Source organism: Nocardioides sp. CCNWLW239 (assembly GCF_037137035.1).
Taxonomy (GTDB): domain Bacteria; phylum Actinomycetota; class Actinomycetes; order Propionibacteriales; family Nocardioidaceae; genus Nocardioides.
Genome location: NZ_JBBBNW010000003.1, coordinates 392930 through 448350 on the forward strand (window position 1 = coordinate 392930; position 55421 = coordinate 448350).

57 protein-coding genes (2 of these 57 running past the window's edge) are annotated in these 55421 nt (G+C 69.8%); 32 read left to right on the forward strand and 25 right to left on the reverse strand.

From position 1 onward, the window contains the following. The 4 genes from sufC to WBG06_RS13705 all read left to right on the forward strand — a co-directional run. A protein-coding gene (gene sufC / locus WBG06_RS13690) for a Fe-S cluster assembly ATPase SufC (RefSeq protein ID WP_336737341.1) crosses the window boundary here: on the forward strand, positions 1 to 93 show its end. The gene continues 666 nt to the left of window position 1, outside the view; the window shows 93 of its 759 coding nt (coding positions 667–759); its start codon lies off the left edge, out of view; its stop codon occupies positions 91 to 93. Between the two features lies 1 nt (position 94). Next, positions 95 to 1348 carry an aminotransferase class V-fold PLP-dependent enzyme gene (locus WBG06_RS13695; protein WP_336737342.1) on the forward strand — a complete coding sequence of 418 codons (1254 nt, stop codon included), beginning with the start codon at positions 95 to 97 and terminating at the stop codon, positions 1346 to 1348. Beyond that, positions 1348 to 1812 (forward strand): Fe-S cluster assembly sulfur transfer protein SufU, encoded by a 465-nt coding sequence (sufU, locus tag WBG06_RS13700; RefSeq protein WP_336737343.1) that lies wholly within the window; start codon positions 1348 to 1350, stop codon positions 1810 to 1812. Before WBG06_RS13695 ends, sufU begins: the two co-directional genes overlap by 1 nt. 140 nt (positions 1813 to 1952) lie before the next feature. Next, positions 1953 to 2288, forward strand: coding sequence for a metal-sulfur cluster assembly factor (locus tag WBG06_RS13705; protein WP_336738063.1), 336 nt, complete (start codon positions 1953 to 1955; stop codon positions 2286 to 2288). Positions 2289 to 2348: 60 nt separating this feature from the next. On the opposite strand, the gene WBG06_RS13710 is transcribed toward WBG06_RS13705, so the two are convergent. Next, positions 2349 to 2690: a WhiB family transcriptional regulator gene (locus WBG06_RS13710; protein WP_336737344.1), complete on the reverse strand. Its 342-nt coding sequence runs from the start codon at positions 2688 to 2690 to the stop codon at positions 2349 to 2351. 233 nt (positions 2691 to 2923) lie between these two features. Here WBG06_RS13710 and WBG06_RS13715 point away from each other — a divergent pair, with 233 nt between their 5' ends. From WBG06_RS13715 to WBG06_RS13740, 6 genes are read left to right on the forward strand one after another with little or no spacing between them, the layout of a single operon-like run. Continuing rightward, positions 2924 to 3553: a maleylpyruvate isomerase family mycothiol-dependent enzyme gene (locus WBG06_RS13715; protein ID WP_336737345.1), complete on the forward strand. Its 630-nt coding sequence runs from the start codon at positions 2924 to 2926 to the stop codon at positions 3551 to 3553. Between the two features lie 31 nt (positions 3554 to 3584). Next, entirely contained in the window at positions 3585 to 4439 is an 855-nt protein-coding gene (locus tag WBG06_RS13720) for a GNAT family N-acetyltransferase (protein ID WP_336737346.1), read from the forward strand. A 25-nt stretch (positions 4440 to 4464) separates the two neighbouring features. Beyond that, positions 4465 to 4998: an ASCH domain-containing protein gene (locus WBG06_RS13725; protein WP_336737347.1), complete on the forward strand. Its 534-nt coding sequence runs from the start codon at positions 4465 to 4467 to the stop codon at positions 4996 to 4998. Beyond that, complete coding sequence (locus tag WBG06_RS13730) at positions 4995 to 5564, forward strand: sugar O-acetyltransferase (protein WP_336737348.1); 570 nt, start codon at positions 4995 to 4997, stop codon at positions 5562 to 5564. The genes WBG06_RS13725 and WBG06_RS13730 overlap by 4 nt, the downstream gene beginning before the upstream one ends. 7 nt (positions 5565 to 5571) lie before the next feature. Then, a complete protein-coding gene (locus WBG06_RS13735) occupies positions 5572 to 5934 on the forward strand; it encodes an MmcQ/YjbR family DNA-binding protein (RefSeq protein WP_336737349.1) in 363 nt (120 codons plus the stop codon). 9 nt (positions 5935 to 5943) lie between these two features. Continuing rightward, positions 5944 to 6558 carry an acVLRF1 family peptidyl-tRNA hydrolase gene (locus WBG06_RS13740; protein ID WP_336737350.1) on the forward strand — a complete coding sequence of 205 codons (615 nt, stop codon included), beginning with the start codon at positions 5944 to 5946 and terminating at the stop codon, positions 6556 to 6558. 33 nt (positions 6559 to 6591) lie between these two features. Here WBG06_RS13740 and WBG06_RS13745 read toward each other — a convergent pair whose 3' ends face one another. Next, positions 6592 to 7032, reverse strand: coding sequence for a hypothetical protein (locus WBG06_RS13745; RefSeq protein WP_336737351.1), 441 nt, complete (start codon positions 7030 to 7032; stop codon positions 6592 to 6594). 43 nt (positions 7033 to 7075) lie between these two features. Between WBG06_RS13745 and WBG06_RS13750 the strand changes: the two genes are divergently transcribed. Continuing rightward, entirely contained in the window at positions 7076 to 7987 is a 912-nt protein-coding gene (locus tag WBG06_RS13750; protein ID WP_336737352.1) for a phosphotransferase, read from the forward strand. Between the two features lie 21 nt (positions 7988 to 8008). On the opposite strand, the gene ypfJ is transcribed toward WBG06_RS13750, so the two are convergent. Continuing rightward, on the reverse strand, positions 8009 to 8962 hold the full coding sequence (ypfJ, locus tag WBG06_RS13755) for a KPN_02809 family neutral zinc metallopeptidase (protein ID WP_336737353.1): 954 nt from the start codon (positions 8960 to 8962) through the stop codon (positions 8009 to 8011). 64 nt (positions 8963 to 9026) lie between these two features. On the opposite strand from ypfJ, the gene WBG06_RS13760 reads away from it, so the two are divergent. Beyond that, positions 9027 to 10625, forward strand: coding sequence for an ABC-F family ATP-binding cassette domain-containing protein (locus WBG06_RS13760; protein ID WP_336737355.1), 1599 nt, complete (start codon positions 9027 to 9029; stop codon positions 10623 to 10625). Positions 10626 to 10643: 18 nt separating this feature from the next. On the opposite strand, the gene WBG06_RS13765 is transcribed toward WBG06_RS13760, so the two are convergent. From WBG06_RS13765 to WBG06_RS13785, 5 genes are read right to left on the reverse strand one after another with little or no spacing between them, the layout of a single operon-like run. After that, on the reverse strand, positions 10644 to 11870 hold the full coding sequence (locus tag WBG06_RS13765) for a hypothetical protein (protein ID WP_336737356.1): 1227 nt from the start codon (positions 11868 to 11870) through the stop codon (positions 10644 to 10646). Between the two features lie 39 nt (positions 11871 to 11909). Beyond that, on the reverse strand, positions 11910 to 12494 hold the full coding sequence (locus tag WBG06_RS13770) for a GTP-binding protein (protein WP_336737357.1): 585 nt from the start codon (positions 12492 to 12494) through the stop codon (positions 11910 to 11912). Then, complete coding sequence (locus tag WBG06_RS13775) at positions 12475 to 12831, reverse strand: DUF742 domain-containing protein (protein WP_336737358.1); 357 nt, start codon at positions 12829 to 12831, stop codon at positions 12475 to 12477. Before WBG06_RS13775 ends, WBG06_RS13770 begins: the two co-directional genes overlap by 20 nt. 19 nt (positions 12832 to 12850) lie before the next feature. After that, a complete protein-coding gene (locus WBG06_RS13780; protein WP_336737359.1) occupies positions 12851 to 13237 on the reverse strand; it encodes a roadblock/LC7 domain-containing protein in 387 nt (128 codons plus the stop codon). After that, entirely contained in the window at positions 13227 to 14624 is a 1398-nt protein-coding gene (locus tag WBG06_RS13785; RefSeq protein ID WP_336737360.1) for an ATP-binding protein, read from the reverse strand. Before WBG06_RS13785 ends, WBG06_RS13780 begins: the two co-directional genes overlap by 11 nt. Positions 14625 to 14854: 230 nt before the next feature. On the opposite strand from WBG06_RS13785, the gene WBG06_RS13790 reads away from it, so the two are divergent. After that, positions 14855 to 16738, forward strand: a complete 1884-nt coding sequence (locus WBG06_RS13790; RefSeq protein WP_336737363.1) for an ABC transporter ATP-binding protein — start codon at positions 14855 to 14857, stop codon at positions 16736 to 16738. Positions 16739 to 16742: 4 nt separating this feature from the next. Here the strand turns inward: WBG06_RS13790 and WBG06_RS13795 are convergent, their stop codons facing one another. Next, positions 16743 to 17630, reverse strand: coding sequence for an SURF1 family cytochrome oxidase biogenesis protein (locus WBG06_RS13795; RefSeq protein ID WP_336737365.1), 888 nt, complete (start codon positions 17628 to 17630; stop codon positions 16743 to 16745). A gap of 66 nt (positions 17631 to 17696) precedes the next feature. Here WBG06_RS13795 and moaA point away from each other — a divergent pair, with 66 nt between their 5' ends. After that, entirely contained in the window at positions 17697 to 18716 is a 1020-nt protein-coding gene (gene moaA / locus WBG06_RS13800) for a GTP 3',8-cyclase MoaA (RefSeq protein ID WP_336737367.1), read from the forward strand. 103 nt (positions 18717 to 18819) lie between these two features. Here the strand turns inward: moaA and WBG06_RS13805 are convergent, their stop codons facing one another. Genes WBG06_RS13805 through WBG06_RS13815 form a run of 3 tightly spaced genes read right to left on the reverse strand, consistent with a single transcriptional unit; the run spans position 18820 to position 20300 of the window. Further along, positions 18820 to 19758 (reverse strand): nucleoside hydrolase, encoded by a 939-nt coding sequence (locus WBG06_RS13805; RefSeq protein ID WP_336737369.1) that lies wholly within the window; start codon positions 19756 to 19758, stop codon positions 18820 to 18822. A 24-nt stretch (positions 19759 to 19782) separates the two neighbouring features. Further along, positions 19783 to 19977 carry an acetone carboxylase gene (locus WBG06_RS13810; RefSeq protein WP_336737371.1) on the reverse strand — a complete coding sequence of 65 codons (195 nt, stop codon included), beginning with the start codon at positions 19975 to 19977 and terminating at the stop codon, positions 19783 to 19785. Next, on the reverse strand, positions 19977 to 20300 hold the full coding sequence (locus tag WBG06_RS13815; RefSeq protein ID WP_336737372.1) for a DUF3099 domain-containing protein: 324 nt from the start codon (positions 20298 to 20300) through the stop codon (positions 19977 to 19979). Before WBG06_RS13815 ends, WBG06_RS13810 begins: the two co-directional genes overlap by 1 nt. Positions 20301 to 20440: 140 nt before the next feature. On the opposite strand from WBG06_RS13815, the gene fabG reads away from it, so the two are divergent. The 3 genes from fabG to WBG06_RS13830 are packed head-to-tail and all read left to right on the forward strand — an operon-like array spanning position 20441 to position 22469. Next, a complete protein-coding gene (gene fabG / locus WBG06_RS13820; RefSeq protein ID WP_336737373.1) occupies positions 20441 to 21169 on the forward strand; it encodes a 3-oxoacyl-ACP reductase FabG in 729 nt (242 codons plus the stop codon). Positions 21170 to 21171: 2 nt separating this feature from the next. After that, positions 21172 to 21945: an enoyl-ACP reductase FabI gene (fabI, locus tag WBG06_RS13825; RefSeq protein ID WP_336737375.1), complete on the forward strand. Its 774-nt coding sequence runs from the start codon at positions 21172 to 21174 to the stop codon at positions 21943 to 21945. A gap of 17 nt (positions 21946 to 21962) precedes the next feature. Continuing rightward, positions 21963 to 22469 carry a SixA phosphatase family protein gene (locus WBG06_RS13830; RefSeq protein WP_336737377.1) on the forward strand — a complete coding sequence of 169 codons (507 nt, stop codon included), beginning with the start codon at positions 21963 to 21965 and terminating at the stop codon, positions 22467 to 22469. Between the two features lie 255 nt (positions 22470 to 22724). On the opposite strand, the gene serB is transcribed toward WBG06_RS13830, so the two are convergent. Together serB and WBG06_RS13840 are read right to left on the reverse strand one after the other, a co-directional pair. After that, complete coding sequence (gene serB / locus WBG06_RS13835) at positions 22725 to 23969, reverse strand: phosphoserine phosphatase SerB (RefSeq protein ID WP_336737378.1); 1245 nt, start codon at positions 23967 to 23969, stop codon at positions 22725 to 22727. 34 nt (positions 23970 to 24003) lie between these two features. Further along, complete coding sequence (locus WBG06_RS13840; RefSeq protein ID WP_336737379.1) at positions 24004 to 24774, reverse strand: hypothetical protein; 771 nt, start codon at positions 24772 to 24774, stop codon at positions 24004 to 24006. Positions 24775 to 24827: 53 nt separating this feature from the next. Between WBG06_RS13840 and WBG06_RS13845 the strand changes: the two genes are divergently transcribed. The 5 genes from WBG06_RS13845 to WBG06_RS13865 all read left to right on the forward strand — a co-directional run bounded on the left by WBG06_RS13845 (position 24828) and on the right by WBG06_RS13865 (position 28793). After that, entirely contained in the window at positions 24828 to 25625 is a 798-nt protein-coding gene (locus WBG06_RS13845) for an ABC transporter ATP-binding protein (protein WP_336737381.1), read from the forward strand. Between the two features lie 69 nt (positions 25626 to 25694). Next, the gene (locus WBG06_RS13850) at positions 25695 to 26156 is read left to right on the forward strand and encodes an NfeD family protein (RefSeq protein WP_160022689.1); all 462 of its coding nucleotides are present in this window, start codon (positions 25695 to 25697) and stop codon (positions 26154 to 26156) included. A gap of 47 nt (positions 26157 to 26203) precedes the next feature. Further along, on the forward strand, positions 26204 to 27316 hold the full coding sequence (locus WBG06_RS13855) for an SPFH domain-containing protein (protein ID WP_336737383.1): 1113 nt from the start codon (positions 26204 to 26206) through the stop codon (positions 27314 to 27316). Beyond that, complete coding sequence (locus WBG06_RS13860; protein ID WP_336737384.1) at positions 27317 to 28078, forward strand: sulfite exporter TauE/SafE family protein; 762 nt, start codon at positions 27317 to 27319, stop codon at positions 28076 to 28078. A 46-nt stretch (positions 28079 to 28124) separates the two neighbouring features. Next, complete coding sequence (locus WBG06_RS13865) at positions 28125 to 28793, forward strand: nitroreductase family protein (protein ID WP_336737385.1); 669 nt, start codon at positions 28125 to 28127, stop codon at positions 28791 to 28793. A 46-nt stretch (positions 28794 to 28839) separates the two neighbouring features. Here WBG06_RS13865 and WBG06_RS13870 read toward each other — a convergent pair whose 3' ends face one another. The 4 genes from WBG06_RS13870 to WBG06_RS13885 all read right to left on the reverse strand — a co-directional run bounded on the left by WBG06_RS13870 (position 28840) and on the right by WBG06_RS13885 (position 34535). After that, positions 28840 to 30633 (reverse strand): BCCT family transporter, encoded by a 1794-nt coding sequence (locus WBG06_RS13870; RefSeq protein ID WP_336737387.1) that lies wholly within the window; start codon positions 30631 to 30633, stop codon positions 28840 to 28842. Positions 30634 to 30805: 172 nt separating this feature from the next. Further along, positions 30806 to 31747 (reverse strand): alpha/beta hydrolase, encoded by a 942-nt coding sequence (locus WBG06_RS13875; RefSeq protein WP_336737389.1) that lies wholly within the window; start codon positions 31745 to 31747, stop codon positions 30806 to 30808. A 12-nt stretch (positions 31748 to 31759) separates the two neighbouring features. Further along, positions 31760 to 33178: a hypothetical protein gene (locus tag WBG06_RS13880; RefSeq protein WP_336737391.1), complete on the reverse strand. Its 1419-nt coding sequence runs from the start codon at positions 33176 to 33178 to the stop codon at positions 31760 to 31762. A gap of 4 nt (positions 33179 to 33182) precedes the next feature. Further along, positions 33183 to 34535: a hypothetical protein gene (locus tag WBG06_RS13885; RefSeq protein WP_336737392.1), complete on the reverse strand. Its 1353-nt coding sequence runs from the start codon at positions 34533 to 34535 to the stop codon at positions 33183 to 33185. Between the two features lie 328 nt (positions 34536 to 34863). Here WBG06_RS13885 and WBG06_RS13890 point away from each other — a divergent pair, with 328 nt between their 5' ends. From WBG06_RS13890 to WBG06_RS13900, 3 genes are all read left to right on the forward strand, one after another. Beyond that, on the forward strand, positions 34864 to 36249 hold the full coding sequence (locus WBG06_RS13890; RefSeq protein ID WP_336737394.1) for a condensation domain-containing protein: 1386 nt from the start codon (positions 34864 to 34866) through the stop codon (positions 36247 to 36249). Between the two features lie 76 nt (positions 36250 to 36325). Continuing rightward, on the forward strand, positions 36326 to 37768 hold the full coding sequence (locus WBG06_RS13895) for a condensation domain-containing protein (RefSeq protein ID WP_336737395.1): 1443 nt from the start codon (positions 36326 to 36328) through the stop codon (positions 37766 to 37768). Further along, positions 37749 to 39152 carry a condensation domain-containing protein gene (locus tag WBG06_RS13900; protein WP_336737397.1) on the forward strand — a complete coding sequence of 468 codons (1404 nt, stop codon included), beginning with the start codon at positions 37749 to 37751 and terminating at the stop codon, positions 39150 to 39152. The genes WBG06_RS13895 and WBG06_RS13900 overlap by 20 nt, the downstream gene beginning before the upstream one ends. Here the strand turns inward: WBG06_RS13900 and WBG06_RS13905 are convergent. From WBG06_RS13905 to WBG06_RS13930, 6 genes are read right to left on the reverse strand one after another with little or no spacing between them, the layout of a single operon-like run. After that, positions 39121 to 40161 carry a tetratricopeptide repeat protein gene (locus WBG06_RS13905; RefSeq protein WP_336737399.1) on the reverse strand — a complete coding sequence of 347 codons (1041 nt, stop codon included), beginning with the start codon at positions 40159 to 40161 and terminating at the stop codon, positions 39121 to 39123. The genes WBG06_RS13900 and WBG06_RS13905 overlap by 32 nt on opposite strands. Then, positions 40158 to 41366 carry an AAA family ATPase gene (locus WBG06_RS13910; RefSeq protein WP_336737401.1) on the reverse strand — a complete coding sequence of 403 codons (1209 nt, stop codon included), beginning with the start codon at positions 41364 to 41366 and terminating at the stop codon, positions 40158 to 40160. The genes WBG06_RS13905 and WBG06_RS13910 overlap by 4 nt, the downstream gene beginning before the upstream one ends. Positions 41367 to 41407: 41 nt before the next feature. After that, on the reverse strand, positions 41408 to 42445 hold the full coding sequence (locus WBG06_RS13915; RefSeq protein ID WP_336737403.1) for a hypothetical protein: 1038 nt from the start codon (positions 42443 to 42445) through the stop codon (positions 41408 to 41410). 24 nt (positions 42446 to 42469) lie between these two features. Beyond that, on the reverse strand, positions 42470 to 43417 hold the full coding sequence (locus tag WBG06_RS13920; protein ID WP_336737405.1) for an ABC transporter ATP-binding protein: 948 nt from the start codon (positions 43415 to 43417) through the stop codon (positions 42470 to 42472). Position 43418: 1 nt separating this feature from the next. Continuing rightward, the gene (locus tag WBG06_RS13925; protein ID WP_336737407.1) at positions 43419 to 44225 is read right to left on the reverse strand and encodes an ABC transporter permease; all 807 of its coding nucleotides are present in this window, start codon (positions 44223 to 44225) and stop codon (positions 43419 to 43421) included. Beyond that, the gene (locus WBG06_RS13930; RefSeq protein WP_336737408.1) at positions 44218 to 45039 is read right to left on the reverse strand and encodes an ABC transporter permease; all 822 of its coding nucleotides are present in this window, start codon (positions 45037 to 45039) and stop codon (positions 44218 to 44220) included. The genes WBG06_RS13925 and WBG06_RS13930 overlap by 8 nt, the downstream gene beginning before the upstream one ends. A gap of 148 nt (positions 45040 to 45187) precedes the next feature. Here WBG06_RS13930 and WBG06_RS13935 point away from each other — a divergent pair, with 148 nt between their 5' ends. The 3 genes from WBG06_RS13935 to WBG06_RS13945 all read left to right on the forward strand — a co-directional run bounded on the left by WBG06_RS13935 (position 45188) and on the right by WBG06_RS13945 (position 47784). Beyond that, a complete protein-coding gene (locus WBG06_RS13935; protein WP_336738064.1) occupies positions 45188 to 46363 on the forward strand; it encodes an LLM class flavin-dependent oxidoreductase in 1176 nt (391 codons plus the stop codon). Next, on the forward strand, positions 46360 to 47007 hold the full coding sequence (locus tag WBG06_RS13940; RefSeq protein WP_336737409.1) for an FMN reductase: 648 nt from the start codon (positions 46360 to 46362) through the stop codon (positions 47005 to 47007). The genes WBG06_RS13935 and WBG06_RS13940 overlap by 4 nt, the downstream gene beginning before the upstream one ends. Before the next feature lie 114 nt (positions 47008 to 47121). Then, positions 47122 to 47784 carry a response regulator transcription factor gene (locus tag WBG06_RS13945; protein ID WP_336737410.1) on the forward strand — a complete coding sequence of 221 codons (663 nt, stop codon included), beginning with the start codon at positions 47122 to 47124 and terminating at the stop codon, positions 47782 to 47784. Between the two features lie 50 nt (positions 47785 to 47834). Here WBG06_RS13945 and WBG06_RS13950 read toward each other — a convergent pair whose 3' ends face one another. Next, on the reverse strand, positions 47835 to 48362 hold the full coding sequence (locus WBG06_RS13950) for a YbhB/YbcL family Raf kinase inhibitor-like protein (RefSeq protein ID WP_336737412.1): 528 nt from the start codon (positions 48360 to 48362) through the stop codon (positions 47835 to 47837). An 82-nt stretch (positions 48363 to 48444) separates the two neighbouring features. Here WBG06_RS13950 and cobA point away from each other — a divergent pair, with 82 nt between their 5' ends. The 4 genes from cobA to WBG06_RS13970 all read left to right on the forward strand — a co-directional run. Further along, the gene (cobA, locus tag WBG06_RS13955; protein ID WP_336737414.1) at positions 48445 to 49671 is read left to right on the forward strand and encodes a uroporphyrinogen-III C-methyltransferase; all 1227 of its coding nucleotides are present in this window, start codon (positions 48445 to 48447) and stop codon (positions 49669 to 49671) included. Between the two features lie 122 nt (positions 49672 to 49793). Next, on the forward strand, positions 49794 to 54152 hold the full coding sequence (locus tag WBG06_RS13960; RefSeq protein ID WP_336737415.1) for a S8 family serine peptidase: 4359 nt from the start codon (positions 49794 to 49796) through the stop codon (positions 54150 to 54152). A 296-nt stretch (positions 54153 to 54448) separates the two neighbouring features. Continuing rightward, positions 54449 to 54769 (forward strand): helix-turn-helix domain-containing protein, encoded by a 321-nt coding sequence (locus tag WBG06_RS13965; protein WP_336737417.1) that lies wholly within the window; start codon positions 54449 to 54451, stop codon positions 54767 to 54769. 2 nt (positions 54770 to 54771) lie between these two features. Next, on the forward strand, positions 54772 to 55421 hold the 5' portion of the coding sequence (locus WBG06_RS13970; protein ID WP_336737419.1) for a TrmH family RNA methyltransferase. The gene runs 154 nt beyond the window's last position; 650 of the gene's 804 nt are visible here — the first part of the coding sequence; its start codon is at positions 54772 to 54774; its stop codon lies off the right edge, out of view.

Consider the following 55421-nt stretch of genomic DNA (forward strand, 5'->3'; position numbering starts at 1 on the left):
GTGGCCGGCCGGATCGCGGAGTCGGGTGGCCCGGACCTCGCCGAGGAGCTCGAGGCCAACGGCTACGAGCGGTTCACGAGCGCGGCGGTCTGACATGAAGGGTCTGCTGCCCGACCTGGATCTGGTCCGTAAGGACTTCCCGATCCTGGAGCGCACCTTCGACGGCGGCGAGACCCCGCTGGTCTACCTCGACAGCGCCAACACCTCGCAGAAGCCGCAGATCGTGATCGACACCATGGTCGACCACCTGGAGCGGCACAACGCCAACATCGCCCGGGCGATGCACCACCTGGGCGCCGAGGCCACCGAGGCGTTCGAGGGGGCGCGCGATACCGTCGCGCGCTTCCTCGGCGCGCCCGAGCGGGACGAGGTGATCTTCACCAAGAACGCCTCCGAGGGTCTCAACCTGGTCGCCAACACGGTGCCGCTGACCGCCGGTGACGTGGTCGTGACGACCGAGATGGAGCACCACTCCAACATCGTTCCGTGGCAGCTCGCCACGCAGCGTACGGGCGCGGAGCTGAAGTGGTTCGGGCTGACCGACTCCGGTGAGCTCGACCTGTCGAACATCGATGAACTGATCACTCCGGCGACCAAGATCGTCACGCTGACCTGGGTCTCCAACATGCTCGGCACCATCAACCCGGTCGGAGAGATCGCCCGGAAGGCTCACGCGGTCGGTGCGCTGGTCGTCGTGGACGCGGCCCAGGCTGCGCCGGTGCTGCCGATCGACCTGGCATCGATGAGTGACGAGGAGCGTCCTGACTTCCTGGTCTTCACCGGCCACAAGGTCGTCGGCCCGACCGGCATCGGAGTCCTGTGGGGCCGACGCGCCGCGCTCGAGGCGCTGCCGCCGTTCCTGGGCGGTGGCGAGATGATCGCGACGGTGACGATGGAGAAGTCGACCTACGCACCGATCCCGCACAAGTTCGAGGCCGGCACCCCGCCGATCGCCGAGGCTGTGGGGCTCGGGGCGGCGCTGGAATACCTGATGCACGTGGGCATGGAGAACATCCACGCCCACGAGCAGGCGATCACGGCCTACGCCCTGGAGCGCCTCGCGAGCGTCCCGGGTGTCACCGTGCTCGGGCCGGCCGATGCCGCCAAGCGTGGCGGTGCGATCTCCTTCGAGCTCGACGGGGTGCACCCGCACGACGTCGCCCAGGTGCTCGACTCCAAGGGTGTCGCCATCCGCGCCGGCCACCACTGCGCCAAGCCTGCCCACCAGCGGTTCGGCGTGCAGGCCTCCAACCGGATGTCGTCCTACCTCTACACCACGCCCGCCGAGATCGACGCGCTGGCCGAGGGGTTGGAATACGTACGCAGCTTCTTCAAGTTGGATCAGTGATGACTGCAGCAAACCTCGAAGCGATGTATCAAGAGATCATCCTGGACCACTACAAGAACCCGCACGGGCGAGGTCTTCGTGACCCGTTCGAGGCGGAGGTCCACCACGTCAACCCGACCTGTGGCGACGAGATCACCCTGCGGGTGCACGTCGAGGACGGCACGATCGAGGACATCTCCTACGACGCCCTCGGCTGCTCCATCTCGCAGGCGTCGGCCTCGGTGCTCAACGACCTGGTCGTCGGCAAGACGGTTGACGAGGCGATGGTCATCCACGAAGAGTTCCTGCGTCTGATGCAGGGCAAGGGCCAGGTGGAGCCCGACGAGGACATTCTGGAGGACGGCATCGCCTTCGCCGGCGTTGCCAGGTTCCCCGCCCGGATCAAGTGCGCGCTGCTCTCGTGGATGGCGTGGAAAGACGCCACCGCACAGGCAAACGTGCCAGCGCTCGCTGAGGAGAAATGATGACTGAGACCGACCACACCGACCACAATCACGCAGGTCACGACCACTCCGGTCACGACCACGCGGGCCACGACCACTCGGGTCATGACCACTCGGGCCACGGGCACGGCCACGGTCACGAGGCCCCGGAGTGGCAGGGGATGCGTACGTCCACGGTCGAGGGCGCCAGCCTGAAGGTCGAGGACGTCGAGGAGGCGATGAAGGACGTCGTCGACCCCGAGCTCGGCATCAATGTCGTCGACCTCGGGCTGGTCTACGGGATCCACGTCGAGGACAAGTCCAACGTCGTCCTCGACATGACCCTGACCTCGGCCGCCTGTCCGCTGACCGACGTCATTCAGGACCAGACCTCGCAGGCCCTGGAGGGCATGGTCAACGACGTGCACATCAACTGGGTCTGGATGCCGCCGTGGGGCCCGGACAAGATCACCCCCGACGGCCGCGAGATGTTGCGCGCCCTCGGCTTCAACGTCTGAGACCCACCGACCTGGGAGCTCTGATGTCACGCCCGTGACACCAGAGCTCCCACGTCTTTTTCAGGCAACTCGTCCAGCCTTAGCGATCGCCTCCTGGCTGCGCTTGTAAGGCTTTCGTCCCGGCGTTCTAGGGGTCTCGCGCGCCTTGCCGCCCTCCAGGAGGACGCCTCCCCACACGCCGTACTCGCGGCGTGCCAGCCCGAGGTCGAGGCAGATCTGCCGCATCGGGCAGGTCGCGCAGATCTGCTGAGCCTCGGCGAGCTGGGTGAGGTCGTCGGGATGGAAGAGCTCCGGGTCCTCGTCCACGCAGGCCCACTCGTCCGTCCGCGGAGTCGGGTGCTTCAGAGTCAGCTCGTAGGTCTTGGAGCTGAAACCCTCTCCGACAAGTGTGATGATCTCCATCTCGTTCACCTCCTGGTGATGCTGCTGAACATGAGAAAGGGCCGCTCCCGTCGATCGGAGCGGCCCTGGTCGGTGCGGTGAGCACCTACGTCTGCTGCGGCTCCATGCGCGCAAACTTCACGTCCTGGGCCGGTCGACCCAGGACGTCGTAGGTGTTGATGCATTCGCGCATGTCCACCACGCTACTGATCGGATTCCTGCGCGGCCACTGGTTTGTTTGACAGGGTGAAGCCATGGACGTGACCGCCCGCACCGCAGCCAACCGCCGCCTGCTCGCAGACTTCTTCGACAGCCTCGACGAGGGTCAGCTGGAGGCGCAGAGTCTCTGTTCGGCCTGGACGGTGAGGGAGGTGCTGGGCCACAGCGCGATGCCGTTCTCGGTCGGGATCGGGCGCCTGCTGTGGCGTACGTTGCTGGCCGGCGGCTCCATCGACCGGGCTGCCGCCTCGATCGCCGAGGAACAGGCGCAGCGTCCGGTCGCCGAGCTGACCGGGCTGCTGAGGACGTACGCAGAAAAGCGGGTGCCGGCGCCCGGGGTCGGACCGATGGGGCAGTTCACCGACCATTGCATCCACCTACGAGACTGCGCCAGGCCGCTCGGCCTCGATGCCGATGTCCCCCTCGAGGACTGGCGTGAGGTGCTCGACTGGCTGCCGACGAAGCAGGCTTCGCTCGGGGTGGTTCCGAAGGGGCGACTCGACGGGCTCGCGCTGCGCGCGACCGACCAGGACTGGTCGTGGGGTTCGGGAGAGGACGTCGCCGGTGCCAGCGAAGCCCTGGCGATGGCGCTCTCCGGCCGGTCGGTCGCGTTGGCGGATCTGGACGGGCCCGGCGTGGCGACCTTGCGGGAGCGTCTCGGCTGACCGAGCCGATCGGCAGGTAGGCTCCGCGGACGTGGAGGCTCCTGGTCGGATCTGGTTCGGTTACATCGCCGCAGTGGGGATCGCGGTGATCGGGCTGATCACCTTGGACCCGCTCGCGTTCGTGCTGGCCCTCGCCGTGCTCGGCGCGACCGTCTTGGGGGAGTGGTACCGCGGCCGGCAGGCCGCGCTCGCCGCCGCTGCGCAGGACGCCGGCCTGCCTGATCTGGTCCCACGCTGGGCCCGGGGCTGGGCCTACTCCCGCGGCTTTCCGCGTCCTGCGGAGGTGCCGGGAGGCGTACGTGTCGAGGTGGGGGAGCCGGGTCGCCGGGTCGAGTGGGTGGCGACCGATGACGCGGACACGCTCGCCGGGCTCATCGACACGGTCCGGGCCACGCCCGAGGCGTGGTTGTCGGTGGTGACCGACTCGCCTGCGGGCGTGCGTCCCTGGTTCGTGGAGGGCGGTCTGGAGGCAGGCGACGGCGAGGAGACGCTGATGTCGATCGAGCTCGCCGACCATGCGGACCGGCCGTTCCCCGAGGGCTATCGGGCCGAGGTGGAGCGCGACGGCGGCGTCATCGCGGTGACCGTCCGCCCGGAGGACGCTGCTGAGGTGGCAGCGGCCAGCGGGCGGATCGCGGTGATCGGCGTCGACGCCGTCGCCGACCGGATCCAGACCGACCCCGATCACCGGCGTCGCGGCCTCGGCGGTGCGGTGATGAGCCTGCTCGCTTCGTCCGCCCGTGAGGCCGGTGCCGTCCATGGTCTCCTGGTGGCCAGCGAGATGGGCGAGCCTCTCTACGCCGGTCTCGGCTGGCATGTCGAGGCCCGCCTGGTGACGGCGCGATCCGCCACGCCGCGCACGTCGGCCGAGTCCCGGCACGGCTAGCGTCAACTGTGGTTGAGTGTCGCCTATGAGCGACGACGCCGTGATGGTGCCCAACGATCCTGAGCAAGAGGCCGAGGTTGCCGCGTTCTGGGAGGACGTCAAGCATCACGCCCACCTCAGTGCCGCGCCGGGCTACTTCGGTGCTTCCCCGCTGGAGGCGCTGCAGCCGCCGGCCTGGGCGTTCGGCGGCACGCCGGAGGAGGCCGACGGTCTGCTCGAGCTCGTCCTCGAGGGCGTGAAGACGGCCACGGCCACTGCCGAGTGGGACTTCGAGAGCGGCGACGAGCCGTTCCCGACCGTCGGGGGGATGAGCATCATCCTCGACGGCGCCGGCCACCCGCGGGCGCTGATCGCCACGACCCAGGTCGATGTCGCTCCTTTCAAGGACGTCCCCGAGGAGTTCGCCCGGATGGAGGGCGAGGGCGACCTCTCGCTCGAATACTGGCGCGAGGTGCACGAGCGCTTCTTCACCGAGTTCGCCGGTCTCGACCACGAGTTCAGCGAGGACATGCCGGTCGTGATGGAGCAGTTCGAGCTCGTCTGGCCGAAGCCTGAGTGACCCGCCGCGTGGGCGAGCAGCGGGCCCGTCTCGATGTGGGGGAGTGGTACCTCGACGACGCCGAGCTTCAGCGGCTCCGCCGCGACTGCTGGCGTCGGCTGGATCTCTACAACGCCGCCGGCGCGGACGATGACGAGGTACGTCACCAGGTGCTGTGTGACCTGCTCGGCGAGGTCGGCGCCGGTGTCGAGGTCGTGCCCCGCTTCCAGTGCTCCTACGGATTCAACATCAGCCTGGGAGACCGGACGTTCGTGAACGCCAACGCCTTCTTCATGGACGACGCACCGATCCGCGTCGGAGCCGACGTACGCATCGGTCCTGGTGCACAGTTGGTGACCGCTCTTCACCCGGTCGATGATCCGGACCTGAGACGTGAAGGCTGGGAACGGGCGTTGCCGATCGAGATCGGCTCCAACGTGTGGCTGGGCACGAGCGTCACGGTCGGCGCAGGCGTGAGGATCGGTGCCGACTCCGTGATCGGCGCAGGAAGCGTCGTGCTGAGCGACGTGCCAGATCGGGTCGTCGCGGCGGGAACACCGGCGAGAGTGATCCGGGAGGTCGGATGATGGGCTCATGGCGCCGACTGAGCTGACCGACCGGGTCCGGGAGATCTGTCTCCGGTTCCCGGAGAGTTCCGAGCGGACGACCCATGGTGCGCCCGGGTTCTTCGTGAGGAAGCAGTTCGTGATGCTGTGGCCGCAGGGGCATCACGGGCGCGACGAGCCGCATCTGTGGGCGGCCGCTGCGGCCGGGGTGCAGGACGAGGTCGTCGGCGCGGAGCCCGAGCGCTTCTTCGTACCTCCCTATGTCGGTGGCCGCGGGTGGGTGGGCATGCGGCTCGACGGCGAGGTCGACTGGGACGAGGTCGCCGAGATCTGCGAGGACGCCTACCGGCATATCGCGCCTTCGCGACTGCTGCGTGAGCTGGACGGGTAGCGTACGGACATGCCCAATGTCGCCGTCCCGGTCGCTCGGATCCAGCGTTGGGTCGACAACTTCGCCGGGCGACACGGCGATACTCTGCTGTCGGTCGACTCCGGGGCGCTGACCGGCGCTGCTGAGGACGGCTCCTCGTTCATCGCGACGCTGCCGTTCGAGAAGACGTACGTCGGTCCCGCCGAGGTCGAGGCGTTCATCGCCGCCTCCTCCCCGCCGCGGGACTGGGGCCTTCTGCTGGTGCGTAAGGGTGGTTTCGCGATCGCTCGGATGAGCGGCGGCGACGTCACCGACCACAAGATCGGGCGACGACACGTCCAGGGGAAGACCAAGGCGGGCGGGTGGAGCCAGCAGCGTTTCGCCCGGCGCCGAGCCAACCAGGCCAGCGCGGCGTACGAGGCGGCGGCCGAACACGCAGCGAGGATCCTCGAGGGGCTCGCCGGGCCACTCGTCACCGGAGGTGACCACAGCGGCGTCGACGACGTCCTCGGGGACCGGCGGCTGAGCGCGCTCACCGTCACCGGCCCGTGGCTGGCCGTGCCGGACCCCAACCGAGCGGTCCTCGATCAGGCCATCGAGGACGCGCAGAAGGTCCACATCGAGGTCCTGAACGCCGACGGCTGACCTCTCGGCGTCAGAGATCGACGCTTCGGCTGGTCAGGGAAGCTGCCAGACCCCGGGGGCGGCCTTGGTCATCAGGCCCTCTGCCAGAAGCTTCTGGCGGGCACGCCGGGCGGCGTAGCGCCAGCGGAGCTCGCCCTCCGGAGTGGTCTCGAAGTCGCCGGGGAGGAGCTGGTCGGCCAGCTGGGCCTCCAGCTCGTCGAGGACGGCATCGGCCTGCATCGAGCCGCCGGCGGACTCGAGGACCTCGAGGATGAGCGGCGCGAACTCGGCCGGCGGGGTCCACTTGCGCGGAGCGGACTTGGTGACGACCTTCGGCGCGGAGCCGGCCGCGCTCGTGGTCGTCTTGCGCACCCGGGTCGTCGGCTTCGTGGCCCGCTTCGCGGGGGGAGTCGGAGTCGGCGGGGCCGGAGGCCGCCCGTGGATGCACTGGGACTTCGGAAGGTCGCACAGCTCGCAGTAGTCAGTCTCGGACATCGGTTGCCACGATATCCCGACTCACTGGGATACCGTCATTCGTATGTGGCAGCCCGACCCCGGGTGGCTCGTCCTTCCCGGAGGCACCGGACCCTCCACGCTGGGGGTCTGGCGCACCGCCGTGGGCGAGGACCCGGTCGTGATCAAGCGGCTCGGGCAGCCTGGGACCTACGATCCGGTCGAGCTGAGCCGCCGGCGACACTTCGCCTACTGGCGGCGGGCGGCGGACGTCGCCACCTCGGGTCTGGTCGACGACACCCCTGGCATGGTCGGCCCGCGCACGAGCGTCAGCGAGGACGACCAGGGCATCACCCTGACCACCGACTGGGTTGAGGACGCCGCCAACTCCGGTCTCTTCGCGGCGCTCTCGATGGGCCGCTTCGCCGGCGCCGATCTCGGCGAGGTGCGCTGGTTGGCGCGCGACCAGTTCCGCGACCGGATGGCGCGGGTGGAATACAACGGCGGCTGGCCGACCATGATGCGCACGACCGCCGCGGACATCGCCCACACCCTCTGGGAGCGTCGCGGGCGGTTCACCGACCTTCTCGACCAGCTCCCGCAGGTCGCCCAGCACGGCGATCCCGCGCCGCAGAATCTCCTCGGCCGCACCGAGGACGGCGAGCGGCTGGTCGCGATCGACTGGTCGAGCCTCGGCCACGGCCCTGTCGGCGGTGACCTCGGGCTCTATCTGCTGCATGCCCGGGAGTCCTTCGAGCCGCTGCTGGAGGCGTACGTCCTGGGGTTGCCGCCCGGGATCGCGACCCGGGAGGAGGTGACGCTCGGTGCCCAGATCAGCGCGGTCTACACCGCGCTCAGCAGGGCCGAGTGGGCGTTGAGCCGGGTCACGCCGGGGGAGGGGCCGCTGCTCGCGAAGTTCCGTCATCCTGCGGTCGCGCCCCATCTGCGTACGCTGCAGAAGCAGGCGCCGCTGGTGGAGGCGCTGCTCGAGATGTGAGCCGCGCCCCCACGTCAGCGGTCACGGGTTGTCGAGATCCCGCGCCTTGAACGTGTCGCAGTCGGCGATCGAGTCGGTGGTCATGCCCTTGCGGAACCAGGCGATGCGCTGCTCGGAGGTGCCGTGGGTGAACTGCGAGGTGTCGACGCGGCCGGTCGTCCTCGACTGGATGTGGTCGTCGCCGACGGTCTTGGCCGCATCGATGCCCTCGGTGATGTCCTGGTCGGTGATGTCCTCGACGAATCCGTCGTTCTCCGCCGCTGCGGTCCACATGCCGGCGTAGCAGTCGGCCTGCAGCTCCAGGCGTACGGCGTCGGACTCGGGGCCCTGCTGGGTGCGGACCCGACCCATGGTGCCGAGCAGGTTCTGGATGTGGTGGCCGTACTCGTGGGCGAGCACATAGGCGCGTACGAAGGTGGTGTCCTGGCCGCCGAGCTGCTCGAAGATCGAGTCGAAGAAGGTCGGGTCGAGATAGATGGTCTGGTCGGCCGGGCAGTAGAACGGCCCGACGGAACTCGATGCGGCGCCGCAGCCGCCGGTCTGGACCTGGTCGGCGAAGACGTGGACCGACTGCTCGGGCCGGAACCGGCCGGCGAGGTCGCGCTGGGAGTCCCAGTAGCCGGTCATCGAGTTCTCCAGCGCCACCAGCGCACAGGTCTCGTCGTTGTTGGCGTCGTCCCCGGTCCTGCACGACCCGAAGTCGCCGGTCTCGCCGCCTTCGGCTCCCTGCATGCCACCGAACGTGCCCGTGCCGATGGAGGACGAGCTGCCCCCGTCCCCGGTGAACTGGGGGCCGACGCCGGTGCACTGGGTGATCACGAAGAAGAGCAGCAGCACGATGACGGTGCCGATGCCGCCGCCGGCCTTGCCGCCAGGGATCGGGATCCGGGCACCGCCTCCGCCGCCGAACCCGCCGCGGCCACCGCCGCCGGAGGTCCGGCTGGTGTCGAGTCTGGCCTTCGGGTTGAACCGCATCTCTGTCCCCCTGGAGGTGGTGATGTGTGGGGCCGAGCGCCCCGCCCATACACTAGTGACGGATATGATCACTGCCCATGACCTAGAAGTCCGCGTCGGCGCTCGACTTTTGATGGAGAACGTCACATTCCGCGTCGGACCCGGCGACAAGGTCGGGCTCGTCGGCCGCAACGGCGCCGGGAAGACGACCCTGACGAAGGTGCTCGCCGGCGACCATCTGCCTGCCAACGGAACGGTGTCGAACACCGGCGAGATCGGCTACCTCCCCCAGGACCCGCGGGTCGGCGACCCCGAGGTGATCGCGAAGGACCGGATCCTGTCCGCGCGCGGCCTCGACGACGCCGTACGCCGCATGCGGATCGCCGAGGAGGAGATGGGCTCCGACGATCCGAACGTGCGTGAGAAGGCGATGAAGCGCTACCAGCGCGCCCACGACGAGCTCGACGCGGGCGGTGGCTACGCGGCCGAGACCGAGGCCTTGCAGATCGCCCAGTCGCTCGGCATCCCCGACCGGATCATGACCCAGCCGCTCAAGACGCTCTCGGGCGGCCAGCGCCGCCGGGTGGAGCTCGCGCGCATCCTGTTCTCCTCCGCCGAGGTGCTGATCCTCGACGAGCCGACCAACCACCTCGATGCCGACTCGATCGTCTGGCTGCGCGACTGGATGAAGTCCTACAAGGGCGGCTTCATCGTGATCTCCCACGACAACGATCTGCTCGCCCAGACGGTCAACAAGGTCTTCCACCTCGACGCCAACCGCGAGGTCATCGACATCTACAACATGCCGTGGAAGCAATACCTGGTCCAGCGCGAGACCGACGAGGCCCGGCGCAAGCGCGAGCTGATGAACGCGCAGAACAAGGCCAAGACGCTCACCGACCAGGCCAACAAGATGCGCGCCAAGGCCACCAAGGCGACCGCTGCGCAGAGCATGCTCAAGCGTGCTGAGAAGATCATGGCGGGCGTCGAGGGCGAGCGGCAGCAGGAGAAGGTCGCCGCGATCAAGTTCCCCTCGCCCGCGCCCTCCGGCAAGACCCCGCTCACCGCCAACGATCTCTCCAAGTCCTACGGTGCCCTGGAGGTCTTCACCGCCGTCGACCTGGCCATCGACCGGGGGACGCGCGTGGTCATCCTGGGGCTCAACGGCGCCGGCAAGACCACGATGCTGCGGATCCTCGCCGGTGTCGACCAGCCCGACACCGGGCAGGTCGTGCCGGGCCACGGCCTCAAGGTCGGCTACTACGCCCAGGAGCACGAGACGCTCGACACCAAGCGGTCGGTGCTGGAGAACATGCAGTCCGCCGCGCCGCAGCTCACCGACACCGAGGCCCGCACCGTGCTCGGCGCGTTCCTCTTCAGCGGTGACGACGTGCACAAGCCCGCCGGAGTGCTCTCCGGTGGGGAGAAGACCCGGCTGGCGCTGGCCTCCCTGGTCGTCTCGGCGGCCAACGTGCTGCTGCTCGACGAGCCCACCAACAACCTCGACCCTGCCTCCCGCGAGGAGGTGCTCAACGCGATCCGCCGCTACGAGGGCGCGATCGTGCTGGTCACCCACGACGAGGGCGCCGTGCACGCGCTGGAGCCCGACAAGGTGCTCATCCTGCCCGACGGCGTCGAGGACCTGTGGAACGAGGAGTACGCCGACCTGGTCTCGCTCGCCTGACCCGCCGCCGACTCGGCATCAGGAGAGGGTGCGCACGAACCGCACCGGCATCGAGGTCGGGTAGCGGTAGGAGAGCGAGTCGGTGTTGCGCTCGACCTGGTCGGCCGGCACCGCGAGAGAGACCTCGGGAAGGCGCTCCAGGACGGTGCGTACGGCCGCCTGCACGATGATCGTGCCCGGCCGCTGTGCGGGGCAGGAGTGCGGGCCGGCGCTCCACGACATGTGCGCCCGGTTGCCGATCTCCAGCCACGGGTCGCCGCCGGTCATCAGCGGGTCGACATTGGCGGCTGCGATGCACGGGACGACGGCGTCACCCCTGCGGATCAGCTGACCGCCGAGCTCGACGTCGCGCAGCGCGAAGCGCGGGGTGATGTTGTAGCACGGTGGGTCACGCCACATGACCTCCTCGATCGCCTGGTCGACGTCGAGACGACCGCCGCGCAGCCGGCCCGCGAACCGCTCGTCGGAGAGCATCAGCAGCAGGGTCTGGGTGATGGTCGCGATGGTCAGCTCGTTGCCGGCGATGATCATCACGATCATCGCCTCCATCACCTCGTTGTCGTCCCACAGACCGGGGTCGTCGATCAGGTGCGAGGTGAGGTCGTCGCTGGGATCCATCCGGCGCCTGGCGATGTGGTCGACGATCTCGACGGCGAGCTCGATGACGCCTTCCTGGGCGAGCTGGCCGCCACCGAGGACCTTGTGGGCGGCCTTGCGCATCGAGTCGCCGACCTCGGGGCCCATGCCGAACATCGCGGCGACCGAGAGGAGCGGGATCAGCACCGCGTAGTCCTGGACCAGGTCGGCCTCGCCCCGTTCGAGCATGTCGTCGACGAGACCGTTGCAGATGCCGCGTACCTTCGCGGCGTAGCCGTGCTCGTCGACCCGGGAGAGCGCTCGGTCGATCGGCGACCGCAGCCGCCGGCGGAGCTCACCGTCGTTGTGGAAGGAGTTCTGCCGGGTGGTCACGAACGGATAGATCGGCATGTCCGGCAGGATCTTTCCCTCCTGCACGGCGCTCCAGTTGTCGCCGTTGCGGGAGAAGACGTCCTCGTTGCGGATGACCTCGCTGAACTCGGCATAGCCCATGGCGAACCAGACGCGTACGCCCGGGGAGAGCTCGCCGGGAGCCACCGGACCCCACTCGGCTCGGAGCTTCTCGTGCACCTCCCGCGCCCGCGGGCCGACGGTCTCGGGCGCCTGGGTGAGATCGGTGAGCTCGGAGAGACGTACGGTGCGGGTCATCGCGATGGGCCTGTTCGTCGGGGTGGGGGCGGTGCGTCTTCAGGGCGTCTTCAGGGCGTGGCGGACGAGGGCGGCGAGCGCACGGGCGCAGGCGTTACGGCTCTTGGCGTTGCACATCACGATCGGCGTCTCGTCGTCGAGGTCGAGCGCGGCGCGGATCTGTTCCGGCTCGTAGTTCGGCGCGTCCGGGAACTGGTTGATGGCGACCACGAACGGCAGTGACGTACGCGTCTCCAGCTGGTCCAGCACCTCGAAGGAGTCGGCGAGCCGGCGGGTGTCGACCAGGACCAGCGCGCCGGCGGCGCCCTCGGCGAGGCCGGACCAGAGGTCCCAGAAGCGCCGCTGCCCGGGCGTGCCGAACAGGTAGAGCGCGATCTCGTCGGTCAGCGTGATCCGGCCGAAGTCCATCGCGACCGTGGTCGTCGTCTTCTCCGGGGTCGCCCCGACCTCGTCGATGCCTTCGCTGGCCTGAGTGATCGCCTCCTCGGTGCGGAGAGGATCGATCTCGCTCACCGAGCCGATCAGCGTGGTCTTGCCGACCCCGAAGGAGCCGACGACCAGGATCTTGACCGACTCGACCACCGTGGGGGCCAGATAGTGGTTGTCAGAGGTGGTTGAGAGCATGCAGCACCTTCTGGAGGGTTTCGCGGGAGGGGCCCGTTGCGGCGTCGCTGTCGGGGCGGATGCCGATCAGGCCGGCGTCGATCATGTCCGAGGCGATCACCGCGAGAACGCTGACCGGCTGGCCGAGGTGGACGGCCATCTCGGCCATGGAGATCACACCGAGGCACTGGGAGAGGACCTCGCGCTCCTGGCGACCCACCGAGGCGGGCGCGGCCGAGGGACTGGTGTGGCCGATCAGCAGCGTCGCCGGAGTCAGCCGGTGGGTCGGGCGCGCGCGGCCGCCGGTCCGGACGTAGGACCGGATCGGATGGTCGACGTAGTCGTCGTCAGCGGGCATCGGCTCGGTTCGGCGTGGCTCAGCTCGAGCGTCTCGGGGTGCTCATCGCGCGCTCCCCGATCATCAGGACGGTCGCCTGCATCTGCTGGGCGACCAGCGCCGGGTCGATGCTCATCTCGGTGACCACCGCGAGTCGCGAGCCGTCCCCGGCGCCGCGGATGAACAGGAAGCCACCGTTGAACTCGACCATCACCTGGCGTGGCTGGGCGTCGACCCCGAACTGGCGGCTGATCCCGTGACCGAGCGAGGTCAGGCCGGCGCACGCCGCGGCCAGCTTGTCGGCCTCCTCGCGCGGGGTGTGGCTCGTACGGACCCGGACGAGCCCGTCAGCGGAGAGGACCACGACATGACGTACGCCGCGTACCCCCGCGACCAGCTCCAGCATCCAGCTGTTCTCATCGGTCATGGTTCCTCCAGTGGTTCTCGGGTGCGGAAGCGGTCTCCGCGGTGGTGGCCGGGGTGCCGAGGAAGCTGCTCATCCAGGCGCCTGCCTGCTCGGCGGTCGGCTCCGGGCGGGGTGGGACGACCTGGCCGACCGGTTGCTGTCTGGTCGCTGGCTGTCCGGTCGCGACGCGCTGGCCGCGCTTGGAGCGGCGCTGCGGCAGGCCGTCGGAGGTGAACAGCGACGGCTCGTGCTGCTCGTGCTGCTGGGGGACGGGGATCGACGGCGGCGTACGCGGCGTCGCCTCCTCCGAGTCGGCCGGGATCAGCGGGGTGATCATCGCCTCGGGGACGAGGACGGCGACCCGCAGGCCACCGTGGACGGACTCGGTCAGGTCGACGCGGAACCCGTGGCGGCGTACGTAGGTGCCGACCACCGCCAGACCGGTCTGCGGGATCTCGCCGAGGTCGTTCAGGCGAACCGGCCGGGCGCCGGAGGCGATCTCCCGCATCCAGGCCAGGTTGGTCTCGTCCATGCCGACGCCGGCATCATCGATCTCGAGGGCCGCCCCGCGGCGTACGGAGCGGATCGTCACCAGCACCTCCGTCGCCGGAGGCGAGGACTGGGTCGCGTTGGCCAGCAGCTCGGCGACGAGATGGATCAGCGGCTCGACGTAGGCGCCCTGGACCGCGACCGGCGGGTCGCCGTCGACGCGGATCCGGCGGTAGGCGGTGATCCGGCCGGCAGCGCCGTGTACGACGTCGGCGATGGCGAGCGGGTCGCGCCAGTGCTGCCCGGGCTGCTCCCCGCACAGCGTGGCGATGCTCTGTGCCAGGCGTGCCTGCTGCGCTGCCGCGTGGTCGACCCGCATCCCCGCCTCGAGCACGTCCGGCTCGGCCGGGAACTTGGCGACCATCCGCGTCGACTCCTCCTGGATCCGGTGCGCCGAGGCCTGCACTTTGCGCGAGAGCGACAGCACCGCCACCCGCATCCCGGCCTCCCCACCCCTCCCTGCCGAGGCGTCAGGTACGTCGGCCGAGACGTCAGGTACGTCGGCCGAGACGTCAGGCACGTCGGCCGAGACGTCAGGTACGTCGGCCGAGACGTCATCCGGTGCCGCCTCGGCCGACCCAAGCGACGCTTCGGCCAGCGCGGGCGACGCCTCGGCCAGCGCGGGCGACGTCTCGGCCGACGGGGGCGACGCTTCGGCAGGCGCGGTGTCGTAGGCCATCGCGGTGAGCCAGAGGGTGAGGGCGACGACGGGTACGCCGGCGAGGAGCCAGACCCAGAACCACTGGTCACCGGAGGCGGTGACGAAGATGACGGGGGAGAGCGCGACGTAGAGGAGGATCGCGGTACTGCAGAGCCAGGGTCCGGCTCGGTCGAGCGGGACCAGTGATGGTCGGGTCATGTCAGGCACCTGGTGTGGGGGTGAGCTGTCAGGGCATGAACCCGCGGGTTCGGGGGGTGTCCTGGACCTTCCTGGTCCGGCCCCCGGCGACCGGCGCACACACGCGCCCCACTTCTTACCACCAACAGAGCGCTTGGTCACCTACAACCGGTGATTTTGACCATATTTGACCCGTTCACCTCGGCGAGGGCCGCGAGGCCGTGGGCGACTAAAGTGACCGGGTGTCACAAATGGGTCCAGGCTTCGGTGCCAGCGGCGGAGCGATGGGCGGCGGCGGGATCATGCGCAACCTGCGTGCCGACAGGACGGTTCTCGAGCGCGGACTGCCGAAGGGCACCCTGAAGCGCGTCATCTCCTACGCCGGGCCTCACCGAGCCCTGATCGGCGCGTTCCTGCTGTTCACGATCTTCGACGCTGCGCTCGTGGTGGTCACTCCGCTGCTGACTCAGCGGATCATCGACGACGGTGTGCTGGAGAAGAACGTCACGCTGGTCGTCTGGCTGGCAGCGGCGATGGCGCTGGTGGCCGTGGTCGACATGGCGTTCGGGGTCATCTCGGGTTGGCTCTCGACCCGGATCGGCGAAGGGCTGATCTTCGACCTGCGCACCCAGGTCTTCGGGCACGTCCAACGGCAGTCGCTGGCGTTCTTCACCCGCGCGCAGACAGGTGCCCTGGTGAGCCGTCTGAACACCGACGTGCTCGGTGCGCAACGCGCCTTCACCTCGACGCTGTCCAACAGCGTCTCCAACCTGATCTCGGTGGTCGTGGTCGGGGCGGCGATGCTGGTGCTGTCGTGGCAGGTGACGCTGCTGTGCGTCGCGCTGTTCCCGATCCTGTTCCTGACCTCACGCTGGGTCGGGCGCCGCCTGGCCGGACTGACCCGCGAGCAGATGGACGGCAACGCGGCGCTCGCGACCACCATGACCGAGCGATTCAACGTCGGTGGAGCGTTGCTGCTCAAGCTCTTCGGCCGCCGCGAGGAGGAGGATGTCGCCTTCGCCCAGCGTGCCGACGTCGTACGTCGCCTGGGGATCCGGATCGCCCTGCTGACCCGCATGTTCAGTGCGACGATGCAGCTGGTGCCGGCCCTGGCGACCGCCCTGGTCTACGGTGTCGGCGGCTGGATGGTGATCCGTGGCGACGTCACCCTCGGGACACTGACCGCGCTCGGTCTGCTGCTGGTGAGGCTGCTGGGGCCGCTGCAGGCGCTGTCCAACGTACGCATCGACGTGATGACCGCCCTGGTCTCCTTCGACCGCGTCTTCGAGGTGCTCGACCTGCCGTCGCTGATCCAGGAGAAGCCGGACGCGGCCGAGGTGCCACACGATGCCGCCTCGGTGCGGTTCCGCCACGTCGCCTTCACCTACCCGCGCGCGGACGAGGTCTCGCTCGCGTCCCTGGAGACGATCGCGCGGCCGGAGAGCCGCGAGGTGCGCGAGGTGCTGACCGACATCGACTTCGCCGCCGAGCCGGGCGAGATGGTCGCCCTGGTCGGTCCCTCAGGGGCAGGCAAGTCGACGATCACCCACCTGATCGCGCGGCTCTACGACGTACGTTCCGGAGCGGTCGAGGTCGGCGGCCTCGATGTGCGCGACGTGACGCTGGAGTCGCTCGAGGCAGCGGTGGGTTACGTAACCCAGGACGCCCACATGTTCCATGACACCGTGCGCGGCAACCTTCTCTACGCCCGGCCGGGTGCCTCCGACGACGACGTCTGGGCCGCCCTCGAGGCCGCCCAGATCGCGGCCGTGGTCCAGGCGCTCCCGGACGGCCTGGACACCGTCGTCGGCGACCGCGGCTACCGGCTCTCCGGCGGCGAGCGCCAGCGCCTCGCGATCGCCCGGCTGCTGCTGAAGGCGCCCCGCATCGTCGTGCTCGACGAGGCCACCGCTCACCTCGACTCCGAGTCCGAGGCCGCGGTGCAGACCGCCCTGGACGCCGCGCTGGCGGGACGTACCTCCATCGTCATCGCCCACCGCCTCTCCACCATCCGAGCCGCCGACCGCATCCTCGTCATCGAGGCCGGACGCGTCGTCGAGTCCGGAACCCACGAGTCGCTGCTCGCCGCCGGCGGGCTCTACGCGGAGCTCTACGAGACGCAGTTCCGCCGGTAGACGGTCACCGCTGGCCGCTGCGCTCTTTCTCGTACGCAGCCTGGTAGGCCGCCTTCACGGCCTGCTTCTGGGCGAGCTTGGCGGCCTTCTTGCGGGCGCGCTCATCGAGCTGGTCGTCGCCGTCCGGAGCGTCATCGTCTGGTGCAGGCTCGTCCCGGCGCTGGGTGCGCCGCTCGTCGTACATCAGGTAGAAGAACCCGGCGATCGCGAGGACGCCGAAGAACCACCACTGCAGGCCGTAGAAGAAGTGGGGGCCGTTGTCGAGCTCGGGGAGGTCCGCCTTGCGCAGCGGGGACGCCGGTGCCGGGGACTCGGTGTCGAGGTGGAGCCAGCCGGTCAGCAGCTCCTCGTCGAGCACCTCCGCGACCTGGCCCGAGGAGAGCGCGCGGGTGGCGTGGTAGCCGTCGACCTGGGCGACGTCGGTCGAGTCGCCGGTGCCGTCGGCGCGCACCCAGCCGGTGATCGTGACCTCCCCGGACGGCGGCGCGGGAAGATCCTCGAACTCGTCCTGCGACTCGGTCTGCAGCCAGCCGCGGTCGACCAGGACGGCGGTGCCGTCGGCGAGCACCAGCGGGACGACGATGTCGACGCCCTTCGCGTCGTCAGGGGTGCGGTAGCGCCAGATGATCGTGTCGTCGACCGCGTACGTCCCGGTGGCGGTCACTCGCCGCCACTCGTCCTCTTCGGCGACCTTCTCGCCCACGGACAGCACGTCGGTCACCGGCTCAGGCTCGGCGTGCTCGTTGGCGCGGACGATCTGGTTGCTGGCCTTGCGGTCCTCGAGACGGTCGAACTGCCACTGACCCAGCCACCACGTCCCGACGGCCAGGATCAGCACGAACACCGTGAAACCGGCCCAGCGTCGGCTGAGCAGGAAACGGAACGAACTCACCGTACGAGATTAACTGGCATGCGGTCGTGACTCACGATCCGGGTGCGGGCTGCCTAGACTGGTGTGATGACGACCTCCCCGACAGATCAGGTGCAGCAGAAGCTGGTCGACCGGTTCGGCCGGGTCGCGACCGATCTGCGCGTCTCGCTGACCGATCGCTGCAACCTGCGCTGCACCTACTGCATGCCGCCGGAAGGGCTCGACTGGATGCCCGGCGACGAGGTGCTCACCGACGACGAGGTCGTGCGGCTGATCGGGGTCGCCACCGGCCGGCTCGGGGTCCAGGAGGTGCGGTTCACCGGCGGCGAGCCGCTGGTGCGTCGCGGGCTGGTCTCGATCATCGGGCGCACCCGCGAGGTCGCTCCCGAGGCGGAGCTCTCGATCACGACCAACGCGCTCGGCTTGGCCAAGATGGCCGGGGCGCTCGCGGACGCCGGCCTCGACCGGGTCAACGTGTCCCTGGACTCGATCCGGCCGGAGACGTTCGCGGAGATCACCCGCCGCGACCGCCTGCACGATGTCATCGCCGGCCTGGAGGCTGCGGCCGACGCCGGCCTGGGGCCGATCAAGATCAACGCGGTCCTGCTGCGGGGCGTCAACGACGACCAGGCCGCCGAGCTGCTCGGCTGGTCGGTCGAGCGCGGCTACGAGCTGCGGTTCATCGAGCAGATGCCCCTGGACGCCCAGCACGGGTGGTCGCGGGACACCATGGTGACCGCCGATGACACGCTCGCCGCGCTGTCGGCGGCGTTCGACCTGACCCCGGCCGAGGAGCCTCGCGGCAGCGCCCCCGCCGAGCTCTTCTACGTCGACGGCGGCCCGGCCAAGGTCGGCATCATCGCCTCGGTCACCCGCCCCTTCTGCGGCGACTGCGACCGGGTTCGCCTCACCGCCGACGGGCAGGTGCGCGACTGCCTGTTCGCGCGCTCCGAGTCGGACCTGCGTACGCCGCTGCGTGCCGGCGCCTCCGACGCCGACCTCGCCGCGCGGTGGGTGACCGCGATGGCCGGAAAGCGCGCCGGACACGGCATCGACGACCTCGGCTTCCTCCAGCCCGACCGTCCGATGTCCGCCATCGGCGGCTGACCCCCAGCCGAGACGTCACCCGCGTCGGTCGAGTTGGCAATCCGCTGACGCCTCGGCCGACCGGAGTGACGCCTCGGCCGACGTACGTGACGCCTCGGCGGGGTCAGGAGCCGACGCGATCGAGGGCGTCGAGGACGAGGCGCCAGTAGGCATCGACGTCGAGGGTGAGCGCGACCTCGACGTTGGGCGGTCGGTCGAGGCGGCCGTGGAGGTCGACGACGGTGGCGCCCCGGGTCCAGCGGCCCTCGGTCTCCACCGCGACGAACGACTTGTGCCAGGTGATCAGGCCGGGATCGATGAGAGCGGCGATCGTGCAGGGGTCGTGGACCGGTGGGGCGGCGAAGTCGAAGACGTCGGAGTAGGTGCCGCCGAAGAAGCCCATCAGGTCGGCGCATGCTCGGCCGACCGGATGATCCATGGCCCGCATCCGCGCGACGACATCGCGTGTGGCCAGTGCCTGGTGGGAGAGGTTGAGCCCGACCATCCGGATCGGGAGTCCGCTGGTCAGGACGATGTCGAGGGCCTCGGGGTCGGCGTAGGCGTTGAACTCGGCGGCCGGCGTGGTGTTGCCGCGCTCGGTCGAGCCGCCCATGAACACGATCTCCGCGATGCGAGGGCCGACCTCGGGATGGTCGCGCAGCAGCCGTGCGACGTTGGTGATCGGGCCGGTGGCGACGACGGTGACGGGGTGCGGGGCGGCCAGGATGGACGCACGCAGGAACTCGACCGCCTCGCGCCGGTCCGGCGCAGCGAGCGGCTCGGGAAGGTCGGGCCCGTCGATCCCGGTCGCGCCGTGGATGAAGTCGCCGATGTGGGCCTCGCCGGCCAGCGGCGCCGCGGCGCCGGCAGCGACAGGCACCTCAGGCCGACGGGCCAGCGCCAGGATGCGTTGGGCGTTGTAGGTCGCCTTCCCCACCGAGCAGTTGCCGAACGTGGTGGTGATGCCTATCAGGTCGACCTGCGGGCTGCCCAGGGCGAGCAGGATTGCGATCGCGTCGTCGTGGCCGGGGTCGCAGTCGAGGAGCACGGGGATCGGGTTCATCGCACGACCTCTCATCGAGCACAGCTAGTGAGGGACGACGTCCTTGAGGAATCCGCGCGCGCCCAAGAAGTCGCTCAGCGACTCCTTGTGCGCCTCGCACGCAAGCCAGATCTTACGCCGATCGGGCGTGTGGATCTTGGGATTGTTCCACTGCAGCTCCCACGATCCGGAGTCCTGGCAGCCCTTGGCCGAGCACAGATCGGAGTCGAGCGCGCCCATCAGCGATCGCTCTTCTCGTCGAGCTGCTGCTGGTGTCCGCCGGTGAGCTGGGGTCGGCCGTAGGGCGAGTCCATGAGGTTCATCTCGTCGCTCTTGGTGTTGGTCGCGTTGGCCATGACGACCGCGACGTAGGGCAGGATCAGAGCCGCCGCGATCAGGATCGGCCACAGCCAGCCGATGCCGGCCAGCCCGGCGACCACGGCACCGATGAAGCACACCGAACGGATCGACATCGAGATGGCGTAGCGCTTCTGACGGATCGCGATGTCCTCGGCGCGGCTGCGCCCCGCGGTCGTGATCCTGATCGGTTGCGCCTTGGACATACTGCCAGTCTAGGTCGTCGCCGGTGGCGGGCGTTCGTTGGTGTGGTCCCAACAGGGGCGCTCCGAAAGACTTTGGATGGTTCTCACAAGCAAATCCAGGGCATTGGTCGTACGCCGAAGTAATCGCTACCGTCGCGCCTGTGACTGACAGTGAAATCCCCACAACCAAGGCACCCCGCTCGGTGCTCGTGACCGGTGGCAGCCGCGGCATCGGCCGGGCGATCGCGGAGGCCTTCGTCGCCAACGGCGACAAGGTGGCTGTGACCTCCCGCAAGGGTGGGGCTCCGGAGGGGGCCCTGGACCTGGTGTGCGACATCACCGACCCTGCCGCCGTCGAGGAGGCGTACGCCGCGGCCGAGGCCGCCCACGGGCCCGTCGAGGTCCTCGTCGCCAATGCCGGGATCACGAAGGACACCCTCGTCCTCCGGATGTCCGAGGACGACTTCACCTCGGTGATCGACACCAACCTGACCGCGTCCTTCCGGCTCGCCAAGCGCGCCTCGAAGGGGATGCTGCGGCTGCGCCGCGGGCGGATCATCTTCATCTCCTCGGTCGTCGGCCTGATGGGCAACCCGGGCCAGGTCAACTACGCTGCCTCGAAGGCCGGGCTGGTCGGTATGGCCCGCTCGCTCGCGCGGGAGCTCGGCTCGCGGGGGATCACCGCCAACGTAGTCGCGCCCGGTTTCGTGGAGACCGAGATGACCGCGGTGCTCACCGAGGAGCAGCAGAAGGCGATCACGGACCGGGTCCCGCTGGCGCGCTACGCGTCGCCGGACGAGGTGGCTTCGGCCGTGACGTGGTTGGCAGATGCGGGTTATGTGACCGGGGCCGTGATCCCGGTCGACGGCGGACTTGGAATGGGGCACTGATCATGGGTTTGTTGGACGGCAAGACTGTTCTCGTCGCGGGAGTCACGATGGACTCCTCGATCGGCTTCGCGGTGGCCAAGGTGGCCCAGGAGCAGGGCGCGCGTGTCCTGATCTCCAACTTCGGCCGCGCGCTGTCGATCACCAAGCGGATCGCGAAGCGGCTCCCCGAGGAGCCGCCGGTCCTCGACCTCGACGTGACCAACCAGGAGCACCTCGACGGTCTCGCCGACGTGCTCCGGTCGCACGGCGTCGAGCGGCTCGACGGGGTCGTGCACTCGATCGCGTACGGCAACCCCGAGACGCTCCTCGGCGGCAAGTTCCTCGACGGACCCTGGGACGACGTCTCCCAGGCGGTCCAGGTCAGCGCCTACTCGCTCAAGTCGCTCGCCATGGCGACCCGCCCGCTCCTGGGCCCGGGCTCGTCGATCGTGGGGCTGACCTTCGACGCGACGATCGCTTGGCCGGCGTACGACTGGATGGGTGTCGCCAAGGCCGCGCTCGAGTCGACCTCGCGCTACCTCGCCCGCGACCTCGGCCCCGACGGGATCCGCTGCAACCTCGTCTCCGCGGGTCCGCTCAAGACCCTCGCCGCCAAGGCGATCCCGGGCTTCGAGGAGCTCGACGAGGGCTGGGGCACCCGGGCGCCGCTCGGCTGGGACAACACCGACCAGGGCCCGACCGCCAAGGCCGTCTGCGCGCTGATCTCGGACTTCTTCCCGGCGACCACCGGTGAGATCGTCCACGTCGACGGGGGCTATCACTCGCTGGGCGCGTGAGGCCATAGGGTTGCCGCATGCGGACCCTTGTCATCATGCGGCACGCCAAGGCCGAGGCGTCGGCACCCACCGACTACGAGCGGCAGCTCACCGAGCGCGGCCATGCCGACGCGGTCGCGGCGGGGGAGTGGTTGGCCGAGCAGGGCGTAGTCCCGGACTACGTCCTGGTCTCGGCGGCCGACCGCACCACCCAGACCTGGGAAGACGTCGCCGTCGCAGCATCGTGGGACCTGACGTTGGCGGAATACGACCAGGGTCTGTACGCCGCCGGCCCCGCCACCGCCCTCGACCTGGTTCGTGGGATCGACGACGGACACTCGACAGTGGTGGTGATCGGTCACAACCCCACGATGTTCTCCCTGGTGCAGCTTCTCGACGACGGCGAAGGTGACGACGAGGCCGGAAACGAGCTCGCGCTCGGTTTCCCCACCGCCGCCGTCGCCGTACTGAGCTACGACGGCGACTGGTCCGAGCTCGACGAGGCCGAGGCCTCCGTCACCGCTTTCCACGTCGGCCGCGCCTGACGCCGAGAGGTCGCCGCGTCGACCGAGAGGTCGCCCGCGTGGCCGAGAGGTCACGTACGTCGCTCGAGGCGTCGCGTTGCTGCCAACTCGGCCGGCGGGAGTGACGTCTCGACAGATCGGCTGGGGTGGATATGCGGGCTGAGACTGAGATTGGGCGGCCGAGACGTCACTCGTGTCGGCCGAGAGAGCACTCGCGTGACGCTTCGCCCGACGTACGTGACGCCTCGGCCGGCGTATGTGACGCCTCGGCAGGACTCAGATGAGGGGAGGGGCGGGGGTGACGATGCCGGCCTCGGCGTCGGCAGCCTCGATCTCCTCGCGGGAGATCCCGAGGAGATACATGATCGTGTCGAGGTAGGGGACGTTGATCGCGGTGCCGGCGGCCGAGCGGACCGCGGGCTTGGCGTTGTAGGCGATCCCCAGGCCGGCGGCGGCGAGCATGTCGAGGTCGTTGGCGCCGTCGCCGATGGCGACGGTGGCGGCCTCGGGGATGCCGATCTCGGCGGCGAACTCACGCAGCGCGCGAGCCTTGCCGGCCCGGTCGACGACCTCGCCGACGACCTCGCCGGTGAGTACGCCGTCGACGATCTCGAGCTCGTTGGCGCGGGCGTAGTGGATGCCGAGGTCGGCGGCCAGCCGGTCGGTGATCTGCGAGAACCCGCCGGAGACGATGGCGAAGCGGTAGCCGAGACGACGCAGCGTGCGGACCATCGTCCGCGCGCCCGGGTTGAGCTGCAGCCCGGCGTAGACCTCGTCCAGCGCGGTAGCGGGGACACCCTTGAGATACTTCACCCGGCCCCGCAGCGACTCCTCGAAGTCGAGCTCGCCGCGCATGGCCGCCTCGGTGACCGCGGCGACCTCCTTCTCGTAGCCGGCGTGGGCGGCGATCATCTCGATCACCTCACCGTCGATCAGGGTCGAGTCGACGTCCATGACGATCAGCCGCATGCCACGGCGGACGAGGTTGGCGGGCTGCACCGCGATGTCGACGCCCTGAGCGGCGGCCTCGGCCGACAGGGTCACCCGCAGCTCGTCGGGGGAGGCTCCGCTCACGTGCAGGTCGAAGGCGGTGACCGGGTAGCGGGCCAGCCGGATGATCCGGTCGATGTTGCCACCGGCCGAGGCGATGGTGCGCGTCACCGAAGCCAGCGCGGCCGCCTTCAGCGGCAGGCCGAGCACCGTCACCCGAGCCCGGTCGGCGGGCTCCCGGGGCGTGTCGCCGACACCCTCCTCGATCTCGACCGTCATGTCGAGAGCATGGGCGGTCTCCTCGATCGCGTGCTTGAGCGCGTCGGTGCTCGCCGCGTCGGCGGGGGCGGTCACCAGCAGACCGAGCACGAGCCGGGCCCGCAGCACGATCTGCTCCAGGTCGACCACGTCGACCCCCGCCAGCGCGAGGGTCGCCAAGGTGGCCGAGGTCAGCCCGGGACGGTCGTTTCCGGCAAGGGTGATCAGCAGGGTGTCGGGACGCCGCTCGAGCGCGTCGAATTCCTCGGTCATCGCTGCACAGGATAGTGGAGCCGGTGCCCGCGTCTCAGTCCGGCGGCCACACCTCGGGCGATCCCGCGGCCGTGAGCGCCCGACGCGCCGCCCGATCGAGCCCGACGAGCGCCTCACGACGGCGCGACATCTCCGAGGCCGACACCGCCGCGCCCTCGTCCTCCAGCGCGATCGCGACGATCTCCCCAGCCTGTACGCCGCGGGCCGCGAGCTCCACGCATCGCGCCGGCACCCCCGGTGCCCCCGCCAGCGCGGGCCGGTGACGCAGGTTCATCAGCCGGTCGGCGACCTCGGGCCGCCACCGGGCGACGTCGAGCTCGGCGAGCGCGGTCGCCGACTCGGTCAGCGCGAGCCGGAGAGCCCGGTCGGCCTCACCGACGTCGGGGAGCTGACGTCGCTGGGCTGCGTACGCCTGCCACTCGATGACCGCCCCGACCCGGACCGGTACGAGGCCGATGCCAGCGTCGCACACGACCGCCTCGCCAGCCTCCAGGGCGGCGTCGTTGAACGCCCGGGGACCACCGAGGCCGACCGGGTCGCCCTCGGCGGGGAAGGCCACCCCGACGCCGGTCGCCCCCTCCGTACGCAGCCGTCCCATCCCGCTCACCAGGGTGTCCGCGACCCCCTCGGCGCCACCGAGCCCGAGCGCGGCCAGGCCGCTGACGGTGTGGGTCGCGTCGGGCCCGATCACCGCGTCGAGCACCAGGTCGGTGACCGCCTCGCCGCGCAGCCAAGCCGTCATCCACCACGCCAGGCGCAGCGCCTCCGGGGTGGCTTCGATGGCCCCTATATCTTCACGACTCACGGGCGCCCACCCTATCCCCGGGGCCGTCGACCCCTCCCGATAGATTTGCCGCCATGGCAGCCGTGCTGGAGTTCACCGACGTCACCGTACGCCGCGGGGGCAACGCCCTTCTCGACTCTGTGAGCTGGGTGGTCGAAGAGGATGAACGCTGGGTCATCCTCGGCCACAACGGCGCCGGCAAGACCACGCTGCTCCAGACCGCCGCGGCCCAGCTCCACCCGACGTCGGGCACGGTGAAGATCCTCGGGGAGCAGATCGGCCGCATCGACGTCTTCGAGCTGCGCCCGCGCATCGGTCTCACCTCCGCCGCGCTGGCCGACCGGATCCCGCGTCACGAGCTCGTCCGCGACGTCGTGGTCAGCGCGTCCTACGGCGTCGTCGGGCGCTGGCGCGAGCACTACGACGACCTCGACCACGACCGCGCCCAGGAGCTGCTGATCGAGGTCGGCATCAAGCACCTCGGCGAGCGGAAGTTCGGCACTCTCTCCGAGGGTGAGCGCAAGCGCGTCCAGCTGGCCCGCGCTCTCATGGTCGACCCGGAGCTGCTGCTCCTCGACGAGCCCGCCGCCGGGCTCGATCTGGGCGGCCGCGAGGACCTCGTCTCCACGCTGTCGACGCTCGCCTATGACCCCGACAGCCCGGCGACCGTGCTGGTCTCCCATCACGTCGAGGAGATCCCGCCGGGCTTCAGCCACGTCCTGATGATGCGGTCCGGCCGGATCACCGCCCAGGGTCTCATCCAGGACACCCTGACCGCGGCCAACCTCTCCAAGACGTTCGGCATGCCGCTCGAGCTCGAGGCGAGCGAGGGCCGTTACTGGGCCAAGCGCCGCGCCCGCCACACCCGGTAGCCAGAAAGTTAAGAAGTCGCTACCCAAACCTCCACGCAACATGTGGTCGGCCTGGATAGGGTGACGCCCATGGACTGGCAGGACTGGGACTGGGCGATCTGGACGGCACTCGGAGCACTGCTCGTCGTCGGTGAGCTCTTCAGCCTGGACCTGATCCTGCTGATGCTCGCCACCGGCGCCTTCGCGGGCGCGCTGACCGGTGCGTTCACCGACAGCTTCGTGATCCAGGCGATCGTCGCGCTGGCGGTCTCGGTCTCCATGCTCGCGGTCGTACGACCGGGGTTGGCCAGGCGGCTTCACAACGGCCCGGAGATCCAGATCGGCGCCCAGAAGCTGATCGGGGTCCAGGCCATCTCGCCCGTCGAGATCAGTGCCCACAAGCCGGGGCAGCTCAAGCTCGAGGGCGAGCTCTGGACCGCTCAGCCCTATGACGAGACGCTCGTGATCGCGGCCGGCACGCCGGTCGAGGTGCTCGAGATCAGAGGAGCGACGGCGTACGTCCATCCTCTACCGGAGCTCGGGACTCCGTAGTTTCCGGGCAACCTGACGCACAACGAACAGACAAGGACTGATTGGCAATGGGTGGCATCATCCTGGCCCTACTGGTCATCTTGGCGGTGCTGGTGATCACCACGCTGGCCAAGACGATCAAGATCATCCCGCAGGCGCGGGTCGGCATCGTGGAGCGCTTCGGCAAGTTCCAGTCGAAGCGGGACCCCGGCCTGAACGCGGTGATCCCGTTCGTCGACAAGGTGCGCTACATGATCGACATGCGCGAGCAGGTCGTCGCGTTCGCGCCGCAGCCGGTGATCACCGAGGACAACCTGACCGTCTCGATCGACACCGTGATCTACTTCCAGGTCAACGACCCGGTGGCGGCGACCTACGAGATCGCCAACTACATCCAGGCCGTCGAGCAGCTGACCATGACCACCCTGCGCAACATCGTCGGTGGCATGACCCTCGAGGAGACGCTGACCAGCCGCGAGCAGATCAACTCCGGCCTCTCGATCGTCCTGGACGAGGCCACCGGCCGCTGGGGCATCAAGGTCAAGCGCGTCGAGATCAAGTCGATCGACCCGCCCATGTCCATCAAGGACGCGATGGAGAAGCAGATGCGCGCCGACCGTGACAAGCGCGCGGCGATCCTGACCGCCGAGGGCCAGCGCCAGTCCGCCATCCTCTCCGCGGAGGGAAACAAGCAGTCCGCCATCCTCAACGCCGAGGGTCAGCGCGAGTCGCAGATCCTGGCCGCGCAGGCCGACCGTGAGGCCGCGATCCTGCGAGCCCAGGGTGAGGGCCAGGCCATCCAGACCGTCTTCCAGGCGATCCACGACGGTCGTCCCGACCAGTCGCTGCTGGCCTACCAATACCTGCAGATGATGCCGAAGATCGCCGAGGGCGACGCCAACAAGGTGTGGATCGTCCCGAGCGAGATCGGCAAGGCGCTGGAGGGCCTCGGCTCGACGATGAACAGCCTCAAGGGCATCCCGGACGATGTCGAGGGACCGCTCAAGCGGGTCGACATGGGTTCGGCCGAACCGACCATCGACCTGGAGCAGTCCTCCGCGGCTGCTGCCGTCGAGGAGGCGCTCGCCGAGGCGAAGCAGGCTGAGGCCCCCAACCGGCCGCAGCCCCCCGCGCCTCCTGCTGCTCCGCCGGCCGCTCCGCCGGCCGAGCCGACTGCGTAGGTGGATCCGCTCCAAGCCGCCCTCATCCTGGTCGCCGGGGTGGGGGCGGGCACCATCAATGCCGCCGTCGGGTCCGGGACCCTGATCACGTTCCCGACGCTGCTGGCGTTCGGCGTACCTCCGGTGGTCGCCAACGTGTCCAACACGATCGGCCTGGTCCCGGGCTCCTTGGCCGGCGCCTGGGGATACCGCCGCGAGCTCGCCGGCCAGCGCAGCCGGATCCTGCGGTTGGGGGTCGCGGCGCTCCTGGGCGGAGCGGTCGGCGGGATCCTGCTGCTGGTGCTGCCGCCAGGGGCGTTCGAGGCGATCGTCCCCGTGCTGATCGGGCTCGGCGTGGTCCTGGTGATCACCGGGCCCCGCATCTCCCGATGGGTCGCCCGGCGACACGGCGACGCGCCCGATGACGGCAGTGAGCGCTGGTGGGTCTGGCCGGCGATCGCGATGCTCGGTGTCTACGGCGGCTACTTCGGTGCCGCTCAGGGAGTCCTGATGATCGCGATCATCGGCATCGGGGTCGCGGAGTCGCTGCAGCGTCTCAACGGGCTCAAGAACGTCCTGGTCGCCATCACCAACGGCGTCTCCGGGCTGCTCTTCGCCGTGGTGGCCGACGTCGACTGGCTGATCGCCCTGCTGATCGCCGTCGGTGCGACGATCGGCGGCCTGCTGGGAGCGAGGATCGGCCGCCTGCTGCCGCCCAACGTGCTCCGTGGCGTGATCGTCGTGGTCGGCATCACCGCTCTGGTCGCGTTTCTCATGGGCTGAGCCTGCCGGCTGAACCGGCAGGACCGAGTCTGATGGGATGGGCCCCATGGACCTCTACGACGCGATGCGGACCACCCATGCCGTACGCGAGTTCACCGACGACCCGCTGCCCGACGACGTCCTCGCCAGGATCCTCGACAACGCCCGGTTCGCTCCCTCCGGCGGGAACCGGCAGGGTGCCCACGTCGTGGTCGTACGCAGCCGGGCGACCCGCGAGCGTCTGGTCGAGCTGAGCGCGACGGGGGCCCGCAGATACCTCGCCCAGCAGAGGGCGGGGGAGATGCCGTGGAACACGGTGCACCCGAGCACTGTCACCGACGAGCAGATCGCCGGGACCCGGGTCCCGCGCGGGATGACCGAGCCGCTGCTCACCGCTGCGGCGGTGCTCGTCTTCCTGGTCGACCTCGGGGTGGTCGCATCCCTCGACTCCGAGCTGGACCGGGTGGGCCTCGTCTCCGGTGCGTCGGTCTACCCGCTGGTGTGGAACACGCTGCTGGCCGCGCGCAACGAGGGTTTCGGCGGCGTGATCACCACGATGGCCGTCGCGGAGGAGCCGGCCGTCCTCGAGCTTCTCGGCGCGCCGGAAGGGTACGCCGTCGCCGCTGTCGTGCCCGTGGGGAAGCCGGTCAAGCAGCTCACCAGGCTGCGGCGGCAGCCGGTCGAGGATTTCGTCACCTTGGAGACCTGGTCCGGGACACCGCTGCGAAATAGCTGATGGCGAGGTCCCGGAGGACCCCGCCATCAGTTCTCAGACCCGAGGATCAGGCCTTGTCGGTGGGCACGGTGACGTCAGTCGACCCGTTCCCGTTGCCGTTGCTGTGGTCGTCCTCGACGACCGCGAGCGCGAAGTCGTCGCCGTGCTCGGTGACACCGGTGATGACGGCCTGCTCGACCGCGTCCGCGGCGTACTGACCACGGACGATCAGCGGGTCGCTGGCCAGGTCCTTCTGCAGCGAGACCACCAGGCCGACCATGATCACGGTGAACGGCAGCGCCGCCACGATCGTGATCGTCTGCAGCCCGGACAGCGCGTCCGCCCCACCTGCGATCAGCCCCAGGATGGCCACGACTCCGGTCGCGACACCCCAGAAGACCACCGTCGAGCGGCTGGGCTCCTCCGCGCCGTGCTCGGAGAGCGTGCCCATCACGATCGAGGCCGCGTCGGCGCCGGAGACGAAGAAGATCGCCACCAGCACCATCACCAGAACGCTCATCACGGTCGCCAGCGGGAACTGGTCGAGCGTGGTGAACAGCTGCGACTCGACGCCGCCGAGACCAGCGATGTCGACCGTGCCGTCACGCTGCAGGTCGATGGCGGTGCCACCCATGATGCAGAACCAGAGCACGCTGACGGCGCTCGGGACGAGCAGCACGCCGGCGACGAACTGCCGGATGGTGCGCCCACGCGAGATCCGCGCGATGAACATGCCGACGAACGGCGTCCAGGAGATCCACCAGGCCCAGTAGAAGACGGTCCAGGAGCCGAGCCAGGCGGAGGTCTCCTCGCCGCCGACACCGGTGCGGGCCGACATCTGGGCGAGGTCGCCGATGTAGGTGCCGAGCGAGGTCGGGATCAGGTCGAGGATGAAGACCGTCGGGCCGACCACGAAGAGGAACAGCGCCAGGAGCAGGGCGAGCACCATGTTGATGTTGGAGAGCCACTGGATGCCCTTGGCGACACCGGAGACCGCCGAGATCACGAAGCAGACCGTCAGGATCGCGATGATCCCGATGAGGACGTTGTTGCCGACCTCGCCGAGCCCGGCCACGATCTGCAGGCCGCTCTCGATCTGGATCGCGCCCGTGCCGAGCGAGGTGGCGGAGCCGAACAGCGTCGCGAAGATCGCGAAGATGTCGATCGCCTTGCCCGCCGGGCCCTCGACCGTCTTCTTCCCGAGCAGCGGCGTGAAGGCCGAGGAGATCAGGCTGACGCGGCCCTTGCGGTAGGCGCCGTAGCCGATCGCCAGACCCACGACGGCATAGATCGCCCAGGGGTGCAGCGTCCAGTGGAACATCGTGGTCGCCATCGCGTGCTGGATGGCTTCCGGGTTGCCCGCCTCACCGGTGCCCGGCGGCGGGGTGACGAAGTGCGAGATCGGCTCGCTGACGCCGTAGAACATCAGGCCGATGCCCATGCCGGCGCTGAACATCATCGCGACCCAGGAGGCCGTCTTGAACTCCGGCTTCTCGTCGTCGCGGCCCAAGGGGATGTTGCCGTACTTGCTGACGGCGAGCCAGATGATGTAGATGACGAAGCCGCTGGCAGTCAGGACGAAGACCCAGTCGGCCTTGTCCAGCACCCAGGTGAGGGCGTCTCCGGCGACCGCACCCATGCCTTCGGTGTTGATGAAACCCCATGCCATGAACGCGATGGCGATGGCCGCCGCGATGCCGAAGACGACCCAGTCGATTCCCTTGCGTTGTTCCTGTTCGCTCGAGATCGGCAGGTCCAGCGCGGGGTGGGGGACGACCTCGCCGGTAGGGGATTTGAGGAGGTCGGAGGGGTTGTGCTGATCGCTATGCTGAGGACTGTCTGTCTTCTTATCAGAAGTCACACTGTTGTCCTTCCGGTTGGGATCGGGACCACAGCACCCTAACGCCCACCGGCTTTGCCTTCCGTTCACCGGGGGTCGGCGCCCCGGAGAACGACAGCGAAGTTTGTCCCGACTGTGTCGGGCCGTTTCCTGCGCTGTTCGGGCTCTGTGGGCCTCAGATACCCCGCCGGGTTCAGACCCCGTACGCAGCCAGCCAGCGCTCGATCTCGGCGTAGGCCTGCTTGCGGACGTCGGGGCGCGACAGGATCACGTCGTGCTTCGCCCCGGGCACCGCGACGTAGGTGACGTGGCTGCCGATCGCGGTCGCCCAGCGGCGGATCTGACGCACGTCGAGCACGACGTCGGTCGAGTGGACGAGCTCGCCCATCGCCTTGGGCTTGCTGGAGCGGTCGGAGGAGAGCACCAGCACCGGCGCCTTCACGTCGAGACCGCGGTGGAGCTTGGCGTGGCCGTCGCGGATCGCCTTGAGCCAGCCGAGCCGGATCGGGTAGGAGCCGACCGGCTTGAGGCCGAGGTCGAACTCCCACTCGCCGTCGTGGTCGACGTGGAGCGACATGGTGTAGAAGCCATTGACGTCGCGGCCCAGCTCACGCAACGGGACCCGATGGCCGATCCGGCGCACGACGGGGGTGGCGACCTCACGCAGCAGGAACGAGCCCTGCAGGTCGAGCCAGGGGGAGTTGAGCACCATCCCGGCCAGCTCGTCGGGCTGGCGGTCGTCGGCCCACAGCGAGGTGGTCAGGCCACCGGTGGAGTGGGCGCTGAGCATGATGTGGGAGTGGCCGTCGCGTTCGGTGATCAGCGACCAGGCGGCGTCGATCTCGTCGAAGTATTCGGCGAGATCACCGACGTACGTCCCCGACTGGTGCTCACGCAGCGAGCGACCGTACTTGCGCAGGTCGAGGCCGTAGAAGTCGTAGCCGCGCGCGGTCCACCACTCGGCGTACTCCTTCTGGAAGAAGTAGTCGGAGAAGCCGTGGACGTAGAGGACAGCGGCCTTCGCGTCGCCGTCGGCCGGACGCTTGACCAGCGTGGCCACGACGGTGCCCTCGAAGTCGTCCGCGAGCTCGATGGTCTCGACGGTGTAGGGCTCACCGAGTACGTCGATCGTCATGAACGCATCTTCTCACCAGAACGTGGGAACCAGGCCCCGACGTCCGTAGACGTCGGTCACGATCTCCTTCAGCCGCCCGGAGTCGGGGACCGCGTCGGGGTCGAGCACGCGGATGCCGAGGTTGCAGGTCTCGCCCACCTCGGACCACCACGACGTCACCCCGCCGCGCATCCGGCGCAGCTCGCCGCGGGTCGCTCCGAGCGCGAGAGCGCGGAAGACGATCGAGTCGGCCGCCACGCCGAAGGGCGCCACGAAGTCGGGGTCGGGCCGGCCCAGGTTGGACGCCAGACCGAGGGGAGTGACGACGTTCTCGAGCAGGGGCTTGGCGAGACGGTCCGGGATCATCTGGGCCAACGGCGCGATGTGCGCGATCGGGTCGGGGCGGGTGCCTTGGAACAGGGCGGAGAACTCCTGCTTCGCACGCGCCCGGATGTGGGCCAGGTCGGTGACCCGGCCGACGCCGTCACGCAGCTCGGTCTCCACGGCGATCGAGACGCCCGAGGTGGCGTTGGAACGCAGGTCGCGCTCGCCGCGCAGCGAGACCGGCAGGGACATCTTGACCGGCTCGCCGGGGCGTACGATCCCGGCCTCGAGGAGAACCTCGACCGTGATCGCGACCTGCAGCGCGTTGGAGGTGCCGCCGGCCCGCTCGACGGCGGCGTCCCACTCGACGACCGGGCAGTCGGCGGCAGCGAAGGCCACCTCGTGGACGACGTCGTCGTCGGGCCGCGGGGCAGGCACCGGCCGCTGGTCGGAGGACTGGGCCTCCAGGGCCGGTGGCCTCCCGGCCCTCCGGGCTGTCCGGAGACCGCGAACGGCTGCGCGTGCCATCGCACGAGCGTCACGCCGGTCGTCCGCGCGGGTGACCTCGGCAGCCGCGGGATCGTCGAGCGGAAGCCGGGGCAGTGGCTGGCGGCGTACGGCTGCGATCAGCGCCCCGAGCTTCATCCCGCCGTCGCAGACGATGTGCGAGGCGTTGTAGGACACGATCGTGCCGCCGTCGGCGGTGTGGGCCATGAAGAACGCCCACAGCGGGCCGTGGACCGGGTCGAACGGGACGTCGTCGACGGTGGCGTCCAGCCAGGTGACGATCTGGTCGGGCTCGATCCGGCCGGGGTGCAGGCGGACCGGTTCGGCGCTCGTGCTCGGCACCCAGCGTGAGCGGGCGCCGAGCACCTGAGGACGGACGACGAGGCGGTTGAGCGGCCCCTGTGCCAGCGCGTCGACAACCTCCTGGACCGCCTCGACCGGGACCTCCGACGGAAAGCGCCAGGCGGTCTGGGCCACGACCGGGGCACCGATCACGGTTGCGGAACGGAGGAAGACCTCGTCGTCGTAAGTCAGCCGGTTGGTGGGTTCAGGCGTGAACGGCGCCGGGCGGGACCCACGGTTCGCCGGGGGCAGGGAGGGCGGCGTCGCAGGCTCGGCCATGGGGTCACCACACCTCGACCTTCAGGCCCCACGAGCCGAGCTCCTCGAGGACGAGGTTCTTCAGGGTGCCCAGGTCAGGCACGCGGTCGGGCTCGGCGGCGACCAGGTTGAGCGTCGTACGCGGCCCGGACTGGATCAGCCAGGCGATGATCCCGCCGCCGACGTCGTAGGCGTCCTGGGCGGTCGCGTTCTGGTAGCCGGCGAGGCCGGTGACGAGTCGTACGTCCTCGCCCATCGCGTAGCGGTAGTCGTCGGGGAGCTGAGGCAGGTTGGAGGCCATGCACGCCGCGGCCGGCGGCTGCGGGAGCCTGTCCAGCACCGCGTCGGGCATCATCTGCATCATCGCCAGCGGAACCGGGACCAGCCCTGGGCCCGCTTCGCCGAGCCGGATGTAGGCCGCCTTGGAGAGCCTCTTGATCTCGGCGAGATCGTGCCGCTCGAGCACGTCGCGCGGCACCTCGACCATGGCCACGCGCGTCGAGTTGGAACGTACGTCACCAGGCTGGAAGTCGCTCATCGGCAACGAGACGGGGACGTCGCCCCGGTCGACCGGCACGTGGTCGATGCGGACGAGCAGGTCGGCGACCACGTTGATGAACCACGCGTTGGTCGAGCCACCGTGCTCGGCGGCGATCGTCGCCATCGTCTCGGTGTCGAACTCGGTGATCAGCCGCGGCATCCGCCAGGTCTCCGGCGCCGGGTTCGGCGTGGCCTCCGGGTAGACGCGAGGCGCCTTCGCGGCCAGTGCGGCGGTGCCGTCCTGCTTCGCCCGACGACGGGCGATGACCCAGTCCCGGACGGCGCGCCACTGCGCGCGGCTGTCGGCGGCCTCGGCGCGGAGGCGGTCCCAGCCGGGGGCGGGGGCGGGCGGCAGCCGCAGCGGCTCTGCGCGTGCGGCCCGACACACGGCGTCGAGCACGGAGCCTCCGTCGCCGACCGCGTGGGCCAGCAGCAGGGAGACGACCGAGGTGCCGTCGTCGAGATCGATCGCGGCGAGCCGACAGGTCAGACCCTCGTGCGGGTCGAGGTGGTCGCTGTGACGCTGCCGGAGCCAGTCGGTGACCTCGGCGACCGGGAGGATCTCCTCGTAGAGGTCGATCGACGGTTCGCGGTCCGCGTTGGTCCACAGGTCACGGGCGCCGGGGAACCTCGCCCGGTGCAGCTTCCGCGACAGCCCGCCCTCGGCCAGGCCGGCCGCGATGTAGCGCAGCCGCGCGGCGTCGTACGGGCTGTTCAGCCGCCAGATCCACTGGTTGGCGATCGGACTGCCGAGTCCGCGATGACGGCGCGCGAAGAGATCGTCCGCGAACTGGAGGCGGCCGGAGTTGTCGATCGGCGCACGGGTGGCAGCGGGCATGGGTAGTCCTCCGAGATAAGGGCTGGCGGCCGGGCAGCGGCCCGTCGTGGGCACACGACAGGTGCGCGCAGGGGGAGGAGTCAATCGGAGTCGACAGGTCATGTAAACCCCCGGGGGCAACAAAGGATGTGTGGCAATCCCCACGTCCGGGAGGAGTCGAATTCGGGTCCGCACCTGTGCGCACAATAGGCCGCGACATGGGACGGCATCGCTGCCGTCGCAGGCGGGTCGCCTTCTCGGGCTACGGCGTTCTTGAGGTTCGTTCACGTCTCTGAGCCGGCGTTTTGCCACCACGAGCCCCCCACCGCAGAGAGGAACTCCACCTCTGATGGAGTACACCGAGCTGTCCGCGTACGACGTACCCCCGGGCGAGGTGACCGCGTGGATCCCCACCGCGGAGCCGAGCGCCTGGGTCGCCGACGAGCGCCGACTGTCCCACAACCACGAGCTGCACCTCGACACCGCAGAGGCGGGTTCCTGGATCGGCTCGATCATGCGCTTGAACGCGCCGCTCGATGCCGAGGCGCTCGGCCTCGCGCTCCGCGCCTGGATCGGCCGGCACGAGGCGCTGCGCGGGACTGTCGAGGAGACCCCCGCCGGCCGACGGCGCCGGGCAGTCGCCCCGGCCGACGTGTCGGTGACGGCCACCGCGCTCGGTCGCTTCGACGCCGCGGGCGCCCGGTCCTGCATCGCCGACCTCCTCGCCGAGCACATCGACCCGACGGCCTGGCCCCATGTCGTCTTCGCGACGGTTGCGGACGCCGACGGGTTCACCCTCGTCTTCGGCGCCGACCACGGCGTCATGGACGCCTACTCCCAGCTGCTCTGGTTCGAGGAGATCGCCTCGCTCTACGAGCGAGCGCTGGCCGGTGAGCCGTTCGCGGACCTGGCCGTGGCCACCACGGGCAGCCACATCGACCACGCCGTCGCGGAACGGGCCACCGGCGATGCGATGTCGCTCGAGAGCGAGTCGGTGCGCGTCTGGCGCGACTGGCTGACCCGTCCCGACGGGCAGCTGCGGTTCGCCGACTTCCCGGTCCCGGGCATCACCGACGTACCCTCCTCGGCGTCGCCCCTGGCGCAGGCCAGCCTGTCCCAGTGGCTCGGCGACCACCGTCAGGCCCGGGCCCTGGGCGAGCTGTTCAAGGAGGCCGGCGTCGGGTTCCAGGCCGGGATGATGGGCGCGATGGCGTACGTCCTGCGTGCCCAGCACGGCGTGGAGCGGATGCGTTTCGTGGCACCCATGCACACCCGCTACACCGCCGAGCACGCTGCCGCGGTGGGTTGGTACGTGGGTCTGGTCCCGGTGACTCTCGACATCACCGGCGCGACGACGCTGCCGGAGGTCGCCGGCCGCGTGCAGGCGGCGCTCGCGGAGACCAAGCCGTTGGTGCCGCAGCCGTTCGCGCGGGTCGCGGGCCTGCTCGACGTCTCGGACGCACCCCACTTCGTGGTCACGTTCGTCGACACCCGCTTCATCCCCGGTGCCGAGCGCTGGAACGGCTGGGACGCCCGTACGCTGCGGGCTCCCGTCCGCGCCGACGACGAGGTCTATCTGTGGCTCGTGCGCGACCGGGACGGCCTGAACGTGTCGACGCGCTACCCGGAGACGGTCGCCGCGGAGCGGGTCGTACGCGGCCTGATCGGCGGGATGAGCGACCTCGTCGACGAGATCGCCCGGCCCGAGACCGCCGAGCTGGAGGGCACCGCATGAGTGAACGCCGGCGAACGAAGGTCGGGCTCAGGCCGCCGGGTCCGTGTCAGTCGCTCTCCTCGGCGGAGGCGGCGGCATGAGGATCGGGGCGCTCGCCGAGCTGGCCCCGGCGCCCGGCCGCGTGGTCGTGCTGCGTCCGACGGCCGAGTGTCAGGCGGCGGCCGACACGGCACCGGTCTCTCCCGGAGCGCCGTCGTTCCTGCAGGCCGACCACCTCGACGCCTACCGCGCGAAGGTTGCCGCCGGTGGCGTGCACCGTGCCTGGACCGGCACGGCGGGCGAGCTCTCCGGAACCTTCTCGGTCTCGGCCTACGCCGAGGCGCTGACGTCGTTCGTGCGACGCCATGAGGGGCTGCGGACCTGGTTCGACCTCTCGGGATCCGCTCCGGTCCGCCACCTCGTGCCCGCGGAGGCGATCGCGTTCGAGGCCGTCGAGGTCGAGGCGCCGGCCGACTGGACCGGTGGCTGGGAGGACCTCCTCGTCAGCCTCTGGGACGAGCAGTGCCGCCCCGACTCCTGGGCGCCGTTCCTCCTCGGCGCCATCGTGCGCGAGGGCGGTTTCAGCTACTTCTGGGGCTGCGACCATGCCTTCACCGACGGCGCCTCGCAGCTGATGGTCCCGGCCGAGCTCGGAACCGCCTATTCCGCCGCGCTCGGCGCCGAGGTCGAGCCGCTGCCCGAGGCCGACAGCTTCGTGACGTACGCCGCCGCCGAGCGGCAGCTCGCCGCCGGCCTGGACGCGGAGGCGCCGGCGGTGCGCGAGTGGGTCGACATCGTCTTGCGTCACGGTGGACGGCTGCCGCGGTTTCCGGTCTCCCTGGGGCTGGACGCGGGAGAGACCGCGCCGGTCCGGGTCCGGCGATGGACCGCTCTCGAGGGTGAGGCGGTGGACGCGCTGGAGTCGCTGTGCCGTTCCGCTGGGGGAAGGTTCACCAGCGGCGTCTTCGCACTCATGGCCCATGCCGAGCAGCGCCTGACCGGCAGCTCGGACTATCTGGGGATCACCGTGCTGGGCACCCGGTCGCCACAGACCGCGATGTCGCACGGCTGGTTCTGCAACTTCGCTCCGGTCTCGATGGCGCTGGGGGAGACCTTCGCCGAGACCGTGGTCGCGGCGGAGAAGGCCTTCGGCACCGCCCGCGAGCTCGCCCGGACCCCGGTCCACGCACCGCTGGGCGCGATGGTCGCCGGCGGCGTGCTCGCGCCGAGCGAGCTGGCCAGGCCGCAGATGGTCTCCTACCTCGACGTACGCAAGTTCCCGGGCGCGGGCACCGTCCCGTTCGACACGGGGCTGCACTTCACCGGCGAGGGGCGCACCGCCAACGCGAGCCTGTGGGTCAACCGCTTCGGCGACCGTTTCGAGCTCGCCACCCAGAGCCCCGACACCGAGCCCGGCGGACGGGCCGTGGCGACCTTCTTCGCGGCGGTCCACGACGTCCTCGCCGACCTCGGGCTGCCGGTGCGTCCCGTCGATGCCGACGAGATCATCGGAAGCGGACATGCGGGTCACGACCGCTGACCTGTGGGACCCCCGGCCGGGCACGCTGCTGAGCTGGGACGTCTCCGCCCCGGCTCACGGTGTGCCTGCCGAGCTCTCGCTCAACCAGCGCAACCATCTCGTCGGCGCGCTGGCCGGTACGCCGACCGTCTGGTTGGCCGCCGCCTTCGACGTCGACGGTCCGATCGATCCGGGTGCGCTCTCGTGCACCTGGCGGGCCTTCCTCGCGCGCCACGACAGCCTGCAGCTCGCGGTGGCCGCTGGCGCGGACGGGCCGCAGGCGTCTCGGCACCACCCCGGCACGCTGACCTGGTCTGTCGCCCGTCCCGGTCGCACGACGACCGTCGAGGAGACCCGTGCCGCGCTGCACACCGCCCTCGACGAGCGGTGCAGCCCGTTCGGCTACCCCGCGTTCCTGCCCGCCGCGATCTCGCGGCCGGACCGCTCCACGATCGTCCTCGGCATGGACCATCTGCACGGCGACGCCCTCTCGGTCGCTGTCGCGGTCGAAGAGCTCGCGGAGCTCTACGCCGCCTTCGCGGACCGCGGCGAGGAACCCCCGCTGCCGCCGGTGGGCTCGTTCCTGGAGGCGGTCTCGCAGGGGTCCGACGGCCCGGCGCGGGTCGCTCCCGACGACCCGCGGCTCCGCGGCTGGGACGACTTCCTCACCGACCGCGGCCACCGGCTGCCGACCTTCCCGCTGCCGCTCGGCGTCGAGCCGGGCGAGCGGGCCGCCCAGGCCACCACCGTGGCGCCGCTCGCCGACGCCGACCTGATGGACCGCATCGGTGCCCGTGCCCGCACCAACGGCGCCTCGACGTACGCCGCCGTCCTGGCCGCCCTCGCCACCGGGATCGCCGACCTCGGCGGTGGCGATCGCCTGGACACGCTGGCGCCGGTCTCCACCCGCCCCGCGCCGGCGCTCGACGGGTTGGGCCTGAGCCGCTCGATCGGCTGGTACACCACCACCGTCCCGCTCACCGTCCCCGCCTCGATCACCGATCCGGGACTGGCCGCGGCCGGCGACGCGGTCCGTCACGGCGTACGCCTCGGGGCGGTGCCGCTCGACCAGGTCCTCGGCTCGCTCACCGAGCCGCTGGTGCAGACCCGCAGCGACGTCTTCGTGGTGTCCTGGGTCGACTACCGCCACCTCCCCGGCGGTTCCTCCCACCTCGAGCGCAACGCCCACCACATCTCCGCCTCCACCCAGGCCGACGACGTCCAGATCTGGTTCTCCCGCACCCACACCGGCCTCGCCGTCCGCGTCCGCTACCCCGACACCGGGGTGGCCGCAGCGTCTGTCGACTCCCTTCTGGACCGCCTCCGCCACACCCTCCCCAGGGTGGGCGTGACCCCGAGCGGTGTGAGAGGGGTCACGCGCGCGACCGGTTCACCACGAACATGACACCAGTGACCACTGCGCCGATCAGGATGGGTCGCAGGGCGATCATGCCGATCACCTCGCCGTGTTGTAGCAAGCAGGTGCACACGGCTACGGCGACGCCGGCTAGGCAGACGAACCAGTTCCACCAGGCACCGAAGGAGCCGACGAGCCGGCGTCCGAAGTAGCCGCGCACTGAGCGGGGGATGCGGCGTGCGGTCAGGACGGAGTAGGCGCCGATCCCGCCGAGGAGCAGGAGCGCGACCGTCCAGCTCGCCAGGTTCGGGCCGCCGGAGATGCTCACGATCAGCAGGCCGCCGAGGAGCGCCATCACAGCGGCTGCGTAGAGCCGCAGAGGAAATGCTGCCGCGAGGCGGTCGAGGTTGCGGCGGGCGATCTCGGAGTGCGGGTCGCTGCGCAGAGACTGCGCCAGGCCTCGTACAGCGCGCCCGAGGTTGACGGTGCCCTGCAACACGGTGAGGTTGTTGAGGGCGACGGGCTGGTTCGGATCGATGGCGAGCGCCCGCTCGTACGCTGCCTTCGCCGTCGTGTAGTCATTGCGTGACTGCGCCACGATCCCGAGCGTCGTGTGGCTCACGGCCTCGTTCGGGGCGAGGCGTACGGCTTCGTGGGCCGCGTGCAGTGCCTCGAGTGAGCGCTCGGGCACTCCCATCGCCGCCTCGGCGAATACCTTGTGGGTCCGCCACTCGTGCGGCGCCAGCCGGACCGCCTCGTTGGCCGCGCGGACCGCCTCTTGATCCAGGCCGATCTTGCCGAGCGCCAGGGCGCAGAGGCGATGACCCCACTCGTCCTCGGGAGCGAGGGCGACGACCCGGTTGGCAGCCTCGAGCGCACTGGCGTGGTCACCCTGGCCGAGCAGGCACTGAGCCCGCAGGGCGTGCAGTCCCGCCTCATCCGGTGCCCGCGCCAGCAACGCCTCGACGAGTGGGCGGGCCTCGTTCCAGCGGCGCAGCTCGAGCAGAGACTCGATACGGGCGCCGGCCCGAAGGATGTCCTGCGGTTGGTCGGTCACAGACGACGGTTCTTCCGCATGTACCTCGCCAGCTCGTCGTACGAACCGTCCTCGTTGGCGAACATCACGATGTTGCGCGCGGTGTCGAACCACGGCCCGACGGAGGGCCGGATGTCGGCGAGAGCCGCCTCGATGTCGGCCTGCGAGATCATCCGCACATCGCCTGTCTCCGCCGCCTCCATCAGCGCGATCTCGGCCGCCGAGTTGCAGGCGTGGGCGATGTCTGCCCCGGTGTAGCCCTCGGTCGCCTTCGCCAGCCGCTTCAGATCGATGCCCGCGACCGGGCGCTCGCTGAGGTGGAGCTGCCAGATCGCTGCACGTGCCTCCAGATCCGGGGGGAGCACCAGCAGCGTACGGTCGAAGCGGCCAGGACGGCGCAAGGCGGGATCGACGTCCCATGGTGCGTTGGTCGCAGCCAGGACGAAGACGCCCTCGTTGCTGGTGGTGACACCGTCGAGCTCGGTCAGGAGCTGGTTGACCGCCGTCCGCATCCCGTCGGAGCTGAGCCGGCTGCGCTTGTGGCCGATGGCGTCGACCTCATCGAGAAAGACCACGCACGGCGTCGAGGCACGAGCGGTCTCGAAGAGCTCGTGGACGTTCTTCTCCGAGTTCCCGATGTACATGTCCAGGACGTCGGCGATCGAGACTGAGATGAACTGCGCGCCCAGCTCGCCGGCCAGCGCGCGAGCGATGAAGGTCTTGCCACATCCGGGCGGCCCGTAGAGGAGCAGGCCCCCGCGGAGGGACTTCTGATACATCGTCCGGAGCTTCTCGTTGCGCATCGGCGCCAGGAATGCCGCATTGAGCCGCTTCTTGACCTCTTTCATCCCGCCCACATCGGCGAGAGTCATCCCAGACGTCTCGACGTCGTACGCGGCGACCTCCGACTCCGCCGCCGAGGACGTGGCAAACATCGGTGGCACCACGTCACCCAGGTCCTCTGCCGCCGCGGTCCAGTCGAATTCCGCTGGACCACTCGACCCGGCAGGCGTCGACGGCTCGTTCTGCCCGACGAGGGCCTGCGCCATCAGCTCGCGGGCCTGCGCTGATCCGGGGTCCTGCTGGAGGACAGTTGCAGCGTGCTCGATCGCCTCGGGTCCTCGCCCCGCGTCGATGAGCAGCTGCGCCAGGTGCAGCCGGAGGGTGGCGTCTTGGGGCGAGCCGGCAACCGCGCGGAGGAGGCTGTCGATCAGTGCGTCGGACATGACGCGATTGATATCACCTGTGGGAGTCGAACTGCACGCGGTTACGACAGGGCGAGCCCGAAGAACCGGCCGGCGACCCATGCGCCAAGGAACATCATGCCCGCCGCTGCGAGGCCGGGAACGGCTTGCCCGATCGGGAGGAGGCACGTCGCCAGGGTCGCGATCGGTGCCCAGACCCACATCGACGCGTACCAGAGCTGCTCAGGCGTGACCAGCTGTCGTGCGAAGTAGCCCCGAATCGAGCGTGGGATACGCCGGAAGAAGTAGACGACGTACGCGATGTGCATCGCGACCATGCAGATGCCGATGAGGACGGTCCAGAGAGTCGGCCCACCGCCGACGATGGCGAGGACCCAACCCGGGAAGAAGCACATGAGGGTGATCGCCATGATGGGGAGCGAGAACAGCTGAGCGAGCTGGTCGAGGTTCTCCTTGGCGACATCGAGGTCGGGCGCCATCCGCAGCGCATGTGCGTATCCGGCGACCGACCTGTTGAGCAACAGAGGGCTGGTCAGTGTCGTGAGATTGTTCCGCGCTTCTGCATGCTCCGGGTCGAGCGCCAGCGCGGCGCGGTATGCCTTCCGTGCAGTGCGCCGGTCGTACCGGTGCTGACTCACCAGGCCCATCGTGAAGTGGGCGTCGGGCTCGTTGGGCGCCAGCCTGACGGTCTCGTGGGCGGCCCGAAGGGCGTCGTAGGAGTAGTGAGCGGCATCCTCGAAAGACTTGGGTAGGTCACAGGCGACCGGAGCGTAGGTGTTGTGAGTGCGCCAGTTGCCTGGGTCGAGTCTGACCGCCTCTCCGGCGGCTCGAATGGCATCGTCATGCGCCCCGAGCCTGTCGAGTGCGAGCGCACAGATCCGGTAGCCGAACTCCTCCTCGGGATCGTGGAGAATCATGCGGTTGCCCGCCCGGAGTGCAGCCCGATAGTCACCGAGTCCGAGCATGCACTGCGCGAGCAGCCCGAGGAGCGCGACGTCGTTGGGCTGTTCGGCGAGCCGCGCCTCGATGAGGCTGGACGCCTGGGCCCAGCGGCGCAGCGCAACCAGTGCCTCGATCCGGGCGACGACTTCGGTGGGCACGGATGATTGATACCACTGAGGAGATCAGTGTGAGTAGAGCTGCCGGATGACGTCCTCGATGGCGGGCTCGTGGATCGACAGGTCTGCGACGTCGTACGCAGCCGCGACCTGTGCGACCAGGGGAGCGGCAGAGGCGCCGGCGGGGAAGGAGAGCCACTGGCGGGGGCCCTCGACCTTCACGACGCGGGCGCCGTCGACGGCGATCGGGGAGGCCTCGTCGACGAGGTCGACGACGAGGGTGCGGGAGGCGTCCCCGTTGGCCCGCAGCGAGGGGAGGGGCCCGTCGAAGACGGCGGTGCCGTGGTCGATCACGATGACCCGGTCGCACAGCGCCTCGATGTCCTGCAGGTCGTGGGTGGTGAGCATCAGGGTCGTCCCGCGCTCGTGGTTGAGCGCGCGCAGGAACTCGCGCAGCCGTCCTTTGGAGATCACGTCGAGGCCGATCGTGGGCTCGTCGAGGTAGAGGATCTCGGGGTCGTGGAGCAGCGCGGCGGCGATGTCGCCACGCATCCGCTGACCGAGCGACAGCTGACGCACCGGCGTGTCCATCAGGTCCCCGAGATCGAGCAGGGCGACGTGGTCCTCGAGGTTGCGCCGGAAGGTCTGGTCGGGGATCCGGTAGATCCGGCGCAGCAGCTCGAAGGAGTCGCGCAGCGGCAGGTCCCACCACAGCGACGTACGCTGCCCGAAGACCACCCCGATCCGCCGGGCCAGCTCCCGGCGCTGGCGAGCGGGCTCGAGACCGGCGACGAGAGCCGTGCCGCCGGAGGGCACCAGGATGCCGGTGAGCATCTTGATCGTGGTCGACTTCCCGGCTCCGTTGGGGCCGATGTAGCCGACCATCTCGCCGGCGTCGATCTCGAAGGAGAGGTCGTGCACGGCATGCTTCACCACCGACATACGCCGGAACGCACCCACCCGTTTGCGGATCGTGAACTCGCGGGAGAGGTCCCGCACCTCGATCAACGACACATCAGCTCCCGGTCGATCGGTAACGGCGAAGCCCCCGGCGCCACACCAGCGTGGTGACGCCGACCAGCACCAGCGCGGCGAGGGGCGAGGCGAAGCGGAACCAGTCCGGGGATCCGAACGGGTCGGTGCGGCCGAGCAGGAACAGGCACGGATACCAGTTCACGAAGGCCAGCGGCAGCAGGTAGGTGAGCGAACGGACGACCTCCCGCGGGAAGATCGTCATCGGGTACTGCATGATCGTGTTGCCCCCGTAGGTGAAGGCGTTGGCGAACTCCGAGGCGTCGGTCGTCCAGAACTGGATGGTCGAGAAGGTCACGAACACGCAGAAGTAGATGACCACGCCCGAGACGAGCGCCACCACGAGGACCGCCACCCGCTGCGGCGTCCACTCCACGGTCGTCGCCGCCCACACGAACACGGCGACGCCCTGGGCGATCTGGCCGAGCCGGCGCAGCTCGAACCGGTCGGCGCACAGCTGCACGAGCACAGGGACCGGCTTGGTCATCATCGCGTCGAGATCCCCGCTGCGTACCTTCTGCCCGATCCTCTCCACGTTGCCGACCAGCATGTCCGCGACCCGGAACGCGATCGAGGTGACCCCGAAGAGGAGCGCGATCTCGCGCAGCGTGAAGCCGCCGTAGGTGTCGAGGTGGCCGAACATCAGCCAGATCGCCACGAAGTCGAGGAAGGTGATCAGCACACCGCCGACCGTCATCGTCCAGAACGACACCGGGTAGGCCAGCGACGCCCGGATCCACAGCGCCGCGATGAGCCCGTAGGAGCGCACCGCGTGGACGATCTCAGCCACCCTGGACCACCACCTTGCGAGTCGCCGCACGCAGCACGAGCGCGCAGCAAGCCAGCAGGATGACCGCCCACAGGACCTGCAGTCCGATCGCGGCGACGATGTCGAGCCCGGCGTGGCGGCCCAGCCAGATGTCGGCCGGGGTCTGGATGTAGGAGGCGAACGGCAGCGCCAACGCGACCTGCCGCAGCCCGTCGGGGAAGAGGTTGAGCGGCAGCGTCAGCCCGCTGAAGAAGGTGGCCAGCACGCTCAGCAGCACCCGAGGGCCGGTCGCGTCCAGGAGCCAGAAGGCACTGGCCGCGAAGAGGAACCGGACGGCGAAGCTGACCACCACCGCCAGGACGACGCTGACCAGGAACCCCGCCGCGCCGGCGGGGGAGGGCAGCACCAGCCCGAAGAGCACCGCCCCGACGATCGCCGGCGCCACCCCGCGGGTCGCGAAGTGGTAGAGCCCCCGGCCGAGGTCGGCGGCGAGATACCAGCCGAGGACGCTGACGGGACGGTAGAGGTCGACGGCGATGTCGCCGTTGCGGATCCGCTCGGCGAGGTCGTCGGTCGATCCACCGCTCCACAGCGCGATCGTCATCAGCAGCGCCTGCCCGATCCAGACGTACGTGACCGCCTGGTCGGCCTGGTAGCCACCGGCCGACGGGTTCTGCTCCCACAGCGCCAGGTAGGCGAAGCTGAGGATGATCCCGAAGACCGAGTTGGTGAAGATCCCGGCGAGCGTGGCCGCGGTGTAGGTGGAGTAGCGACGGAAGGACCGGGTCGCGATCGCCGCGTACAGACTGATCTGTGGATGCAGCGCCCGGGACACCTGACGTACGTTGGCACAACAGGACCTGCGCACGCCAAGGGGTTTCCTGGAATAACGTTGACGCAGCAACTGTTTGCCGAGTAGTTCGGATTTCAACTACCGTGGTCGGAGAGCAGCTCGGGCCACGAAAGGGGCAGGGAACATGGGTATGCAGTTCGGCATCTTCACCGTCGGCGACGTGACGACGGACCCGACGACCGGCAAGACCCCGACGGAGCACGAGCGGATCAAGGCAACCGTCGAGATCGCCAAGCACGCCGAGGAGGTGGGGCTGGACGTCTTCGCGACCGGTGAGCACCACAACCCGCCGTTCATCGCCTCCAACCCGACCGCCACGCTGGCCTACATCGGTGCCCAGACCGAGAACATCATCCTGAGCACCGCGACCACGCTGATCACCACCACCGACCCGGTGCTGATCGCGGAGGACTACGCCAAGATCCAGCACCTCACCGACGGCCGCGTCGACCTGATGATGGGCCGCGGCAACACCGGCCCGGTCTACCCCTGGTTCGGCAAGGACATCCGCCAGGGCATCAACCTGGCGATCGAGAACTACGCGCTGCTCCGCCGCCTGTGGAGCGAGGATGTCGTGGACTGGTCCGGCCGGTTCCGTACGCCGCTGCAGGGCTACACCTCGACGCCGCGGCCGCTGGACGGCGTCGCGCCGTTCGTCTGGCACGGCTCGATCCGCTCGCCCGAGATCGCCGAACAGGCTGCGTACTATGGCGACGGCTTCTTCCACAACCACATCTTCTGGCCGGCCTCGCACACCAAGCAGATGGTGCAGCTCTACCGGCAGCGCTTCGAGCACTACGGTCACGGCACCGCCGACCAGGCGATCGTCGGGCTGGGCGGGCAGTTCTTCATGCGGCCCAACTCCCAGGACGCGATCAACGAGTTCCGGCCCTACTTCGACAATGCCCCGGTCTACGGCCACGGTCCCTCGCTGGAGGACTTCAGCGAGGCCACGCCGCTGACCGTCGGCTCGCCGCAGCAGGTCATCGAGCGGACGCTCTCGTTCCGGGAGTACGTCGGTGACTACCAGCGCCAGCTCTTCCTGCTCGACCACGCCGGGCTGCCCTTGAAGACGGTGCTGGAGCAGCTCGACCTCTACGGCGAGATCCTGCCGACCCTGCGCGCGGAGTTCGAGAAGCTGCGCAAGCCGGGTGTCCCGGACGCCCCGACCCACGCCTCCCTGGTGGCCGCTGCCGGGGGTGCGAAGGACTCGACCGTCTACGCCGAGGGCGACTCCGCCACCGGCTCCTCCGACCGCGACCTGACTGACCCCGAGGTCGCCAAGGTTCTCGAGGGGGAGCTGTGACGCGCATCGTCGTCGTCTCGGCCGGGCTCTCGAACCCGTCCTCGACCAAGCTCCTCGCCGACATGCTCGGCGAGGCGACGACCCGGGCCGTGCAGGCCCGGGGCGCCGAGGTCGAGGTCGAGCACGTGGAGCTGCGTGGCCTGGCGCACGAGCTGACCGACAACCTGCTCACCGGCTTCGCCAAGCCGGCGCTGCAGGCGGCCATCGACCTGGTACGCCGCGCCGACGGCGTCATCGCGGTCACGCCGGTCTTCTCCGCGTCCTACTCGGGCCTGTTCAAGACGTTCTTCGACGTACTCGAGCCGGGCGTCCTGGACGCGAAGCCGGTCCTGATCGCCGCGACGGCCGGCACCGCCCGGCACTCGCTGGTGCTCGAGCACGCGCTGCGCCCGCTCTTCGCCTACCTGCACGCCGTGGTCGTCCCGACCGGGGTCTTCGCCGCCACCGACGACTTCGCCGGTGGTCCGGAGCTCCCCAAGCGGGTGGATCGTGCCGCCGCCGAGCTGGCCGCGCTGCTGACCGTGGGCGGCGGCGCGCCTGCCGAACCGGTGCCGCACCGGACGCTGGTGGAGGACGAGTTCGCCAACCCGACGTCCTTCGAGACGCTGCTCAAGCGAGCTTCGGAGGGGCCGCCGGAGTTCTGACCGGGGCGGTTCCTTCGCCCGGCGCTACGAACACGGGGGCGAGATGCCGGGGGTTTGCGCTGGAGTGCGACAGAATGCGTACCGATCGGATCCCCCGAACCGAGCGGAGCTGTTGTGCCCAGCTACGAGCCCAGCGTCGTCGTTGCCGACGATTCGCCTCTTCTTCGTGCTGGACTCACCGATCTGCTTGCGCGTGGCGGCTATCAGGTGGTCGCCGACGCCGGTGATGCGGAGGCGCTGATCCAGGCTGCGACCGACACGTTGCCCACGCTGGTGGTCACCGACGCCCGGTTGGGCGCGCGCCGCACCGACGAGGGGATCAGCGCCGCGCTCCGCCTGCACGAGAAGGTGCCGGAGATGGGCATCGTCGTGCTGGCGGACTCGGTCGAGACGGCCTACGCCGCCTCGGTCTTCGCCAGCACCGGCACCGGTGGTCTCGGCTACCTGCGCAAGTCGCGCGTACGCACCGTCCCGCACTTCCTCGACGTCCTGGGCCGGGTGGCGTCGGGCGAGGTCGTCGTCGACCCCGAGGTCATCTCTCGGATGGTCGCGGCGTCACCGGACGCCGACTCCGAGGCGATCGCGAGACTGACCACGCGTCAGAGCGAGGTGCTGGGCCTGATCCACGCCGGGTTCCCCGACCGGGCGATCATCAGCAGGTTCTTCAACGGCAGGCGGCAGTTCGAGCGGTGCCTGAGCGAGATGTTCCTCGCGTTCGGCCTCTCCGGCGACGTCGAGCACCGGCGTACGCCGATGCCGCTGACCCACCTCGCCTGAGGCACGTCGAGGTCGGCGGTAGGAGCCGCGGGGCTCCCACCGCCGCGGGCTCAGTGCTGGTAGGTGCCCACCAGGACGGCGCGGGCCAGCGCCTTGAAGGCGAGGTTGAAGGAGACGACGGCCGGGGTGACCTCGTCGTTCACGCCCAGCGTCTCCTCGCCGACGGCGTGGACGACGAAGTAGTAGCGGTGGACCTGGTCGCCGGCCGGAGGAGCGGCGCCGCCGAAGTCCTTGGTGCCGAAGTCGGACGCGACGTGGAACGCTTTGCCCGGCAGGTCGGCGTCCGCCGCACCGGCGCCCGCCGGGAGCTCGGTCACGTCGGCGGGGACGTCGACCAGGGCCCAGTGCCAGAACCCGCTGGGGGTGGGGGCGTCGGGGTCGAAGCAGGTGATGACGTACGACTTCGTCCCCTCCGGCGCGCCGCTCCAGCTGAGCTGCGGGGAGGTGTTGCCACCGTCGTAGACCTGGTCCTGCTTCAGCGGCTGGCCGTCGGTGACATCCGCGCTGGTCAGCGTGAAGGAGGGGAGGGCGGGCATGAGCGAGTAGGGATCCGGCTTCACCGGACGATCGAGAGCCATGCCCACCAACGTAGCTCACGGAGGTAGTCCGCGAATCGACCCGTTGTCAGGCCGCGCCGCGGTCTTGGGCGAGGATGTACCCATGAGTTCTGAGCATGCCGTTCCCTATCCCGCCGGTCTCATCCTGGAGGGCCGGAGGGTGGTCGTCGTGGGTGGCGGCCGGGTTGCGCAGCGGCGGGTGCCGGCGCTGATCGCCGCGGGGGCACGGGTCGAGGTCGTCTCGCCGTCGCTGACTCCCGCCCTCGAGGGTCTGCTCGGCTCGGGCGAGATCAGCTGGCACCGGGCCCGCTTCTCGGCCGAGATGCTCGACGGTGCCTGGTACGTCATCGCCGCGGCCCAGCACGCCGACGTCAACGAGGCGGTCTCGGCCGCGGCCGAGGAGCGCCGGATCTTCTGCGTACGCTCCGACGACGGCACGCAGGCCACCGCCTGGACGCCGGCGACCGGCCACGACGGCGACCTGACCGTCGCCGTGCTCGCCAACCGTGACCCGCGACGCTCCGCCGGCGTGCGCGACCGGATCCTCGACGGACTGCGCTCCGGTGACCTGATCGCGCCGCACGAGCGGGAGCGGGTGCCCGGGGTGACCCTGGTCGGTGGCGGTCCGGGCGACCCCGGGCTCATCTCGGTTGCCGGCCGCAAGGCCCTGATGGAGGCCGACATCGTCGTCGCCGACCGGCTCGCCCCGCGCGAGCTGCTCTCCGAGCTGCCCGCCGACGTGGAGCTGGTCGACGTGGCCAAGCTTCCTCGTGGGCGCTCGGCGCAGCAGGAGGAGATCAACCGGATCATCGTCGAGGCGGCCAAGGCAGGGAAGGCGGTCGCGCGCTTCAAGGGCGGCGACAACTTCATCTTCGGCCGTGGCTTCGAGGAGGTGCTGGCGTGTCGTGAGGCCGGGGTCCCGGTGCACGTCATCCCCGGCCTGACCTCGCCGGTGACGGTCCCCGGTGTGGCCGGCATCCCGGTGACCCACCGTGGCGTGGCGCACGAGTTCACCGTCATCTCCGGCCACGTCCCGCCGGGTGACCCGACTTCGTTGACCAACTGGTCCGCGGTGGCCCAGCTCGGCGGCACCCTCGTCCTGCTCATGGCGGTCCAGAACGCCCCGGCGATCGCGACGGCCCTGATCGACGGCGGCCGCTCCGGGTCGACTCCGGTCGCGGTGATCTGCGACGGCACGATGCCCACGGAACGTACGGTCCTGGCGACGCTGGAGAGCCTGGAGAAGACCTTGATCGACGAGCAGGTCCAGCCGCCGGCGATCATCGTGGTCGGCGAGGTCGTCCGCGTCGCCCACCCTGACGCCTACTGAGGACGTCCCGGGTGCTCGACGCGGGTGGCGACTTCTTGCCATGGCGAGGGTCAGCCAGTCAGATGCGTTGACCCTGCTTGCGGGAAAGCGGGAACGTCTGCCAAACGTTCCGAGGAGTTCCCATGCACCATTCAGCGCGCAAGAGTCGCGCCGGGGCCCGGGCAGCGGCGGCCATGTTGGCCGCCGCGCTCAGTGTCCCTGCCCTCGCCACAGCCAGTTCGGCTGATGAGGCCCAGGGCGAGCTCGTCTCGCCGCTCGAGGCGGCCCGTGACGCCGTCGGCACCGCCGAAGGGCCGTATGCGCAGCAGGAGGCCGGCTTCGAGCCGCTGACCAGCGGCAAGGCTGCGGTGGCCATCGAGTCGAAGCTCGGCGATGCCGACCAGCAACTGCTCGCCGAGGCACGTACGGCGAAGGAGAAGCGCGTCACCGTGCTGCTCGCCGTCCAGCCCGGCACCGCCGGCGACGTCGCCGACTCGGTGCGGGACAGCGGCGGATCCGTCGGCCGAAGCGAGTCCGAGCTCGGCTATGTCCGTGCCACGGTGCCGACGGATCAGGTCCCGGCGATCGCGGGCAGCCGTTCCGTCGTCGCCGTCGACCTCGACCGCGAGATCCGCGTGCCCGAGCCGACGCCGCGCAGCGCGCTCGTCGAGCAGGGTACGTCGCGGGCGGCGGGAGACGATCTCCCGAAGGCACCCTCGTCCTCGACCCCGGCCGACAACCCGTATCTGCCGTCGGGCGAGATCGGTGCCATCGAGTTCTCGAAGGGCCACCCCGAGTGGGACGGCCGGGGCACGACCATCGGCATCCTCGACACCGGCGTCGACCTGGGCCACCCGGCGCTGCAGAAGACCACCGACGGCAAGCCGAAGATCGCCGGCTGGTTCACCGCGACGGACCCGGTCATCGACGGCGACGGCACCTGGCGCCGCCTGAGCGGGACCGTCACCGGGCCCACGTTCAAGTCGGGCGGGGTGACCTACACGATCCCCCAGGGCACGTTCCAGAACACGACCTACAACGAGACGGTCGCGGCGCGTGGCGCCGCGGCCGGCGATCTGGACCGTGACGGCAAGACCGGCGAGAGCTGGATGGTCCTCATCGCCCCGGAGTCCGGTGACGTGATCGTCGACGTCGACCAGGACGGTGACATGGTCGAGGAGGAGCGCATGCAGCCCTTCGACGTCGCCGGTCAGGTAGGGCACCTCGGTGTCGACGACCCGGCCACCGACGTCGTCGAGAGCCAGGCGTTCACCGTCGACTACCGCCGCGACGTCGACCTCTCCCCGATGGGTGGCCCCTGGGTGGGACGCACCGCTGACTTCGTCAACCTGGGCCTGGTCACGGCCGAGCACGGCACTCATGTCGCCGGCATCGCGGCCGGCAACGGCCTGCTCGGCGGCGAGATGACCGGCGCCGCGCCGGGCGCGCAGATCGTCTCCGCCCGCGCGTGCGTCTTCCAGGGCGGCTGCACGTCGGTCGCCATGACCGAGGGCATGATCGACCTCGTCACGAAGTACGACGTCGACGTGGTGAACGTGTCGCTCGGCGGTCTCGTACCGCTCAACGACGGTTCCAGCGCGATCGCGCGCCTCTATGACGAGCTGGTCCGCGAGTACGACGTCGACATCGTCTCCTCGGCCGGCAACGAGGGCCCCGGCCTGAACACCGTCTCGCCGCCGTCCACCGGTGGGTCCGTCATCTCGGTGGCGGCCTCGGTCAGCGACGACACCTGGTTCGCCGACTACGGCGCTCGCGTGCCTGCGGCGCTCGACCTGTTCCCGTTCTCCTCGCGCGGACCGTCGGAGGACGGCTCGCTCAAGCCGACCGTGAGCGCTCCCGGCGCAGCCGTCTCGACCATCCCTGCCTGGCTTCGAGGCAAGGCCGTGCCTGAGGCCGGATACGAACTCCCGGCCGGCTACGCGATGCTCAACGGCACCTCGATGGCCTCGCCGCAGGTTGCCGGTGCCGTTGCGCTGCTGCGGGCGGCCGGCAAGGCCACGGGTACCGAAATCGACAACGCGGGCATCCGCTCCGCGATCGTCGACACCGCCAACCCGATGGATGGTGTCCAGGTTGCCGCCCAGGGCAGCGGTGTCGTCGACGTCCCGGCCGCGTGGGACGCGTTGGCTGCCCCTGGCGCCGGACGACCCGACCACGCCACCTACACGACGTCGGCACCGGTGTGCACCGTGAGCTCGGCGTCGCTCGAGACCCCGAACACGGGCGCCGGCGTGTACGACCGCTGCCTGCCGTCGGAGGAAGGTGCGGTCCCCGGGACGAAGAAGCAGTACGAGGTCACGGTGACCCGCACCACCGGCGCCGACCGCGGGGTGGCCCACCGGCTGAGCCTGGTCGGCGACGACGGCACGTTCAGCGTGCCGACGACGGTGGAGCTGGCGAAGGACGAGGGCACTGCGATCCAGGTCACCTCGCGACCCAAGTCCGCGGGGCTGCACTCAGCCTTGCTGCGCGTCGACGACCCGCGCAGTCCCGGCATCGACCACATCGTGCCGCTGACCGTGGTCGCGACCGAGGTCGCCGCGGCTCCTGAGCGCACCGTGCGGTCGACCGGCACGGTCGGCCGGGGTGCTGCGAAGTCCTTCTTCGTCGCAGTGCCCGACGGCGTACAGAACCTGCAGCTGGCCCTGACCGACGCTGACAGCGAGCCGACTTCCGGCTCCGTGCGGGTGCGTGCCTTCGACCCGGCGGGTATGCCGGTGGACACGACGGCCGCGCGGACTTGCTACACCGTGACGGACGGCTGTGATCCGTCCTCGCGCTCCTACCCGCTGCCCCGACCTGGGGTCTGGGAGTTCGTCGTGGACTCCTCGCGGGTGGCACCGGAACTGACCGCCGGGTACCGTGCCGAGGTTGCCCTTCAGGGCGTGGCGATGGAACCTGCGACGATCGAGCTGGACGCCGCCGACGTACATGTTCCGCAGTCTGCTTCGCTCACCGCGACCAACTCCTGGGGTGCGCTGACGGCGCGCCCGAAGACCGGGGCGCTCGGACGTACGGTCACCCTGCGTGGTGCGGTCGCCGACGGTGGCGTCGGGCAGAACGGCGTGTTCGTGCCCCGTGACGGCACCCTCGTCGACATGACGCTCACCGCGCACGACCCGGACGCCGATCTGGACGTGCTGGTGGCCTATCTCGCAACCGGGCAGATCGTCGCCAGGGCGCAGAATGTCGGACCGGGTACGGAGCGGGTCGTCCTGCACGACCCGGCGCCGGGATCGTACGTCGTGGTCGTCAACGGCACGTCGGTTCCGGACGGCCAGACCGAGTTCGACTACGTCGAGAAGGTGTACTCGCCTTCGCTCGGCACCGTTGCCGTCACCAAGGGCGAGGCACGCGAGCTCGCTCCCGGGGAGGACATGGCCGTCGAGGTCGATGTGACCGCTGCCGCGCACCCGTTCGGGACCAGGCCGCTGGTCGGCACCGTCCCGGTGACCAACGCGCAGGGTGTCCAGGTGGGGTCGACCGAGGTTCGGATCCCCGCCGTCCGGTCCCCGCAGGCGCAGATCGAGGCCACGGACGGGCCGTTCGTCGGCACCGACATGAACTCCTCGGGCATCGTCGCCGGTGACGACCAGATCAACTCGCAGACCGCCCCGATCCTGTGGTCCGCCGAGGACGGTCAGCGCGTTCTCGATCTCGGTGAGAACGGCTACCGTGGCTCGGCGTACGGCATCAACGAGGCAGGTGACGCCGCCGGGCAGATCCTGCTGCGTGGCGGCGGCCTCGCGGCTGCGCTGTGGCGTGCCGACGGAACCCTGGTCGACCTCGGCGAGCCCGACTGGCGCAATTACAGCGAGACCTACACCTACGGGCTCAACGACGCGACCGAGGAGCACGGAGTCCAGGTCGTCGGCACGTCCTTCCTGCGTCAGAAGGAGGAGGACGGCGCCTTCCACACGTACTCCGAGGGCTGGGTGTGGACTGACGGCGCAGGGTTCCGCCGGCTCCCGCATCTGTCCGACGACCCCGGCGGCACGCGGGCGTTCGACATCAACGACGCCGGTTACGTCGTCGGCACGTCCGCGCTGAACGGCGTGCTGCACGCGGTGCGCTGGACCCCGGAGGGGAAGATCGAGGATCTCGGGATCCTCGACGGCCAGAACGCAGTCGGGCAGTCGATCAACGCCCGCGGGGATGTCGTCGGCGTCTCCGGGCACGACGCGTTCATCTGGACCGAGGATGAGGGCATCCGGCGCCTGGCAGACCTGGGCTACAACGGTTCGGCGATCAAGATCACCGACGAGGGCCTGGTGCTCGGCTCGGTGGAGACCCAGCCCGAAGCCCAGACCCCGGTCGTGTGGACCCCGGAGGGCAAGCTGTACGACCTGGGTCAGATGGTCGACCGGAAGACCTTCGTCGGCGAGACCCCGTTCGCGATCCACGGATCGCGTGTGCTGGTGTACGGGTATGACGCGGACGGGTCACGGGTGAAGCTTCTGAAGCTGCCCACGCTTGGCTGACCCCCTCATCGAGGGTGTGCCCGCCGGGTCGAGGCCTACCAAGGGCCTCGACCCGGCGCGCCGTTCGAGTCGTTGCCATGAGTAGATCGTGAGTTGCCCGGTAATGATCGCACTTGTGCGATGATCGCGAGGATGCGATCGTGAGCATGGCAGTTGAGCTGCATGACGAAGTCGTGATGCTCGGATCATCCTGCTGACGGCGTTCCACCAACAACGAGACAACGAACGCGGCGAGGTAGCCAGGGCCTGCAAGGCAGCGGCCGAGTGCGCCCGACGCAATCCCTAGGAGGGTAATCATGGCGAACTACTCTCGGTGGTCCGACGTCCGGGCTGAGCGTCCTCTGCCACACGAGGAGACGAGAGCGAGTATCGAGCAGGATCTCGCCCTGGGACAGCTGATCTACGACCTGCGCACTGCGGCCGGGCTGAGCCAGCGCGAGCTGGCTGCTCGGATGGGCACGACGCAGTCGGTCATCTCCCGCCTCGAGGAAGGCGGAGGAGCGCGCAATCGGATCGACACGCTGGCGCGCGTCGCGACCGCGCTGGGCCGGCACCTGGTCCTCTCCTTCCCCGAGGAAGTGTCGGGAGACATGAAGGACTCGGTGCAGGTCGCCTGACCATGGCTGAACTCATCGAGATCTCCGATCCCAACGATCTTCGGCTCGCCGACTACCGCGACCTGCGTGACGTCGAGCTGCGCAAGTCGCTGGAGTCCTCCGAAGGGCTCTTCCTGGCGGAAGGGGAGAAGGTCGTACGTCGCGCCGTCACCGGCGGCTTCGAACCGCGCTCGTTCCTGATGGCGCCCAAGTGGCTCGACGGGCTCGCCGACGTGCTCGCCACCACGGATGCGCCCTGCTACGTGATGAGCGAGAAGGCGGCCGAGGAGGTCACCGGCTTCCATGTGCACCGCGGTGCGCTGGCGTCGCTGAAGCGGCGGCAACTGCCGATGGTCGACTCCGTGCTGGCCGGCGCCCGCTCGGTCCTCGTGCTCGAGGACATCGTCGACCACACCAACGTCGGTGCGATCTTCCGGTCGGGAGCGGCGCTCGGGTTCGACGCGGTCCTGCTGGCGCCGCGCTGCGCCGACCCGCTCTACCGGCGATCGATCAAGGTCGCCATGGGCGCGGTCTTCGCGCTGCCGTGGACCAGGCTCCCGGACTGGTACGAAGCCCTCCCGTCCCTCTCCGCCGCCGGCTTCACGACCGTCGCCCTGACCCTGGCCGACGACGCCGTCGACATCGAGAAGGCCGTCGAAGGCGTCGACAAGGT

Excerpts from the sequence above, each read along its gene's own strand:
- WBG06_RS13695 (WP_336737342.1), top strand. The coding sequence starts at position 95 with ATGAAGGGTCTGCTGCCCGACCTGGATCTGGTCCGTAAGGACTTCCCG.
- sufU (WP_336737343.1), top strand. The coding sequence starts at position 1,348 with ATGACTGCAGCAAACCTCGAAGCGATGTATCAAGAGATCATCCTGGAC.
- WBG06_RS13705 (WP_336738063.1), top strand. The coding sequence starts at position 1,953 with ATGCGTACGTCCACGGTCGAGGGCGCCAGCCTGAAGGTCGAGGACGTC.
- WBG06_RS13710 (WP_336737344.1), bottom strand. The coding sequence starts at position 2,690 with ATGGAGATCATCACACTTGTCGGAGAGGGTTTCAGCTCCAAGACCTAC.
- WBG06_RS13715 (WP_336737345.1), top strand. The coding sequence starts at position 2,924 with ATGGACGTGACCGCCCGCACCGCAGCCAACCGCCGCCTGCTCGCAGAC.
- WBG06_RS13725 (WP_336737347.1), top strand. The coding sequence starts at position 4,465 with ATGAGCGACGACGCCGTGATGGTGCCCAACGATCCTGAGCAAGAGGCC.
- WBG06_RS13735 (WP_336737349.1), top strand. The coding sequence starts at position 5,572 with ATGGCGCCGACTGAGCTGACCGACCGGGTCCGGGAGATCTGTCTCCGG.
- WBG06_RS13740 (WP_336737350.1), top strand. The coding sequence starts at position 5,944 with ATGCCCAATGTCGCCGTCCCGGTCGCTCGGATCCAGCGTTGGGTCGAC.
- WBG06_RS13745 (WP_336737351.1), bottom strand. The coding sequence starts at position 7,032 with ATGTCCGAGACTGACTACTGCGAGCTGTGCGACCTTCCGAAGTCCCAG.
- WBG06_RS13750 (WP_336737352.1), top strand. The coding sequence starts at position 7,076 with ATGTGGCAGCCCGACCCCGGGTGGCTCGTCCTTCCCGGAGGCACCGGA.
- ypfJ (WP_336737353.1), bottom strand. The coding sequence starts at position 8,962 with ATGCGGTTCAACCCGAAGGCCAGACTCGACACCAGCCGGACCTCCGGC.
- WBG06_RS13760 (WP_336737355.1), top strand. The coding sequence starts at position 9,027 with ATGATCACTGCCCATGACCTAGAAGTCCGCGTCGGCGCTCGACTTTTG.
- WBG06_RS13765 (WP_336737356.1), bottom strand. The coding sequence starts at position 11,870 with ATGACCCGCACCGTACGTCTCTCCGAGCTCACCGATCTCACCCAGGCG.
- WBG06_RS13770 (WP_336737357.1), bottom strand. The coding sequence starts at position 12,494 with ATGCTCTCAACCACCTCTGACAACCACTATCTGGCCCCCACGGTGGTC.
- WBG06_RS13775 (WP_336737358.1), bottom strand. The coding sequence starts at position 12,831 with ATGCCCGCTGACGACGACTACGTCGACCATCCGATCCGGTCCTACGTC.
- WBG06_RS13780 (WP_336737359.1), bottom strand. The coding sequence starts at position 13,237 with ATGACCGATGAGAACAGCTGGATGCTGGAGCTGGTCGCGGGGGTACGC.
- WBG06_RS13785 (WP_336737360.1), bottom strand. The coding sequence starts at position 14,624 with ATGACCCGACCATCACTGGTCCCGCTCGACCGAGCCGGACCCTGGCTC.
- WBG06_RS13790 (WP_336737363.1), top strand. The coding sequence starts at position 14,855 with ATGGGTCCAGGCTTCGGTGCCAGCGGCGGAGCGATGGGCGGCGGCGGG.
- moaA (WP_336737367.1), top strand. The coding sequence starts at position 17,697 with ATGACGACCTCCCCGACAGATCAGGTGCAGCAGAAGCTGGTCGACCGG.
- WBG06_RS13805 (WP_336737369.1), bottom strand. The coding sequence starts at position 19,758 with ATGAACCCGATCCCCGTGCTCCTCGACTGCGACCCCGGCCACGACGAC.
- WBG06_RS13810 (WP_336737371.1), bottom strand. The coding sequence starts at position 19,977 with ATGGGCGCGCTCGACTCCGATCTGTGCTCGGCCAAGGGCTGCCAGGAC.
- WBG06_RS13815 (WP_336737372.1), bottom strand. The coding sequence starts at position 20,300 with ATGTCCAAGGCGCAACCGATCAGGATCACGACCGCGGGGCGCAGCCGC.
- fabI (WP_336737375.1), top strand. The coding sequence starts at position 21,172 with ATGGGTTTGTTGGACGGCAAGACTGTTCTCGTCGCGGGAGTCACGATG.
- WBG06_RS13830 (WP_336737377.1), top strand. The coding sequence starts at position 21,963 with ATGCGGACCCTTGTCATCATGCGGCACGCCAAGGCCGAGGCGTCGGCA.
- serB (WP_336737378.1), bottom strand. The coding sequence starts at position 23,969 with ATGACCGAGGAATTCGACGCGCTCGAGCGGCGTCCCGACACCCTGCTG.
- WBG06_RS13845 (WP_336737381.1), top strand. The coding sequence starts at position 24,828 with ATGGCAGCCGTGCTGGAGTTCACCGACGTCACCGTACGCCGCGGGGGC.
- WBG06_RS13850 (WP_160022689.1), top strand. The coding sequence starts at position 25,695 with ATGGACTGGCAGGACTGGGACTGGGCGATCTGGACGGCACTCGGAGCA.
- WBG06_RS13855 (WP_336737383.1), top strand. The coding sequence starts at position 26,204 with ATGGGTGGCATCATCCTGGCCCTACTGGTCATCTTGGCGGTGCTGGTG.
- WBG06_RS13865 (WP_336737385.1), top strand. The coding sequence starts at position 28,125 with ATGGACCTCTACGACGCGATGCGGACCACCCATGCCGTACGCGAGTTC.
- WBG06_RS13875 (WP_336737389.1), bottom strand. The coding sequence starts at position 31,747 with ATGACGATCGACGTACTCGGTGAGCCCTACACCGTCGAGACCATCGAG.
- WBG06_RS13880 (WP_336737391.1), bottom strand. The coding sequence starts at position 33,178 with ATGGCCGAGCCTGCGACGCCGCCCTCCCTGCCCCCGGCGAACCGTGGG.
- WBG06_RS13885 (WP_336737392.1), bottom strand. The coding sequence starts at position 34,535 with ATGCCCGCTGCCACCCGTGCGCCGATCGACAACTCCGGCCGCCTCCAG.
- WBG06_RS13890 (WP_336737394.1), top strand. The coding sequence starts at position 34,864 with ATGGAGTACACCGAGCTGTCCGCGTACGACGTACCCCCGGGCGAGGTG.
- WBG06_RS13895 (WP_336737395.1), top strand. The coding sequence starts at position 36,326 with ATGAGGATCGGGGCGCTCGCCGAGCTGGCCCCGGCGCCCGGCCGCGTG.
- WBG06_RS13900 (WP_336737397.1), top strand. The coding sequence starts at position 37,749 with ATGCGGGTCACGACCGCTGACCTGTGGGACCCCCGGCCGGGCACGCTG.
- WBG06_RS13910 (WP_336737401.1), bottom strand. The coding sequence starts at position 41,366 with ATGTCCGACGCACTGATCGACAGCCTCCTCCGCGCGGTTGCCGGCTCG.
- WBG06_RS13935 (WP_336738064.1), top strand. The coding sequence starts at position 45,188 with ATGCAGTTCGGCATCTTCACCGTCGGCGACGTGACGACGGACCCGACG.
- WBG06_RS13950 (WP_336737412.1), bottom strand. The coding sequence starts at position 48,362 with ATGGCTCTCGATCGTCCGGTGAAGCCGGATCCCTACTCGCTCATGCCC.
- cobA (WP_336737414.1), top strand. The coding sequence starts at position 48,445 with ATGAGTTCTGAGCATGCCGTTCCCTATCCCGCCGGTCTCATCCTGGAG.
- WBG06_RS13960 (WP_336737415.1), top strand. The coding sequence starts at position 49,794 with ATGCACCATTCAGCGCGCAAGAGTCGCGCCGGGGCCCGGGCAGCGGCG.
- WBG06_RS13965 (WP_336737417.1), top strand. The coding sequence starts at position 54,449 with ATGGCGAACTACTCTCGGTGGTCCGACGTCCGGGCTGAGCGTCCTCTG.